Consider the following 44,286-nt stretch of genomic DNA (forward strand, 5'->3'; position numbering starts at 1 on the left):
CCGCGCGGTGCTGGCCTGTTCGGGCCTCAGCCGCGCGCATCGCGACCGGCTGCGCGCAGGGGCCGGACCGCTGGACATCGTGTTCCTGCATGGCGACCGCGCGCTGATCGCGGGGCGTATGGCGGCGCGGCCCGACCACTACATGCCGCCCAGCCTGATCGACAGCCAGCTGGCCGCGCTGCAACCCCCCGACCCCACCGCCGAAGACGCGCTGTGGGTCGACGTGGCCCTGCCGCCCGCGCAGATCATTGACCGGGCGGTGGCCGCCCTGACCGCCCCCCTGCCCTAGCGCGGGCCGCCCGCCTCCTGATGCCGTCGCGGAGCCGGGACCAGGGCCGTGACCCGAGCCGCGCAGCCATCCACCGACCTTTTCAGCCACCGCGACACCGGGCGTCATGAAGGTGTCACAAAACTGGGGCATAGCCGTCACAAACACTCTGTAAGCGGGTCGGGCAACGATCAACTCCACAGGAGACGGCACATGAAGACCCTCGGCCTCACAGCGACCGCGCTTTCGGTGATCGCCCTTTCGGCGGGCGGCGCCTTCGCTCAGTCGCGCGACCAGATCCGCATCGTCGGTTCCTCGACCGTGTTCCCCTATACCCAGGCCGTGGCCGAGGAGTTCGCGAACCAGACCGGCGCGCCTGCACCGATCGTCGAATCGACCGGTACCGGCGGCGGCATGCAGATCTTCTGCTCGGGCGTGGGCGAACAGACGCCGGACCTGACCGGCGCCTCGCGCTCGATGACCAAGTCGGAATACGACCTCTGCGTCCAGAACGGCGTCACCGACATCACCGAAGCGCTGATCGGCTATGACGGCCTGGTCATCGCGGTGGCCCGCAACAGCGAGGCCGACTGGAACCTGACGCTGGAGCAGGTCTATCTGGCCCTGGCCGCCGAGATCGTCCAGGACGGCAATCTGGTCGCCAACCCCTACACCAACTGGTCCGAAATCGACGAATCGCTGCCCAACATCGCGATCACCGTGATGGGCCCGCCGCCGACCTCGGGCACCCGCGACGCGTTCGTCGAGCTGGCCATGCATGCCGGCTGCGAAGAGAACGAGGCCGCGATGGCGCTGGCCGAGACCTCCGGCAACGATGACTGGGTCAACGAGAACTGCTCGCGCATGCGCACCGACGGTCCCTTCATCGAGGCCGGTGAGAACGACAACCTGATCGTGCAGCGTCTGAACACCGACCCGAACGCCCTGGGCATCTTCGGCTATTCGTTCCTCTACGAGAACACCGACACGCTGATCGACGTCAAGCTGAACAACGTTGACGCAGAGATCGAGACGATCGCCTCGGGTGAATACCCGCTGTCGCGCCCGCTGTACTTCTACGTCAAGGACGCGCATCGCGGCGTGATCCCGAACCTGCAGGAATTCGTGACCGAATACATGTCGGAAAACGCCCTGTCCTCGACCGGCTACCTGTCCGAGCGCGGCCTGGTCGCACTGCCCGATGACGAGCGTGGCGAGCTGCAGGCCCGCGTGACCTCGGGCGAGGGCGAGTTCTCGGTCGCCGAGTAATCACGACCCCGATGCCTGGTCCGTCCCGCCTGTGCGGGGCGGACCTTTACCGATCAAGAGGGTGCCATGACAGGTCTGGCCTTTGCCGTGCTGCTGAGTGCGGCGCTAGCAGGATACGCAATGAACCGGCGGGCGGCCCTGGCGCTGCGCAACGGCGGAGAGCGGCTGCATTCGCTCGGCTCGTTCCACGGGCTTTACGCGCTGCTGCTGGTGCTGGTGCCGGCATTCGTGGCCACCATCCTGTGGATCATGCTGGAGGGGTCGGTCATCAACGCGCTGACCCTGTCGGGCCTGCCCGACGGCATGCTGGCGGCCGCGACCAACCCGCAGCTGATCCTGACCGAGATCCAGTCCATCGCCGGTGGCCGCATCTTCGGCACCCCCGAACCCTGGAAGCTGGAGGCCGCGGACCGCATGGTCGCGCTGCGCGCCACCTCGGGCTGGCTGCTGGTCGCGGTCATCGCGGCGCTGTCGGCGGCGCTGCTCTACGTCTCGCGCCGCCAGGTCACCGCCGATTTCCGCGCCCGCCAGGCGGCCGAGCGGATCGTGATGGGCCTGATGATCACCTGCTCGCTGATCGCGGTCTTCGTGACCATCGGCATCGTGTTTTCGCTGGTCTTCGAATCGGTGCGCTTCTTCCAGATGGTGCCGCTGACCGAGTTCCTGTTCGGCACCCGGTGGGAACCGCAGATGCCGATCCGCGCCGATCAGGTCGCAGCCGAGGGCGCCTTTGGTGTGCTGCCGGTCTTTCTGGGCACGCTGGTCATCACCTTCGTCGCCATCGTCATCGCCGTGCCGGTGGGCCTGCTGTCGGCCATCTATCTGAACGAATTCGCCAGCCGCCGCTTTCGCGCGGTGGCCAAGCCGGTGCTGGAGCTGCTGGCCGGCATCCCGACCGTCGTCTACGGCTTCTTCGCGATCCTGACCGTGGCTCCGGCGCTGCGGGCCTGGGGGGCGGCGCTTGGCATCCCGGTCGCGCCGAACACCGCGCTGGCGGCGGGCGGCGTCATGGCCATCATGCTGATCCCGTTCATCTCCTCCTTTGCCGATGACGCGCTGTCGGCGGTGCCGCGGTCCTTGCGCGACGGGGCCATCGCCCTGGGCGCCACGCGGTCGGAAACGGTGCTGAACGTGCTGTTCCCGGCGGCCATTCCGGGCATCATGGGCGGCGTCCTGCTGGCCGTCAGCCGCGCCATCGGCGAGACGATGATCGTAGTGATGGCCGCGGGCCTGATCGCCACCATGAACATCAACCCGCTGGACAGCGTGACCACCATCACCGTGCAGATCGTGACGCTGCTGATCGGCGACACCGCCTTTGACAGCCCCAAGACCCTGGCGGCCTTTGCCCTGGGTCTGATGCTGTTCATCGTCACCCTGTTCATCAACATCCTCGCGCTGCGCATCGTGCGCAAATACCGCGAACAGTACGATTGAGGCGCCCGATGACCGATTTTCCCGATGACGGCCGCGGAACCAACACCACCTGGGCCTCGGACGCGTTCAAGAACCGCCTGGCCCGCCGCCACCGCAAGGAGCTGGGGCTGAAGCTGCTGGGTCTGGGCGCGCTGTGCCTGGCCTTCCTGATGCTGGGCATCCTGCTCTGGACGCTGATCTCGGGCGGGGCGCAGGCCTTCCGGCAGACGCATGTGACGCTGGACGTGCCGATCTCGGCGCAGATGGTCGATCCGGCGGACCCGGCCGCGGGCAACTATCGCGGCGTGATCGCCGAAGCGATGCAACAGACCTTCCCCGACGCCCCGCAGGAACGCATGCGCGCCCTGTCGGGCATCCTGTCGAACGCTGCGCAATTCGTTCTGCGCGACCGCGTGGTGGCCGACCCCGAGCTGATCGGCCAGGTCGTGCAGATCCGCGTGCCGGCCTCGGACACCTACGACCAGCTGAACAAGGGCAACGTCAACGAGGCCAGCGACGAATCCACCCGCCGCCTGAACGACGAGGACATCCGCGCCTTTCGCCAGCTGGAGGCCGGGGGCCGCATCACCCTGCCCTTCAACTGGGCGCTGTTCACCAATGCCGACAGCCGTTTCCCGGAACTGGCGGGCCTGCGCGGCGCGATCATCGGGTCGTTCTATGCGCTGCTGGTCTGTTTCCTGATCTCGTTCCCCCTGGGGATCGGCGCGGCGATCTACCTCGAGGAATTCGCCCCCAAGAACAAGATCAGCGACATCATCGAGGTGAACATCAACAACCTGGCCGCCGTGCCCTCGGTGGTGTTCGGTCTGCTGGGTCTGGCGGTGTTCCTGAACTGGTTCGGGATGCAGCGCTCGGCGCCCTTCGTGGGGGGCCTGGTGCTGGCGCTGATGACGCTGCCGACGATCATCATCGCGACCCGCGCGGCGCTCAAGGCGGTGCCGCCGTCCATCCGCGAGGCGGCCCTGGGCGTCGGCGCATCAAAACAGCAGGTGGTGTTCGGCCATGTCCTGCCGCTGGCCATGCCCGGCATCCTGACCGGCACCATCATCGGCCTGGCCCAGGCCCTGGGCGAGACCGCGCCGCTGTTGCTGATCGGCATGAACGCCTTTGTCACCGCCGCCCCCGGCACGCCCTTCGACGCATCGACCGCGCTGCCCACGCAGATCTTCATCTGGGCCGATAGCCCGGAACGGGGGTTCGTGGCGCGCACCTCGGCTGCTATCCTGGTGCTGCTGGGCTTTCTGGTGCTGATGAACGCCATCGCCATCTTTCTGCGCAACAGGTTCGAGCGTCGCTGGTAACCCGGCCCGTCAGGAGACATGACCATGTATGATACCAACCGACCGGAGGCTGCCGTGGGCCAGCAGGACATTAAGATTTCCGCCAGCGACGTGCAGGTGTTCTATGGCGCCAAGCAGGCCATCAAGGACCTGAACGTCGAGATCCTAGACAAGACCGTCACCGCCTTCATCGGGCCGTCGGGCTGCGGAAAATCGACCTTTCTGCGCTGCATCAACCGGATGAACGACACCGTCGACACCGCCCGCGTCGAGGGCCGCATCGCCATTGACGGCCAGAACATCTATGACCGCGGCGTGGACCCCGTGCAGCTGCGCGCCAAGGTGGGGATGGTGTTCCAGAAGCCCAACCCCTTCCCGAAATCCATCTATGACAACGTGTCCTACGGCCCCAAGATCCACGGCCTGGCCCGCGACAAGGCCCAGATGGACGAGATCGTCGAGACCGCCCTGCGCGGCGCGGCCCTGTGGAACGAGGTCAAGGACCGCTTGCACGAACCCGGCACCGGCCTGTCGGGCGGCCAGCAGCAGCGCCTGTGCATCGCCCGCGCGGTCGCCACCGCCCCCGAGGTGCTGCTGATGGACGAGCCGTGCAGCGCGCTGGACCCCATCGCCACCAGCCAGGTCGAGGAGCTGATCGAGCAGCTGCGCACCCGCTTTTCGGTGGTGATCGTGACCCATTCGATGCAGCAGGCCGCCCGCGTCAGCCAGAAGACCGCGTTCTTCCATCTGGGCAGCCTGGTGGAATACGGCGACACCAACGACATCTTCACCCGGCCGCGCGACAGCCGGACCGAGGCCTATATCTCGGGCCGCATCGGCTGATCGAAAGGACGTGACATGAACCGCGACAAGCATATCTCCTCGGCCTTCGACCGCGATCTGGAGACGATCCAGGCAATGGTCGTCAAGATGGGCGGCATGGTCGAGGCCGCGATCACCGACGCCTCCACCGCGCTGGACACCCGCGACCAGGAGCTGGCCGATCAGGTCCGCCGCAGCGACCGCGCCATCGACGCGCTGGAGGCCCAGATCAACGAGGAGGCCGCCCGCCTGATCGCGCTGCGCGCCCCCACCGCGACCGATCTGCGCATGGTGCTGGCGGTCATGAAGATCTCGGCCTCGCTGGAACGGGTCGGCGATTACGCCAAGAACATGGCCAAGCGCACCGAGGTCCTGTCCCAGATGCCGGTCATCAACGGCTCGGGGATGGCGCTTCGCCGGATGAGCCAGGCGGTCAACAAGATGCTGCAGGACGCGCTGGACAGCTATATCCGCCGCGACGCGGAGCTGGCCCAGGACGTCCGCCAGCGCGATCTGGAGGTCGACCAGATGTACAACGCGCTGTTCCGCGAGTTCCTGACCCACATGATGGAGGACCCGCGCAACATCACCCCCTGCATGCATCTGCATTTCATCGCCAAGAACGTCGAACGCATGGGCGATCACGCGACGTCCATCGCCGAACAGGTCGTCTATCTGGTCACCGGCGATCTGCCCGACGAGGCGCGGCCCAAAAGCAACAGCGTGCCGGTCGTGGCCCCCCTGGGGGAGGGCTGATCATGGCCCGTCAGGCGCCCTGCGTGCTGGTCGTCGAGGATGAGGGCGCCCAACGCGAGGTGCTGCACTACAACCTCGAGGCCGAGGGATTCGACGTCGTCATGGCCGACAACGGAGAGGACGCGCTGCTGCTGGTCGCCGAGGAACAGCCCGACCTGATCGTGCTGGACTGGATGCTGCCCAAGGTGTCGGGCATCGAGGTCTGCCGCCAGGTCAAGGCCGACCCCTCGACCCGCAACATCCCCATCATCATGCTCTCCGCGCGCAGCGAAGAGGTCGACCGCGTCCGCGGCCTGGAAACCGGCGCCGACGATTACGTCGTCAAACCCTATTCCGTGGTCGAGCTGCTGGCCCGGCTGCGCACCCAGCTGCGCCGCACCCGGCCCGCGACGATGGGCGAACGGCTGTCCTATGCCGACATCATCCTGGACGCCGCCGAACACCGGGTGTTCCGCGCGGGCCAGACGCTGCATCTGGGCCCGACCGAATTCCGCTTGCTGTCCACGCTGATGGAGAAGCCGGGCCGCGTCTGGACGCGTGAACAGCTGCTGGACCGGGTCTGGGGGCGCGACATCTATGTCGACACGCGCACCATCGACGTCCATGTCGGCCGTCTTCGCAAGGCGCTGATGCGGAACGGCGGCGACGACCCGCTGCGCACCGTCCGCGGCGTGGGATACGCCCTGGGCTGATCGGCCCTCAGTTCCCGGCGCGCAAGGCGGGCAGGCCCACGCCCGTCGCCTCGAACCCGCCATCGGCGGCCAGCACCTGGCCCGTGACATAGGACGCCTGGTCGCTGCACAGGAACGCGATGGCCTGCGCGATCTCATCCTCGCGGCCATAGCGGTTCAGCGGGATCGCGTCGTGATAGGCCGCGCGGATCGCCGGGCTGTGCACCGCCAGCGCCAGCTTGGTGTCCACCGGACCGGGGGCCACGCAATTGGCGCGGATGCCCTGCTGGCCCAGCTCGGCCGCCTGCTGCCGCGTCAGGTGGATCACCGCGGCCTTGGATGTGCCATAGGCCACCCGCAGCGTGCTGGCCCGGAGGACAGAGATCGACGCGACATTCACGATCGCGCCCCCCGTCCGCGCCAGATGCGGGACAGCCGCCTGCGAACACAGGAACACCCCGTCCAGGTTCACCGCCATGATGCGCCGCCAGATGGCCAGGTCGGTTTCCCCCATCGGGCGGAAATCGGCGATGCCCGCATTGTTGACCAGCGCGTCGATGCGCCCCGACCAGTCGACCGCCCCCGCGATCAGCGCCGCCACCTGACCGGGGTCCGACACGTCGCAGATGATGGCATGCGCGCCCGGCACGGTGGGGGCCACGCGGTCCAGTTCCTCGGCGTCGATATCGGCCAGCACCACGCGCCAGCCGCGCTCCGACAGCAGGCGGGCGGTGGCCAGGCCGATGCCGCGCGCGGCCCCGGTGATGATGGCGGTCTTGTCGGTCATGGATCGTCCTTTCGGGAATTCATCTCAGCCAGTGGATCAGCCACAGCGACATCTGCGGAAAGGCCGCGACCACGGCCAGACCGGCCAGCGTCGCCACCAGGAACGGCAGCGCGCCCCGCGCCACGCGCTCGATCGGCAGGTGGGCGACATTGGCGGCCACGAACAGGTTCACGCCGACCGGCGGGGTGATCAGCCCGATGGCCAGGTTGATCATCACCATGACACCGAACCAGACCGGGTCCCAGCCCAGTTCGCGCATGACCGGCAGCACGATGGGCAACGTGATGAACATGACCGTGATCGCATCCATGAACATGCCCGCGACCAGCAGGATCAGCATGATCACCAGCAGGATCACCCACCCGTTGTCCGACAGCGACAGCAGACCGCCGGAATAGGTGCCGACCAGATCCTCGACCGTGATGACCCATCCGAACAGCCCGGCATAGGCCACGATCAGCATGACCGTCGCCGACGACCCCGCCGCATCGGCCAGCGTGTCATAAAGCGCGCGCAGGCTGAGGCCGCGATAGATCAGCCCGCCCACCAGCAGCGCATAGACGGTGGCGACCAGGGCGGCCTCGGTCGGCGTGAAGATGCCCGAATAGATCCCGCCCAGGATCACCACCGGCGTCATCAGCCCCCAGAAGCTGTCGCGAAAGCTGCGCCACAACCGCGCGCCGTAAGGCAGGCCCGCATACGGATCGGGGATCAGCCGCTCCAGCGACCCACCCGCCCCTTTCGGCGCGATGAAGGGCAGCACCGCCAGCATGGTCAGCCCCATGAACAGCCCCGGAATGATCGCCGCCAGGAACAGCTGCGAGATCGAGACCTCGGCGATGACCCCGAACAGGACCAGCCCGATCGAGGGCGGAATGACGATCGACAACGCCGCACCCGCGCAGACCAGCCCCGCGGCATGGGCGCGGGTATAGCCGTCCTCCTCCATGCCCTTGATGATCATCGGGCCGATGGCCGCGACCGATGCCGGACCCGACCCGCTGACCGCGCCCCAGAACAGGCACACGACCGTGCCCACCACCCCCATGCCGCCGGGCAGCCCGCCCACCAGCACGCGAAAGAACCGGATCATCCGTTCCGCGATGCCGGTCGACCCCATCAGCGCGCCGGCCAGGATAAAGAACGGGATCGCAAGCAGCGAATAGCGCGCGACCCCCGCGGTGATCAGATCGCCCGCCAGCTCCAGCCCGAACCCCATCCGCCACATCGCGTACAGCGCCGACAGGCCCAGGGAAAACGCCACCGGCACGCGCAGCGCCAGCAGCGCAAAGAACAGCACGATCATCTGCGTGCCGGGACCGATATCAACCATGATCCGCCCCCGCCTGCCGGAACTCGGCCACCGCATGCTGCACGAACCGCCAGGCGATCAGCAGGAAGGCGAACGGCACCGCCGCCTGATAATACCACATCGGAATCCGCAGCGCATAGGAGGTCAGGCCGTTGCGATACAGCACCTGCACCGCCCCCCAGGCCAGCCAGGCCGATACGATCAGCAGCCCCACCGACAGGATCACCGACAGCACCACCACCGCCTGCGCCGCCCGGCGCGGCAGCATCGACACCACCGCGGTGACCGCCAGATGCTGGCCCTGCCGCGCCGCGATGGCCGCGCCGAACACGGTCAGCAGCAGGAAACCGTTGGTCAGCAGCTCCTCGGACGAGGCCAACGAATAGTTGGTCGCATAGCGCACCACCACATTCGCGAATCCCAGCAGGGTCATGCCCAGGAACAGGACGGCGCAGATCAGCCGCTCGGCCTCGCGCGACAGAAAGGACAGCATCGGCACCTCCGGCGGGGATGGGGGGCGCGCAGACCCCCCGCGTTATTGCGCCCGCGTCACTGGGCCTGCGCGATGGCATCCTGGAAGGATGCGACCAGCTCGGGGCCGACCCGCTCGGCCCATTGATCGAAGGCGGGCTGCGTCGCCTCGCGGAACGCGGCCAGCTCCTCGGGGGTGGGCTCGTGGACCTCCATCCCCTTCTCGCGCAGGAAGGCCACGCCGGTCTCGGTCCCCTCGCGGGTGATCTGGCGCTGATATTCCATCGCCTCGGCCGCGACCTCGCGCAGCATGGCCTGGGTCTCGGCGTCATAGGCGTCGTATTTCGCCTTGGAGATGCCCAGGAAGATCGGGTCATAGGAATAGTGCCAGGTCGTCAGATAGGACTGCATCTCATAGACCTGCTGCGGAATGATCACCGCGCCGATCGGGTTCTCCTGCCCGTCGACGACGCCCTGCTGCAGGGCGGTCAGCGTCTCGGTCCACTGCATCTGCTGGGGGTTGGCGCCAAGCGCGTTCATCACGTCGATATACATCGGGCCTGCCACGCGCATGTTCAGGCCCGCCATGTCGGCGGGGGTGCGGATCGGGCGGGTGTTGTTCGTGACCTCGCGGAACCCGTTCTCGCCCCAGGCCAGAACCTCGATGCCCTTGTCGCGCAGGATATCGCGCAGCGCCTCGGCCGGGCCGCCATCGGCGGTGGTGGCATCCACCTGGGCGTAATTTTCGTACATATAGGGCAGCGAGAAGACCGCCATCTCCTGCACCAGCGGCGTGACATTGATCGCCGATGTCATCACGAAATCCAGCGCGCCCCGGCCCACCATGTCGGCCTGGCGCATCTGGTCGCCGCCCGCCAACTGGGCGTTCGGAAACACGCGCAGGTCCATCTCACCATCGGTGCGCTCGGCCAGCAATTCGCCGAACCGCTCGGCCCCCTTGTGCCAGGTCGTGCCGTCGCCGGTGTTGTGCGACAGGCGCAGCGTCTCGGCCAGCGCGGCCCCCATGCCCATCGCCGACACCAAAGCCGTGGCCAGCGCCAGCCGTCCCCATCCCATCCGTGACATCGCAATCCCCTCCCGTGGAACCTGCCACCCTCCCGTGGCGTCGGTTCATATCATGGTGCGACCCTTTGCGGCATGGCAAGAAAAAACTTGCACGATCCGCGATTCCCTTGCCATCTTGGCCCGAACGACCGGGAATCCGCATGACCCACCCCGCCCCATCGGTTCATCTCATGGACCTACCCGAGACCGGCACCCAAAGCGTTGACCGGGCGCTGCTGCTGCTGACGCTGATCGGCGCCAGCGGCGACCAGGGGGCCACGCTGGCCAACCTGGTCGCCGGGTCCGGATTGAACAAGGCGACCGTGCGGCGGCTGGCCTTGGCGCTGATCCGGGCTGGCATGGCCGAACAGGACGCCGCCAGCCGCTATCACCTGGGCGTACAGGTTCAGGTGCTGGGCGCGCAGGCCGCGCGCCGTCCCGGCCTGATGGCGGCGGCGCGCGAAAGCGTGATGCGCCTGGCGCAGGTGACGGGCGATGCGGCGCTGCTGTCCGTGCGGCGCGGCGCCAGTTCGCTGTGCCTGATGCGAGAGGAGGGCAGCCACCCGCTGCGCAGCCACGCGCTGGTCGCGGGCCAGACCCATCCCTTGGGCGTCGGCGCGGGGTCGCTGGCGATGCTGGCCGCCCTGCCCGACAGCGAGTCCGCCACCATCCTGCGCGCCATCGCGCCGGTTCTGGCCGAGCGATTTCCCGCCCTGACCCCCGACCGGATGCGCGACCTGATCGCACAGACCCGTGCCAATGGCGTGGCCCTGAACCCCGGCCTGGTGATCGAGGGGTCCTGGGGCCTGGGTATCGCGCTGCACCATCCCGACGGGCGGCTGGCGGGCGCGCTGTCCATCGCCACGGTCGAGGCGCGCATGCGCCCCGACCGCCTGCCCGACCTGACCCGCCGCCTGCGCGCCGAGGCCGCGCAGATCGAAACCCGCCTGAGCAAGGACCAACAGACATGACCGACCCGATGATCGTCGGCTGGAGCCATACGCGGTTCGGCAAATCCGACGCCCCCGACACCTGCGCCCTGATGGCCGAGGCCGTGCCGCAGGCCCTGGACCACGCGGGCATCGCCGCCGCAGATGTCGACGGTATCTTCACCGGGGTCTTCAACAACGGCTTTTCGCGCCAGGACTTTCAGGGCGCGCTGGTCGGCATGGCGGTCCCCGCGCTGGCCCATGTCCCCGCCACGCGCTATGAGAACGCCTGCGCCACGGGATCGGCCGCGCTGCATGGCGCGATGGATTTCATAGCCGCAGGCCGGGGCCGCATCGCGCTGGTGGTGGGGGCGGAAAAGATGACCGCCACCCCCACCGCAGAGGTCGGCGACATCCTGCTGGGCGCCAGCTTCCACGCCGAGGAGGCGCAGATCGACGCCGGTTTCGCGGGCCTGTTCGGCCAGATCGCCGCCAGCTATTTCCAGCAGAACGGCGACCGCTCGCAGGAGCTGGCGATGATCGCGGCCAAGAACCACGAAAACGGCATGCGAAACCCCTACGCGCACATGCGCAAGGATCTGGGCGTGGCCTTCTGCAACACCGTGTCGGACCGCAACCCGCGTGTGGCGGGGCCCCTCAGGCGCAGCGACTGCTCGCTGATCTCGGACGGGGCGGCGGTGCTGGTGCTGGCCGATGCCGACACCGCCCTGACGATGCGCCGCGCCATCGCCTTTCGCGCCCGCGCCCAGGCCAACGACCCGCTGGCCCTGTCGCGCCGCGACATGCTGGCGATGCGGGCGGCGCGCTCTGCTTGGACGCAGGCGCTGGACCGCGCGGGCGTAACCCTGGACGACCTGTCCCTGGTCGAGACCCACGACTGTTTCACCATCGCCGAAATGCTGGAATACGAGGCGATGGGCCTGGCCGAACCCGGCCAAGGCCACCGCGTGATCCGCGACGGCGTGACCCATCGCGACGGGCGCCTGCCGGTGAACCTGTCGGGCGGGCTGAAATCCAGGGGCCACCCCATCGGCGCGACCGGAGTGTCGCAGCATGTCATGGCCGCGATGCAGCTGACCGGCGATGCGGGCGACATGCAGCTGCCCGGCGCGACCATGGCGGGCGTCTTCAACATGGGGGGCGCTGCGGTGACGAACTATGTCTCGATCCTGGAGCGGGTGCGATGACCCCCGTCTCTGACCGGGTGATGAATTTGGGTAATTTCCTGACCCAGAACGCCCGCCGCCTGCCCGACGCCCCTGCCCTGATCCATGGCGACGACATCACCACCTGGGCGCAGATACAGGCCCGCGTCGGCGCGCTGGCCCATGCGCTGATCCACGACCATGGCCTGACCAAGGGCGATCGTGTCCTGGTCCAATCCGCCAACTGCCTGCAGATGCTGGAGACGATGTTCGCCTGCTGGCGCATCGGGGCTGTCTGGGTGCCCGCCAATTTCCGCCTCTCGCCCGACGATCTGGCGTATCTGGCGCAATCCTCGGGCGCGCGCGCCATGTTCTGCGGCGCGCAGTTCCCCGACCATGCCGCCGCCTGCGCGCGCCATATCCCGGCGATCATCCCCATCGGCGCCTCGCCCCTTGGTCCCGACCACGACGCGCTGATCGCCCGCCACATGGGCCGGATGCCGCCCGAGGCTGCCATGACCCGCGACGATCCGGCCTGGTTCTTCTACACCTCGGGCACCACGGGCCGCCCCAAGGCCGCGGTGCTGACCCACGGCCAGATGGCCTTTGTCGTCACCAACCACCTCTGCGATCTGATGCCCGGCACCACGGAACAGGACACCTCGCTGGTGGTGGCGCCGCTGTCGCATGGCGCGGGCATCCACGCGCTCACCCAGATCGCGCGCGGCGTGCCGACCATCCTGCCCACGGGCGACCGCTTTGACTCGGCCCATCTATGGGCCTTGGTCGAACGCCACCGGGTCAGCAACATGTTCACCGTCCCCACCATCCTGAAACTGCTGGTCGAGGACCCTTCCGTCGCCCGCCACGACCATTCCAGCCTGCGCTATGTCATCTATGCAGGCGCGCCCATGTATCGCGCCGACCAGATCCGCGCGCTGGACACCCTGGGCCCCGTGCTGGTCCAGTATTTCGGGCTGGGCGAGGTCACCGGCAACATCACCGTCCTGCCGCCTGCGCATCACGCGACCGATGACGCGGCCATGCGCATCGGCACCTGCGGTCTGGCGCGCACCGGCATGCAGGTGCAGGTCCAGGACGACCAGGGCAGCGAACTGCCCCCCGGTCAGACCGGAGAGATCGCCGTCACCGGCCCCGCCGTCTTTGCAGGCTATCACGACAACCCCGACGCCAACGCCAAAGCCTTTCGCGACGGCTGGTTCCTGACCGGCGATCTGGGCCATATGGACGAACAGGGGTTTCTCTATCTGACGGGGCGGTCGTCGGACATGTTCATCTCGGGCGGATCGAACATCCACCCGCGCGAGATCGAGGAAAAGCTGCTGACCCATCCCGACCTGTCCGAGGCCGTGGTCCTGGGCACCCCCGACCCGGTCTGGGGCGAGGCCGGGCTGGCCGTCTGCGTCTCCCGCCCCGGCCATACCCCCGATCCGCAGGCGGTGCTGGACTGGCTGGCGCCGCGCATCCCGGGCTACAAACGGCCCAAACGCCTGATCCTGTGGGACAGCCTGCCGAAATCGGCCTATGGCAAGATCACTCGCCCGATGATCCGCCAGGCGCTGATCGAGCGTGGGGAATGGCCGCAGGCGCCGGGCTGACCCTCAGCGGGCGCCCGCCGTCAGGGCGGAATCCGCGAACAGGCCCGGCGACATGTCCTCCCAGAACGCCGCGATGCGCGCCGCGTTCAGCGGCGACATCCAGCCGTGGCGCTCGAAATCGGCGCGGGCGGCGCGGTCGGTCAGCTGACTGGCGAACAGGCGGCGGTCGGCGTCGCGCTGCGTGGGCGTGCGCGCGCGGATGACCTCCAGGATGCGGCGCAGACGCTCGGCCTGCGGGTTCAGGGGGGCGGGTTCGGGTTCGGGCGCGCCGAAATCGCCGTCCAGCGCGGCGCTCAGGTAACCCACCTTGCTGACCACGTTCTGGCGCGCCTCGACGTAATCCAGCTTGGCCGCGACCATCGCGTCGCCATGCGCCGACAGCCACTGCCGCGCCAACCGGTCGCTGACCCCAAGCGCGCGCAGGCGGGCATAGACCGGCCCGTGGCGCGCCCCCTCACCGTCATCCATGTCCAGGATCGCCAGCTGCGGGTTCTCCTTGATCAGGAACCGGATATGGGTGACCGCCCTGCCTTGCTTTTTGGTCTCGGGCGCCAGGATGATGTTCGAGGTCTTGTTCACCTCGGTCACCGCAGGCTTGATGATCTTGGCGTTCAGCTGCTTGAACACTTCGTAATAGGCCGACCCCTCCACCCCCATCAGGCGACGGAACAGGTCCAGTGGCCACCAGCCCGTCGATCCGGTCCGCACAAAGCGGTAACAGTTCTCGTACAGCGCCAGCGCGTGCCCCGACGTGAAGCGCCGCTGCATGTTCAGGTTGATCAGCGCAAAGACCTTGGGGTCGTGAAGCTTCTCGGCCAGCGCCGGGGAATAGGCATATTCGCACACGCCCCCCTTCAGCTTCGCATAGCTCAGCAGGCTGGAGACCCCCCATTCCTGCCGCCCCTTGTCATCCAGCATGTCCCATTCGGCCACCGTCTCGACCAGCCCGCGCAGCGATTGCTTCAACGTGTCCATGTCGTTGCTGTTGTAGCCGATCATCAGGCACAGCGTGCGCGCGTCGATCTGGTGGCTCTGCCGCGACATCAGCGTGTCATAGGCATTCAGCAGCAGCACGTTCGACAGCTTACGCTGCAGCAGCGTCAGCTTGCCCGACACATGGATCGCGGCCACATGCTTCTTGACCGCACCGCGCCGCAGGGCGCCTGACAGATGTTCGCGGGGTATGTCGTCCATCACCGGGGCCGGCTTCCTTTTTCTTCATGCTGCCCCAAAAGGCACCCGTCGGCAAGCGCCCAAGGGGCACCCCAGCCCGGTTTTCCACCATCCCGTAACCGGGCACCTGAACACGGTGCCGTCAGCCAAAGGGACCCATATTCGGGACCGCCGGACCGGTTTCAGGGCGTGGGCCTGCCTTTTTCGTCTCCCGTCAGGCCCTTCCCGCAGCTTGGCACCGCTCAAACCGCGAATCGGCACCCCTGCCCCCGCATTCAGGCACCTTTCAGCCTGGATCCGGGCACCCCTCGTCCCGGAAACGGGCACCGGATTGCCTCAAAAGCATTGATCCTGAATGATTTTATGATCCCAAAGATTCTAAAGTTCCTAAACTAGATACAAGCTTTGAGGGTGTCTTTCTGGCTTGGAATGAGGGGTTTCGCCGCGAAACCGGGCATCTGTGATTCCCAACTGCCTTTTGATGTGCGATAGATCAGGGGCTAAGCCTCGCAATATGATACATCACAGCAGGAACATGATGTCAGGCAAAGAGCCGCTTCCGCCCTATTTCAGCATCGACCCCGCTCGCGCCGCCAAGCGGCTGTCGGAACCCATCGGCACCGCCCGATTCGCCAAGGCTGCCGCCTTTGCCGCCCGCGGTCGCCAGGATCTGGCCGAGCGGGGCTATGCCCCCGACGGGCGCAAGCGCCTGCGCCGCTTCTCCACCTGGGAAGTCTGCCGCTATCTGATCCCCGTGGCCACCGCCCATTTCCGCCGCGTCCTGCGCAAGCATCCCGACCTGCCCCAAGGCGTCGGAGAAGGCAATTCGAAATGGTTCACCCTCGAGGACGTCCTGCGCCTGCGCGACCACTTCGCCAGCGAAGGCGCGCCCGACCGCGAATACCGCCCCTGGCGCCCCGAGGGCCTGCCCGCCAAGATCCTGGCCGTCGCGAATTTCAAGGGCGGCGTGGGCAAGACATCGACCGCCGCGCATCTGGCCATGTCCGCGGCGCTGGACGGCTACAAGGTGCTGGTGATCGATCTGGACAGCCAAGGCAGCATGACCTCGATCATGGGTGGGCAGGTCACGGATGAATGGTCGACCGCCTTCCCCTTGCTGGCCAAGGACTATGCCCTGGCCCTGCAGGACGAGAACCGCGTCCGCGAGGCCCGCGGCCAGCCCCCCCTGCCCTTCGACGAGACCCTGACCGAGGCGCTGAACATCGGCGCCCGCGACCTGATCCAGAAGACGCATTGGCCCAACATCGACCTGCTGGGCGCGCAGCTGAACCTCTACTGGGCGGAATTCCAGGTACCGGTCTGGCGCATGGGCCTGCGTGGCTGGCCGCTGTGGGACGCGCTGTCGAACGGCTTGACCCATGACGGGGTCGTCGATGAATACGATATCATCATCATCGACACCCCCCCTGCCCTGGGCTATCTGACCATTAACGCCTTGGCCGCGGCTGATATTCTGCTGGTCCCCCTGGGCGCGACCTTCTTGGAGTTCGATTCGACGGGGCGGTTCTTTGACATGCTCTATTCGACCTTCGCCAGCGTCGAGGAGGGAGAGAACACCGCCCGCCGCCGCGACGGCCTGCCCGAGATGCGGTTCGAATGGGACGCGGTGCGCGCCATCATCACCCGCTTCGAGGCCGGTCAGCAGACCGATCTGGCCAACGTGATCCAGGCCTATTTCGGCGATTTCATGACCACCTATCGCCAGGAGCTGACCGCCATGGTCGGTCAGGCCGGAGAGCAAGTGAACGGCATCTATGAGGCCGATTACCGAGAGTTCAACCGCGACACCTATGTCCGGGGCCGCGAGACCTTTGACCGGACCTGGGCCGAGGTCAAGGAACTGATCCTGGGCGCCTGGTGGCGCGATCTGCAGATGGAGAAGGAGGAGACGACAAATGGTCAAGCGCCGACGCCTTGAAACCCCCAGCACCGACGACTTGAGTCGGATCGAGGCAGAGTTTCGCAGCGAAACCTTTGACCGGGCGGCCTCGGTCCGGGGCATCGCACCCATCGCGCAGGTCGCCGCCGACAGCGCGTCCCATGTCCAGGCCGAGGGTGCGGAGGCCCGCGCCAACCGTGCCCGGACCGAGGCCGATGCCGCCCGTCTGCATGATGCCGAGGCGCGCGGGTTGCTGATGGCCGATCTGGCCCTGGAGCAGATCGACGAGGACGCGATGATCCGCGACCGCATGACCATGGGCGAGGCCGAGATGCTGGAACTGCGCCAGTCGATCGCGGCGCATGGCCTACGGCTTCCGATCGAGGTGTTCGAGCTGGAGCAGCCGGGCAGGGACGGGCAGCGCTATGGCCTGCTGTCGGGCTATCGGCGGTTGCTGGCGACGCGCGGCCTGCGGGAGCTGACGCAGGCCCCGACTTATGCCACCATCCGGGCGATCATCCGGCCGCGGTCGGACACGGGGCAGGCCTTTGTCTCGATGATCGAAGAGAACGAAGTTCGCGAGAATCTGAGCCATTTCGAACGGGGGCGCATTGCCGTCATTGCGGCCAATCATGGGGCCTTTGCCAATACCGAGGATGCGGTGGACAAGCTGTTCGCGACCGGGTCCAAGGCCAAGCGGTCCAAGATCCGGTCCTTTGCGCTGATCTTTGAGGAATTGGGCGACATGCTGCAGTTCCCCGAGCAGCTGACCGAACGGCGCGGCCTGCAGCTGGCCACGGCGCTGCGGCAGGGGGCCGAGGCGCAGGTGCGCCAGGCGCTGTCTCGTGCGACGCCGGTGGATGCCGATGAGGAATGGGGGGTGATTGAGCCGGTCATCCGGCAGCAGGAGGCGGGTATCCGCGACCCGGCGCGGGGCGGGCGGCCCAAGCGGGCGGCCCCCAACATGGGTTGGATCGACGACAAGACACTGCGGACCTCGGGCGGGATCACGATCCGCAGGTCCGCCGATAGCCGGGGGCATGTGTTGCGGCTGGAGGGGGCGGCGCTGACCTCGGAGCTGATGGACAGTCTTATGCTGGAAATCCGCGCGCTGCTGGAGCGCTGAGGTTTCGCTGCGAAACCGTAAGGGCAGGGCAGGGGCTTGCCGCCTCGCCCTCGTCTTCGTGTGTAGCAGAGCTTGATCTAATTAACTCATTGATAATAAATGATTATTTATTAGATGGCAGAGATGGGGCCATTGGTACGAACCGGCTTTTGGTCTGGCTGCGGGCAGCATGGCATTACGGTTCCCGTGGGCTTGGGATGCGCGGGTCGCCAACGACGTTGGTGCGTTGTGGGGAGCGTTGGCTAAGCGGGTGGTCGATAGTCTGTTGGCGAGGAGGGCAGGCGGGCCCGGCTGGCCTTGACGGTCGCGCACGGGCTTGGGACCCTGCTTCTGGATGAGCCCGTCACCGCGCCGATCAGGACCGAAGCCCGGTGATCGTACTGCATGACGTGGCCATGACCGCGCGGATCAGTGATCCCGCCGCCGCGCTGAGGGAGGGTCGGCTGATCCGGCAGGGTGTCCGGCGCCCAGCTGTTGGACACCGGCGAAGCCCGCTATCGCGTCCCCACGCTGAAGGCCTGCGAAGTGATGCCTGTCCAGTCGGCCCTGCAAATCATGGGGTCGCAACTGGTAACGGTGATCCTGGTCTGCGCGGGGTTTATGCTGGCGGGCTATCTGACCACTGGCGGCTTTGCGGGGCTCCTGCTGATCGTTGGCGTGTTCCATCGCCCGCGGGAGGGTCTTGACGTGACTGTCCGCGCGGGCGTGACGGTCGCACTTGGTGGCCTGTCGCTGACCGCCCTAGGGTTCGGAAGGTGCTAATCAAGGCTCGTGTCCTGGGGCCGATTCACGACCGGCCGCATGTGGCCTGGATCGGCTGGCCGGTGCCATGGCCCTAGCCCTGTTGGTCGAGTTGAACCGGAGGTCGCTGCTTTTGGACATCCACCGGCCGGTCAGGCCCGCGACCCTGCATCTGACTGGGGCCCATTCGCTGTTCCGCCTGATCCTGTCGGAACAGTGGGACAGGGCGCCGCGCATGTTCCAGGGGCTGGGCGTTGCGTCTGCGCAGATGGTGACGCTGTCCGGGGTGATCGCGCCAGCGGCAGCCGCAGGCGGCGCGGTCGGGGCAACTGCTGGACCAGGGCGTGACCCCACGGTCGAGTTTGGCCTGTTGGCGGGCGGCGCGGGTGGCAGCAATGTCACCAAGATCGCACAGCGCCTGCCGGTGGGCAACCTGATCGACCCCGGTCAGGGCCGCGCGGGGCTGCGGCCCGGCATGTCTGTGGTGGTGGGGGAGGGCGGCTAGGGGGCAAAGGCCTCGCTGGTGCCGCGGGGCAGGTGAGCCCCCTGGGGGTCGCCGCAGGGGCGGCCGTCCTGTGCGATGGTGTGCCCGCGCAGCAGGGTGCGGACCGGCCAGCCGGTGATCTGCAGCCCCTCATAGGGGGTATAGTCGCAGCCGTGGTTCAGGTCGGTCTGTCGGATGGGGCGCGTCAGGGTGGGGTCCCAGAGGGTCAGGTCGGCATCCGCGCCGATGGCGATGCTGCCCTTTTGCGGATAGAGGCCATAGAGCCGCGCCGGGTTGGTCGAGGTCAGCGCCACGAAGCGCTGCAGGCTGATCCGGCCCTTGCTGACGCCTTCGGAGAACAGGATCGGCAGGCGCGTTTCCACCCCCGGAATGCCGTTGGGCACGTATTTGAACGAGGACCGCGCGCGGGGCGTGTCCTTGCCCGTGGCGTCGATGCGGAACGGGCAATGGTCGGAGGAGAAGATGTCGAAGGTGCCGTCCCGCAGCCCCTGCCAGATCGCCGCCTGGCTGTCCGCATCGCGCGGGGGAGGGGAGCAGACATACCGTGCGCCGTCGAAATCCATGTCCAGCCCGCGCAGGTCCTCGGCGGTCAGGGCGATGTATTGGGGGCAGGTCTCGGCATGGACCTTGAGGCCGCGGGCGCGGGCCCATTGGATCTGCTCCATCGGGTCGCGGCCCGAGACGTGGACGATGACCACCGGCACGTCGATCAGCTGGGCGTGGCTGATGGCGCGATGCGTGGCCTCGCGTTCGGCGATCTGGGCGTGCGCCTGGCCGTGATAGTACGGCGCGGTGCGGCCCTCGGCCTCCAGCCGGCGGGTCAGGTGGCGGATGGCGTCATGCCCCTCGGCATGGACCATGACCAGGGCGCGTTCGCGGCGCGCGACCTCGAACACGTCGAGGATCTGGGCGTCGTTCAGCACCAGGTCGTCATAGGTCATGAAGACCTTGAACGAGGTATAGCCGTCGCGCACCAGCGCCGGCAGCTCCTGTCCCAGCACCTGCGGGGTCGGGTCGCTGACGATTAGGTGGAAGGACACGTCGGTGTGACAGTTGCCCTGCGCCTTGCGGTGATAATCCTCGACGCAGGCGCGCAGCGACTGTCCCCGGATCTGCAGCGCAAAGGGCAGCAGGGTCGTGTTGCCGCCCGCCGCCGCCGACCTTGTGCCGCTGGCGAAATCGTCCGCCATGGTCGTGCCGTCCGACGTTGGCTGGTCCAGATGCACATGCGCGTCGATGCCGCCGGGCAGGACCAGCAGCCCGGTGGCGTCGATACGGTCGGCGCCGGACAGATTGTGCCCGATCTGCGCGATGCGCCCGTCCTTGATGCCGATATCGGCGCCGTAGCTGTCGGCGGCGGTGACGACCGTGCCGCCCGCGATGACCAGGTCCAGCCCGCTCATGCGACGATCCGGGCCAGCGCGTCGGTCAGGCGGTCGACCTGATCCAGCGTGTTGTAATGGACCATCGACACGCGCAGCACGCCGCCGTCCTGATCCTCTCTCAGATGCTCGACCAGGCGGCGCGAGTGGAAATCGCCGAAGCGCATGGCGATGCCGTGATCGTCCATCGCGCGGGCGACGCTGCCGGAATCGACGCCGTCGAACTTGAAGGCGATGGTCGGCACGCGGGTGCTGTCGCGGTTGACCGGCTGGCCCATCACGCGGCAATCGTTGCGCGCCGACAGCCAGGCCAGCAGGCGGTCGGTCAGCGCATCCTCCTGCGCGGTGATCAGATCGAACGCGGCCGCCAGCAGGGCGCGGTGATCGCCCGTGGCGCCGTGATGGCGGGCCAGATCGGTCAGATAGGCCAGGATGCCGTCGGTGGCGAAGGCCGCTTCATAGCTGGGGTTGCCGGGCTCCAGCTTGGCCGAAACCTTATCCTTGCCGTAGAAATAGTGATACAGCCCGTCCAGGTCGGCCAGCAGGTCGTATTTGCCATACATCAGCGCCCCATGCGGACCATAGGCCTTGTAGAGGCTGAAGACATAGTAATCGACATCCCAGGCCCGTACGTCGATCAGCCGGTGCGGCGCATAGGCGACCGCATCGACGCAGATCCGTGCGCCGTGATCGTGGATGAAGCGCGCGAAATCCGCGATCGGATGCACCTGGCCCAGGATATTGGAAACATGCGTCACGCAGACCAGCCGGGTGCGGTCGGTCATCAGCGGGGCCAGATCGGCCAGTTGCAGGTCCATCGTGTCGGCGTTCAGCGGCCAGACCTTGAGGGTGACGCCGAACTCCTCCAGCCGGGTCCAGGGGCCGATATTGCTTTCGTGATCGGCCATGGTGACGATGACCTCGTCACCGGGGGCGAACTGGCGGCGCATCGCCTGCATCAGGTTGCCCATCAGCACCGTGGTCGAGGGGCCGAAGACGATCTCCTCGGGGCGGGCGGCGTTGACCAGCGTCGCGGCGGCGCGACGGCCCGTCATCAGGGCATCGGCGGCGGCCTGTGATACCGCATAGCTGCCGCCGATCTGGACGTTCCTGTGGGTCAGGAACTCGACCATGCGGTCCAGCGCGGGCTGGGCGATCTGCGATCCGCCGGCATTGTCGAAAAACACCCAGTCCTGCGTCAGGCCGGGGAATTGGGACTGCACATAGGCCATGTCCAGCTGTGTCATCGGGGTGGTCCTTCAGTGGTTCAGCACGGCGCCCAGGAAATTGCGTGTGCGTGGTTCTTGGGGGTCGGACAGCACCTGCGCGGGCGGTCCCTGTTCGACGATCTGGCCCGCATCCATGAAGATGACACGGTCGGCCACCTGGGAGGCAAAGCCCATCTCGTGCGTGACGACGATCATGGTGACGCCGGTGCGGGCCAGATCGCGCATGACGTCCAGCACCTCGCCCACCATCTCGGGGTCCAGCGCGCTGGTCGGTTCGTCGAACAGCATCACCTGCGGCTCCATCGCAAGCGCCCGGGCGATGGCCACGCGCTGCTGCTGGCCGCCGGACAGGTGGCCCGGATACTTGTCGGCCTGATCGCCGATACCCACGCGCTCCAGCAGGCGGTCGGCCTGGGCCGCCGCATCGGCGCGCGTGGTGCGGCGCACGCGGCGGGGCGCCAGCATGACGTTTTCGCGCACGGTCAGGTGGGGAAACAGGTTGAAGGACTGGAACACCATGCCGACCTCGGCGCGCACCTTTGCCAGGGCGCGGCCGGTGGTGACGGGGGTGCCGTCCACGCGGATCTCGCTGGCCGGGTCGAACCCCTCCAGCCGGTTGATGCAGCGGATCAGGGTGGATTTTCCGGACCCCGACGGGCCGATGATGCACACGACCTCGCCCTTGGCGACGTCCAGGTCGATGCCGCGCAGGGCCTCGAAGCTGCCATAGGATTTCCGCAGGTTGCGGATGCTGACGAAACCGCTCATCTCAGCGCCCCCGTGCCGAAAAGCGGCGTTCCATGCGCGACACCAGTGCCACCAGCGGCCACAGGAACGCGATATAGATCGCCGCCGCCACGATCAGCGGCGTGGGATTGGCGGCCAGCGCCTGCGCCTGCGTCGCCTGCTTCAGCAGGTCGGGCATGGCGACGACCGACGCCAGCGCGGTGTCCTTGACCACGTTGATCGAATTGTTGGTCAGCGGCGGAATGACGATCCGCACCGCCTGCGGCAGGATCACGTCGGCCATGGTCTGGCGACCGTTCAGGCCCAGGGCGGCCGAGGCCTCGAACTGGCCCTTGGGGATCGCCTCGATGCCCGCGCGAAAGATCTCGGCGGTGTAGGCGCCCGACACCAGCGTCAGCGCGCCCATGGCGGACAGGAACGGCGACAGGCGCAGGCCCACGAAGGGCAGGGCGTAATAGACGATGATCAGCAGGACCAGCAGCGGGATCGATCGGAAGATGTCGATGTACAGCCGCGTCACGAACCGCACGGGCGCGGGCCCGTAGAGACGCGCCATCGCCAGCCCCAGGCCCAGCACCAGCCCCGCGACGATGCTGGCCGCCCCCAGCTGCAGCGTGATCCACAGGCCCTGCAGCAGCATGGGAAAGGTGCGCCGCATCACATCGGCATTCAGGAAGGTGTCGAAAATATCCATGTGCATCCTTTCGGGTCCGGGACGGGCCCGGACCCGGGTGTCGGATCAATCCAGCGCGGGCATCGGCAGGACGGTGACGGTCGAGGATTCCGCATCAGGCGCCACGCCGAACCACTTTTCGTGCAGCTGCGCCAACACGCCCTCGGTCTTGAGGTCGTCCAGAACGGCGTTGACCTGGGTCGCCAGTTCGGCGTCCTTGGCGAACATCATCGAATATTTCTCTCCGGTGGGGATGCGTTCGACCACGGCCAGCTGCGGCTTGTCCACGACGTAATATTGCAGCGCCGGGATGTCCGAGATGTATCCGTCGATCCGGCCAGCCTGCAGGTCCAGCATCGCGGGGGCCAGCCCCTCATAGCGGCGGATGTCGGCAAACCCGTATTCGGCCTGGTTCTCGGTCGCCCACATGTCACCGGTCGATCCGGTGTCGACGCCGACCACCTTGCCCTCCATCTCGGCCAGGGATTGCGGACCCTCGGCCAGGGCGGTCAGCGACTGGTCGCTGTCGTAATAGGGCTGGGCGAAGGTCACCGATTCCAGGCGCGCGTCGGTGATGGTGATCGAGCTGGTGGCGATGTCGATCCGCCCGGACTGCACGGCCGAGAACAGCCCGTTGAAGGGGATGTTCACCGTCTCGACCTCGGCGCCCATGCGCTCGGCCACGGCGGCGACCAGGTCGATCTCGAAGCCGACGAACTCTCCGGCATCGTTCTGAAACTCCCACGGGACGTTGCCGATATTGGCGCCCACCGTCAGTGTCTGCTGGGCCGCAGCCGACAGGGCCGACCCCGCCATCAGGGCCAGCGCCAGCGCCGTGGTCCGCATTCCGTGTCCGAACATGATAGTCTCCCCGACTTTATGATTCTGGATTGACCGGACTAACCGGTCTGACCAATATCAAGCCACGGGTCGATCCGGTTTGCAATGGTCGTGGTTCCTGTGCAGAGGGATGGTGGATCGGGTGCCAGCGGAAAGGGCAGTGCGGGAGTGATGTGGGACAAGGGGCCTGTGACGCAGACGATCGCGCGTCGCCTGCAGGAGATGATCCGGTCGGGCGAACTCAAGGCGGGGCAGAAGCTGCCGTCGCAGCGGGTGCTGTCCGAACAGCTGAACGTGTCGCGCCCGTCCCTGCGCGAGGCGCTGCTGACGCTGGAGACGTTGGGCCTGGTCCAGACGCTGCCCGCGCGCGGGACGTTCGTTCTGGACCCGGCGGCGCGACCGTCGCAGACGACATGGCGCTATGACGACGCGCATGATCTGCGCGACGTGTTCCAGTCCCGTCTGCTGATCGAGGCAGAGCTGTGCCGCCTGGCCGCGGGCGCCATCACGCCTGCGGCGCTGGACACCCTGCGCACTGCGGCGACGGCGTTCGAGGCGGCGTGGAGCGCGGGCGATCTGGTGGCCCATGTCGAGGCCGATCTGGCCTTTCACCGCGCCATCGCGCAGGCCTGTTCGAATCGGATGCTGGCGCAGCTGTATCAGACCGTCCAGCAATTGCTGACCGAGACGCAGCGACAGCCCATTCCGAACACCGACCCGGACCGCATGCGCCAGTCCATCGCCGAACATCACGCCATCATCGCCGCGCTGGCCCGCGCCGATGCCTCCGCCGCGGAGGCTGCGATGCGCGATCATATCCGCAACACCGCCCGTTGCGCTGGCGTCAGCGTCTGACATGATGAGGCGAAACGGCACCGGGGGACAGATGCGGGCAGGATTGTGGAAAGGCGCGCGGCGGCAGGCGGCGCTGTGCGCGGTGCTGGTGCTGGCGGGCTGCGGCGGGTTCGGGCGGCAAAGCGCGCAGGAATGCATGGAGCGGGCGATGTATTTCGAATCGAACCGCTCCAGCCGCGATGGGATGATCGCGGTGGGCCATGTGGTGATGAACCGGGTGCGGTCGGGCGATTACCCACGCTCGGTCTGCGGGGTGGTCGCGCAGCGCAACCAATTCGCGCCCGGCGTCATGTCGCGCCGCATGGACCCGCGTCAGGCGGGCCTGGTCCGCGAGGCCGCGCGGTCGGTCCTGCGCGGAGAGCGGCATCCGCTGGTGGGCAACGCGCAGTTCTTTCACGCGGCCAGCTATCGGGCGGGTTACAACAACATGCATTACGTCGTGACGACCGGCGGCAACGCGTTTTATGAACGCCGCCCGCCCGCGCTGGTGACGCGCCCGGTCCCGCCGCCGCCCCTTGAGGGCATCACGCGGCGATAGGGCGCAGCGGTTTTGCCGGAACAAGGCGCGGTCGCTTAGGGTTTGGCGTGGACAGCCCCCGAGCAGGAAGGACCGCGCCATGACCACCGACCCCAAGGACCATCCCACGTCCTCCGACAAGGACCAGCCGGATCGCCGCAACAAGCAGGGCGACCATCACGGCGTGCCCCATTCCCCCGAAGAGTTCGACACCCAGAACCCCGCCAAGCTGAAGCGCGACCCCGACGGCAAGGTCTGACGCGCCCGTGTCGTTCCAGGACCAGGCCGCCCCGCGATACCCCGCGCTGCGGTCCACCACCGTCAAGGCGTTGGCGGTGGTGGTCGCGTCCATTGCGGTCACGCTGGCCTATTTCGCGGTGCTGGACCGGCCCTGGGGCTGCGATTGCGGGCGGCTGTGGGCGATGCCGGGCGAACCCGCGCTGAATTCGCGGGTCATGCTGGACCCCTATTCGGCGCTGCACCTGATCTTTGGCGCTGTGCTGGCGCTGATCCTGCGGCGCGTGCGGCCGGGCTGGAGCGGCTGGACCGTCCTGGCCGTCGTCGTCGCCGGCAGCACCGTGTGGGAAGTGGTCGAGAACCTGCCCTCCAGCATCCGTCTGTTCGGCTATGAGGCGGGCGATCCGCTGTCCTATCAGGGCGACAGTCGTCTGAACGCGCTGGCTGATACCGCCAGCGCCGCCTTGGGTGCGGTTCTGGCGCGGGGGCTGTCGGGGCGGGTCGTGCTGGCGGTTGCGGCCGTGACCGAGTTGGGCCTGTCGCTATGGATCAACGACGGCTTTGCGATCGCGACCGTGCGCGCCGTGGGCCAGTTCGTCTGAGCGTGCCTGCGGGGGCAGCAGCGTCTCGATCAGATCGACGGCGCCTTCGGCACGGGGCCACGCGGCGGCTTGCCGGGCGAACCGGCGCGCGCGGTCGCGAAACGTTCGGTCGGCCAGCAGGCGGCGCAGGGCCGCCAGAATGCGTGTTTCGGTGGCCAAAGCGGGTGTCAGGCGCAGGCCCGTGCCGCTGGCCACGATGCGCGCGGCGACGCCCGGCTGATCGTTGGTCAGCGGCAAGGCCAGCATCGGGACGCCCTGTTCCAGACACTCCATCGCGGTGTTCAGCCCGCCATGCGTCACGCACAGATCCGCCCGCGTCAGGATCGCGCGCTGCGGCACGAAATCGCGCACCCAGGTCGCGGGGATGCGGCGCGCCTGATCGGGCGTCAGCCCGCCGCCATGCGTGACCAGCACCTGCGCGCCCGCCCGCGTGCAGGCCCGCGCGATGCGCGACAGCAGCGCCAGCCGGTGCCCCTGCAGCGTGCCCAGGCTGACATAGATCAGCGGCCGGTCGGGGTCGGGGCGGATGTCATCGGGGAACGGCCCGGCCAGCGGCGGGCAGAACAGTCCCGTATAGCGGATGCGGTGACCGCCGAAGGGGCGCGGATGATCGAACCCCGGCGCGGTCTGCGACAGGGTCATCAGGTCGGACACGCAATCGGTGAAATCGCGCCGATCCCCCAGGCCCCAGGCCGTCGACCAGGCGGTTATGACCCGCGATTGCGGCCTCATCACCCATTGCGCGATGCGCCGCGCGGTTTTCAGCCGTTCGATGGCGCGGGGCGAGGAGACCGGCGACCAGCCCAGGAACGGCAGCGGCAGGGTCGGTTCCGCATCAAAGGGCAGTGCGCAGGCGATCGACACCATCGGCACGCCCAGATGCCGCGCCAGCAAGCCCGCGGCGGGTTCGGTCTGATCGCCCAGGATCAGATCGGGACGAAAGCGCGCGATCTGGGCCGGGCCGCTGCGGCACAGCGCATCGGTGCGCGCGGCGCCGATGCGGACCTCGTGGCGCAGGCCCCGGCCGGTATCCGGGGGCGGGCCGGGCTGGGTCAGGGACCGGACCTGATGCCCCCGCGCCCGCAAGGCGCAGGCCAGCGCGTCGAAGGCCTGCAGGTGGCTGTGATATGGCGGACAGATCAGCATCACGCGCGATCCGATCTGTTGGTGGTGGGCCATCCTGCATTCCGTTCTTGCCGTGCCGTCGGGTATGAACACCGTGGCGAACCGCCGGGTTCAATCCAAGGGGATCAAACCGCACCATTGACAGGGCCGCCTGCCCATCGATCGCCAGGTCGGGCATGCCCGAGGGGCATCGGCCTTCGCGGCGGTGCGCCGCCATGGCATGGGCGGCCAGCAGCGGACACCGCCCATCCGGGACCGGACGGGCGGTGCCGGGTCGCGATCAGCTGTCGCGGTCGTCGACGATGACCGTCAGTTCGTCGCCGTCGCGATGCAGGGCGACCACGTCCTGCGCATCATGGCCCGCATCCTCCAAGGCCTGCGTGACCTGCGGATGATCGGCCAGCGCGGTGCGCATCGTGGTCAGGCTGTCGCCCGCCTGCTCCAGCGCCATGTCGATATCGCCGGGGGTGCCCATCGACATGCCCGCCGTATCGGTGCCGCCGCCCGTGGCCATGCCGTCCGCCATGCCCGCGGGCGCATCCGGAGCCGCGCCGGCCGAGGCGCCCGACCCCTGGGTCTGCGGGGCGCTATCGCCCGCGAGTTCGTTCGTGGTCTGGCCGCCGGTCAGGGGCGGAGTGCCGGTCTCGGCGGTGGACAGCGCGCCGCCGCCCTGCTGCTCCAGCTCGCTCAGCGGGGTGACGGTGATCGTCGTATCCTCGCCCACGCCCGTCAGCTGATCGCTGAAGTCGCGGCCCGATTGCAGGTCGGCCACGACCCGCTGATAGGTCAGCTGATCCATGTCGGCGGAACTGCCCGACTGCGCGGCAGAGCCGGTATTCTCTCCGCTGCCCATCGGGGTGTCGATGGCGGGGGAGTCGCCTTCGGTTCCGGTGGTTTCCATATCGGTCTGGTCCATCCCGGTGCCGGTCTGACCCGCGTCCGGCATCGCGTCGGTGCCGGGGGCGGCGCCGTCCATCGCCGGCGTTTCGGGGGCGGCGGTTTCGGGGGTGGAGGTCTCTGGGGCGGTGGTCTGGGTCCCGGTCGCGTCGCCTGCGGGCGGCGGGGTCTGGGCCAGTGCGGGCAGGGTCATGGCGGGAACGGCCAAGGCTGCGGCCACGATGGCGGCGCGGCTGGTCTGTGTCAGGGCGTTGGTCATGGGGGTCCTCCTCAGGGTTCGTGGTGCGGCATTTGCCACGTGGAGCGGTCCCAACCGGGAGGGTGTGGGGATGTTCCAGGATTATCGCATAATGCCTGCACATATCCGCGTGAGATACCCCCGGACCCGCGCCCCCAGCCCACCGGTGGTGATTGTCGTCTTCTGACGCGCCCTTGGAACATATGGGTCTTGTGCCGGTTCAGCGGCCCCATCGCCAAAGGAGATGCATCATGGCCGAGCAGACATTGGACACGCTGTTCCACGAGACGCTGAAGGACATCTATTACGCCGAACGCAAGATCGCGACGGCGCTGCGCAAGATGGCGCGGGCCGCCCAGGACCCCGACCTGAGGGCAGCCTTCGAGACCCATGAGCAGGAGACGCAGGCGCAATACGAGCGTCTGACCGAGGTCTTCGACGCCATCGGCAAGAAGCCCCGCGGCAAGACCTGCGACGCCATCGAGGGCATCATCGCGGAAGGCCAGGAGATCATGGACGAGTTCAAGGGCAGCCCCGCCCTGGATGCGGGCCTCCTGGCCGCGGCCCAGGCCGTCGAGCATTACGAGATCGCCCGCTATGGCACGCTGAAAGCCTGGGCCGCGCAGCTGGGGCTGGCTGACGCCGAGCGCCTGCTGGACCAGACCCTGCAGGAGGAGACCGCCACCGACGAGATCCTGACCCGGCTGGCCGAGACGGTGATCAACGCCGCAGCCCAGGCCCCCGCCTGATCAACCGCCCGTTTCCGGAGACCGCCATGTTTTACACCGACAACAAGCTGCAATACCCCGTCCGCGTCGACAGCCCCGACCCGCTGTTCGCCCGCGCCCTGCAACAGGCCATCGGCGGCGTCGAGGGAGAGATCCGCGTCGCCATGCAGTACTTTTTCCAGGCCTGCGGGGCGCGGGGCGACGCCCGCTTTCGCGACCTGCTGATGAACACCGCCGCCGAAGAGCTGGGCCATATCGAGATGCTGGCCACCGCCGTCGCCCTGAACCTGGAGGGCGCGCCCCTGTCCCTGCAGGAGGAGGGCGCGCGCGACGCCGCGGTGGGCGCGGTGATGGGCGGCATGAACCTCAAGAACCTGCTGTCGGCGGGGCTGTCGGCCATGCCGGTGGACAGCGACGGGGTGCCCTTCGACATGTCCCACATCTATGCCAGCGGCAATATCGCCGCCGACATGACCGCCAACATCGCCGCCGAATCCACCGGGCGCACGCTGGCCGCGCGGCTGTGGGGGATGACCGATGACGCGGGCATGAAGGACATGCTGTCCTATCTGATCGCGCGCGACACCATGCACCAGAACCAGTGGATGGCCGCGCTGGAGGAGCTGGGCGGGGCCGCGGGCGCCTTCCCCATCCCCAACAGCGTCCCCCCCGAAGCCGAGCAGGCCGAGTTCAGCTATGCCTATCTGGGCTTTCAGGCCGATGGGAGCAAGCCGGCCGCAGGCCGCTGGTCCGAGGGCGCATCCCCCGACGGCAAGGGCCGCTTTGCCACGCAACCGCTTGCAGCCCTGGGCCAGACCCCCGACCTGGGCCCCGCCAGACCCGGCAGCGGCGCGCAGTCTGAGCAGATGTGACCCAAACCCCCCGGGCGACCCAAGCGACGCCCGGGGGGATCACGACGCCCGCAGGCTATTCGCCGCGCGGATAGCGCTTGGTCTCCTCCAGCACGTTCAGGTCCATGTGGTTGCGCATGTAGCGTTCCGACGCCTTCTGCAGGGGCTGATGGTCCCAGGGGTAGTACGCCCCGTTGCGCAGGGCCTCATAGACGATCTGTCGCCGCGCCTGGCTTTCGCGGACCTGGGCGTCGAAACGCTCCAGGCTCCAACGCTCCTCGGCCATCGCGGTCAGCCGCGCCAGCGTGTCGGCATGGGCGGGGTCGGGGGCCAGGTTCACGCGTTCCTGCGGGTCGGCGGACAGGTCGAACAGCATCGGCGGATCGGCGGCGCAGAGCGTCAGCTTCCACCGCCCGTCGCGCAGGCCCACCAGCGGCGTGATCGAGCCTTCGGCCGCATATTCCATCGGGACCGGCCCGCGCGCCGCCCCGGTGGTGGCCAAGGGCGCCAGATCGCGCCCGTCGGTCCAGCGCGCCAGGGCTGCGATGTCCAGCCCCGCCAGACCCGCCAGTGTCGGCACCACATCCAGCGTCGAGACCGGCGCCGCGACCAGGCCCGGCTGCCAGCCGGGCGCGGCGATCATCAGCGGCACCCGGGCCGAGCCCTCGAAAAAGCTCATCTTGAACCACAGGCCGCGTTCGCCCAGCATGTCGCCGTGGTCACTGACGAACAGCACGATCGTGTCCTGATCCATCCGCCCGCGGGCCAGCACGTCCAGGATCTCTCCGATCTTGTCATCGACATAGGAGATGCTGGCGAAATAGCCCTGCCGCGCGCGGCGCACATCCTGGGGCGTGATGGAAAAGGCCGCGTGATCGCAGGCCTCCATCAGGCGGCGGGAATGGGGGTCGGGGTCGATGTCGGGCAGGTCCGGGTCCAGCGCGGGGCAGTCGTCATACAGATCCCAGAACCGGCGGCGCGCGACATAGGGGTCGTGGGGATGGGTAAAGCTGACCGTCAGGCACCAGGGCCGGTCGTCCTGACGGCGCGACAGATCGTACAGCTTCTGCACCGCGTGATGGGCGACGTCGTCGTCATATTCCATCTGGTTGGTGATCTCGGCCACGCCCGCGCCGGTGACCGAGCCCAGATTGTGATACCACCAGTCGATGCGTTCGCCCGGTTTGGTGTAATCCGGGGTCCAGCCGAAATCGGCGGGATAGATGTCGGTGGTCAGCCGCTCCTCGAACCCGTGCAGCTGGTCGGGGCCGACGAAATGCATCTTGCCCGACAGCGCGGTGTGATAGCCCGCGCGGCGCAGGTGATGGGCATAGGTCGGGATGTCGGAGGCGAATTCGGCCGCGTTGTCATAGACCCGCGTGCGGCTTGGCAGCTGCCCCGACATGAAGCTGGCGCGGGCGGGCGCGCAAAGCGGGCTGGCGGTATAGGCGTTGGCAAAGCGCGTGGACCGCGCCGCCAGCGCGCGCAGATGCGGGGTGTGCAGGAAATCGGCCGGGCCGTCGGGAAACAGCGTTCCGTTCAGCTGATCGACCATCAGGATCAGAATATTGGGACGGGTCATCGCGCGGCGTTACAACCCAAGCGCCTGCCGCACTGCGGGTTCGGCGGGCTGGCCGTCCAGCGTGGTCACGCCCTCCAGCCAGGGGGTCAGCGTGTCGGGATGGGCCGCCAGCCAGTCGCGCGCCGCATCCGCCGCGTCGGTGCCATCCAGGATCTCGCCCATCAGGGCGTTCTCCATCTCGATGTCGAAGGTCATGTTGGACATCAGCGCGGCCACGTTCGGGCAGGCCTCGGACCAGCCGGTGCGGGCCAGGGTATAGACCTCGGCGCCGCCGAAATCAGGGCCGAAGTAATCATCGCCGCCCGCCAGATACTCGATGTCGAAATTGGCGTTCATGGGGTGGGGCGCCCAGGCCAGGAACACGATGCCCTGCTGGTTGCGGCCCATCCGGGCGACCTGCGCCAGCATGGCCTGTTCGCCCGATTCGACCAGCTCCCAATCGCCCAGGCCGAATTCGTCGGCGGCGATCATCCGGGCGATGGACTGGTTGGCGGGGGCGCCCGGCTCGATCCCGTGGATCTTGCGCTCGAACGCGTCGGCATGGGCGTCCAGATCGGCCAGGCTGCGGATGCCCTGTTCGGCCATATAGGCGGGCACGGCCAGGGTGAACTTGGCCCCGGTCAGGTTGCGGTTCAGGATCTCGATGGCATTTTCGGATTGCAGGTCGTCGATGAAGGCCGTTTGCGCGGGCATCCAGTTGCCCAGAAACACGTCGATCTCTCCGCTTTTCATCGATTCATAGCCGATGGGCACCGACAGGAAGCTGACCTGGGGCTGATAGCCCAGGGCCTCCAGCACGACGCTGGCGACGCCGTTGGTGGCGTTGATGTCGGTCCAGTTGGGGTCCGACATGCGGACCGTGCTGCACGCCGCGTCATCGGCGGCGGCGGCGATCCCGGCGCTGCCCAGGACGGCGGCGGCGGCCAGCAGGGCGGTCAGGCGTGTTCCGGTTTTCATCTCGCGTCCCTTGGCAATCATGATTATGGCTTATGGAAGACCATTGGACCCGGCTTGTATACCGGGATTCTGTTCATGCGGGCCATAAAGGACCTTGATGCCGGATGAGGGATGTCGATCTGGGCTGGCAGCGCGTCTTTGTCGAGGTCGCCCGCAGCGGCACCCTGTCCGAGGCCGCGCGGCGCCTGAACCTGACCCAGCCCGCCGTCAGCTATCAGATCCGCCGGGCCGAGGATCAGTTCGGCACGCCCCTGCTGCACCGCCTGCCGCGCGGCGTCATCCCGACCGAGACGGGGGCGCGGCTGCTGCAGATCCTGTCCGACAGCGTCGCCCAGATCGACCAGCTGGCCGCGCATACGCGCAAGGCCCGCGCGCCGACGGTGCTGCGCCTGCATACCGATTTCGCGCTGTCGGCGCTGTGGCTGATTCCGCGCATCCACGGGTTCCGCGCCTCCCATCCCGAATACGACCTGCAGATCATCGCGTCGCAGCATACCGACCTGGCGCAGTTACAGGACGGCGATCTGGCGGCGGTGTTCGGGACGGCGGCGGCCCTGCCGCCGGATACGCCGCTGCTGCTGCCGGAACGTGTGGTGGCGGTTTGCGCGCCGGGGCTGGCGGGGGCGTCGCTGGCGCGGGGTGACCTGATCCATCTGGACAGCACTGCCACCGCGCCCTGGTTCGACTGGCCCGGCTATCTGGCGGCGATCGGGGTCACCCGCGACATGGGCGGCGACGGGGGCGGGCATCTGCGCTGCAACACCTATTCGCTGGTGATCGAGGCCGCGCTGGCCGGGCAGGGCATCGCGCTTGGCTGGCGGGGGCTGGTCGATCCGCTGCTGGCCGGGGGGCGGCTGATCGAGGCCGGGCCGCACATCGCCGCCCCCGATCGCGGCTATTTCCTGACGGGCGCCCCGGCGGGGGGACCGGGGCAGGACCGGTTGAAGGCGTGGCTGATGGCGCAGCGCGCCCCGTCAGGCGCGCCCGTCTGAGCCGCGCTGCGCCTCGCCCAGGTCCGCGGGGGCGAATTCGCTGAGGCTGGGGCGCTTGCCGATGGTGATGTGGTCGATTTCTTCGGCGGCGAAACCGCGGATCAGGGCGGGGATCATCATCGACACCAGCAGGAAAATGGGCAGGCCGACCACGGTGATCACCTCCTGCAGGGCGGTCAGCCCGGCCTCTCCGGCCAGCAGGATCAGGGTGGCGGCGATGGCGCCCTCGGCCAGGCCCCAGAAGACGCGCTGGCGCACGGGGCCTGGTTTGGCGGTGCCGCTGCACAGCATGTCCACCACCAGCGACGCCGAATCCGACGAGGTCGCAAAGAAGATCGCGACGATCAGCACCGCCAGCCCCTGGATCAGCGGCGCCCAGGGCAGTTCGGCAAAGAAGGCGAACATCGCCAGCGGCACCGATTCGGACACCGCCGCGCTGATCGCCCCCGCCTGATCGCCCATGGCGGCGCGGGCGGCCAGGCCCAGCCCGTCCATCTGCATCGCCTGCCAGCCAAAGATCGCGAACCAGATCACCGTGAACAGCGACGGCGCCAGCAGCACGCCGAACACGAATTCCCGCACCGTCCGCCCGCGAGAGATGCGCGCCACGAACAGCCCGATGAAGGGCGACCAGGTCACCGTCCAGGCCCAGTAGAACACCGTCCAGTCGCCCTGCCAGCCCCAATCGCCGGTGTTCATCCCCTCGCCATGCAGCATGTCGTTCCAGAACGCCAGGCGCGGCAGGTTGGACAGATAGAGGCCCACCGTCTCGACCATGCCGCGCAGCAGGAACAGCGTTGATCCGGTGATCAGCACAAAGACCATCAGCCCGACCGCCATGCCGATATTGATGTTCGACAGCAGCTTGACCCCCCGGTCCAGCCCCGCCACGATCGAGATGGTCGCGACGATGGTCAGGCTGCCCAGGATGGCCAGGCGCAGCGCGGTGTCGTCGGTCCAGCCGAACAGCGCCGACAGGCCCGCCGCCACCTGCGACGACCCCAGCCCAAGCGACACCGCCACCCCGAACAGCGTTCCCAGGATCGAGACGATGTCGATGGTCTTGCCGATGGGGCCGTGGATCCCCTCGCGCAGCAGCGGGTAGAACACCGAGCTGACCCGCACCGGCAGGTCATAGCGGTTGATGAAATAGGCGAAGGCCAGCCCCGGCAGCGCAAAGATCGTCCAGGTGTGCAGCGCCAAATGGTAAAGCGAGATCGAGATCGCGTCCTGCGCCGCCTGCAGGGTGAAGGGCTCGACCCCCGGCAAAGGCGGGGATTGGTAATGGCTGATCGGTTCGGCCACGCCCCAGAACATCAGCACCGTCCCGATGCCGCCCGCGAACAGCATCGTGAACCAGGACAGGTTGGTGTATTCCGGCCGGGAGTTGCGTGGCCCAAGGCGGATATGGCCGTGGCGCGACATGGCGGCATAGATCAGAAAGCCCAGCCAGACATTCACCGCCAGGATGAAGAACCAGCCCAGATTGGTCACGATCCAGGCACGCCCTGCGGAAAACGCCCCCCCGATGGTTTCCGGCATCGCCACCAGCAAAACGACAAAGACCAGGCTGAGCCCCGCCGATATGAAGAAGATCGTCGGATCGACCCTCAGCCCCAACCGCCGCGCCAGATTGTCCATGCCCTGTCCCCGTTTCGTGCACTGTTCCGGGGCAAAGACATCAGGGACGCGGATCGTTCCACCCAAAGGTGCAGGAAAGCGGCCCTTACCCCTTGCGGGCAGGGCTGTCGGGCAGGGGGGTGGCGATGGTGCGGTCGCTCAGCGCGGCCTCCAGCGGGTCGGCGACGGCGGCGACGGCCAGGCGGATGTATTCGGCGCAGACCGCCTCCTCCGACAGGGGGCCCTTGGGGTCGAACCAGACCGGCACGCCCGACAGCATCGCCAGCAGCCCATAGGCCGCCACGCGCGGATCGGCGCGGCGCATCACCCCCGCCGCCATGCCGTCGCGGATGATGGCGATCAGCGCATGTTCATAGCGGCGGCGCAGGTCGGTGACGCGCGCCAGGTTCGCAGGCTCAAGGCTGCGCAGTTCGGAGTAGCAGATGAAGACCTCGCGCGGGCGGCGCATGTGATAGGTCAGGTGGAATCGAAGAAAGGTCAGGAACCGCGCAAAGGGCGGCGCATCGGCAGGGACCGCGCGGTCCAGGCAGGAAAGCAGCTCCTCCATGTGGCGGCAGATCAGGTCGACCAGCACCTCCTGCTTGTTGGCGTAATGGCCATAGAGGGTGCTTTGCCCGATGCCGGCCTCGGCGGCCAGCAGGCGCAGGCCCATCCCTTCATAGCCGCGCTGATAGATCAGCTGTAGCCCGGCCGCGCGGATCTGCGACAAGGTGTCCTGGCGGCTGCGCCCCTCCTCGGCCCGGCTGCCTGTTTTCCGATCAATCGTTCGCAAAACGACCGCCTCTCCCTCATATAATGGCCATTATTGACAGGATCGGGGACGCTGTCTAGCATCCGACGAACGAGTGATCGGCGCGAGGAGGCGCTGACAGTCAGAGGAGGCATAGGTTTTGGGGAGTGAGCCTGCCTTGCAGGGGCGTGCGATGACGCCGGAGGGTCTGTCCGGCTTTCGCTGGCAGGTGCCCGCGCGGCTGAACATGGGCGTCTCGGTCTGCGACCACTGGTGCGACCGCGACCCCGCGCGCACAGCCATTCTGGAGATCGACGAGGACGGTCGGGCCCTTGAGCACAGCTATCGCGATCTGGGCCGCCAGGCGGCGCGGCTGTCGCATGCGCTGATGGCCATGGGCGGGCTGGAGGCAGGTGCGCCCGGACCCCGCATCGGCGTCATGCTGAAGCAATCGGTGGAGGCCGCGACCGCCCATGTCGCCGCCTGGCGCATGGGCTGCGTGTCGCTGCCCCTGTCCACGCTGTTCGGCCCCGAGGCGCTGCGCCATCGTCTGCGCGATTCCGGCGCGGCGGCGCTGATCACCGATGCGCCCAGCCTGGACGTACTGGCGCAGATCGTGGGCGACTTGCCCGATCTGCGGCTGGTGCTGTGCAAGGGTCTGCCCGAGGGCGCGGCGGAGCGGTTTCCGGGGCTGGTGCTGGAGGATTACGACCGCGCGCTGGACGGGCGGCCCGACGCGTTCGACGCCGCCGATACGGGGCCGGACGATCCGGCGGTGCTGATCTATACCTCGGGGACCACCGGCAACCCCAAAGGCGCGCTGCATGGCCACCGCGTGCTGCTGGGCCATCTGCCGGGGGTTGAGGTCAGCCACAACCTGCTGCCGCAGCCCGGTGACCGGCTGTGGACGCCCGCCGATTGGGCCTGGATCGGCGGGCTGCTGGACGTGCTGATGCCGGGGCTGTTCCACGGAGTCACGGTCGTCGCCTGCCGGTTCCGCAAGTTCACCGCCCGCGCAGCCCTGGACCTGATGCGCGACCACGCCATCCGCAACGCCTTTCTGCCGCCCACCGCGCTGAAGCTGATGCGGCTGGAGCCGGATGCCGAACGGTGGGGCCTGCAGATGCGCTCGGTCGCCAGCGGCGGAGAGCCCTTGGGCGCGGAGCTGCTGGCCTGGGGCCGGCGGGTGTTCGGGACGACCATCAACGAATTCTATGGCCAGACGGAATGCAACATGACCGTCTCGGCCTGCTGCGCGCTGGAGGAGCCGATGCCCGGCGCGATGGGGCGGGCGGCGCCGGGCCATCATGTCGCGGTGATCGACCGCGAGACGGGCACGGTCCTGCCACCCCTGACCGAGGGAGAGATCGCCGTGCTGGCCCCCGATCCGGTGATGTTCCTGGAATACTGGAACAACCCCGCCGCCACGGCGGCGAAATTCGTGGACGGCCCCGAAGGGCGCTGGCTGCTGACCGGCGACCGGGGCATGGCCCATGCGGATGGGCGGCTGTCCTTTGTGGGGCGCGACGATGACGTGATCTCATCCGCGGGCTATCGCATCGGCCCGGCCGAGATCGAGGATTGCCTGCTGCAGCACCCCGCCGTCCATCTGGCGGGCGTGGTGGGCCAGCCAGATCCGCTGCGCGGCCATGTCGTCGCGGCCTTCGTCACCTTGGCCCAGGGGCACGCCCCCGGCCCGGCCCTGGCCGAGGATATCGCCGCGCATGTCCGCGACCGGCTGGCCGCCTATGAATATCCGCGCGCGGTGCATTTCATCGATACCATGCCGATGACCACCACCGGCAAGATCATCCGCGCCGAGCTGCGCCGGATGGCATCCGACATCGCCGTCCGGGCGCATGCCCATGCCTGACCGCGCATGCGCCGGGCAGGGCGGCCAGCCCCAACGACATCTGGCAGGATGCCCCCCATCCTGCGCCCTGAGAGGAGGGAGACCCAAGTGCCGCTGATACGCGTGATCGATGGCCTGAACGAGATCGTGGGCCGCATCCTGTCGGTCGTGGCCCTGCTGTTTGCGGGCATCATCATCTATGATGTCTTCATGCGTTATGCCTTGGGTCAGCCGACCCGATGGGCCTTCGATGTGACCAAGCAGCTTTACGGATTCTATTTCGTGATGCTGGGCGGCTATGCGCTGCGCCATCAGGCGCATGTGCGGGTCGACCTGCTGACCGCGCAGATGCGCCCCACGCTGCGCCGGTGGGTCGAGCTGGCGGGCTATGCCATCTTCTTCTTTCCCTTTGCCTGGGTGTTTACGCGCCGCAGCTGGGATTTCGCGATGACCTCCTGGCGTCAGGGAGAGCTGACCTATGGCGCGGTCCAGCTGCCGGTCTATCCGCTGAAGATGGCGATGTTCGTGGCTGCCTGCCTGCTGCTGATCCAAGGCGTCTCCGAGGCGCTGAAACTGGTCCTTGACCGCCCCAACCAGCCGGAGCGCCACGATGTCGGGTGAAACGATCGCACTGATCATGTCGGGCCTGCTGCTGCTGGGCCTGTTCATGGGGCATCCGCTGGCCTTCGTGCTGGGCGGCACCGCCGTTCTGGGCGCGCTGATCGCGGGCAAGCCGATGGTGCTGGGCATCGTCATCAACCGCATCTTTGGCGATGTGCTGGACAACTATGTCCTGATCGCCATTCCGCTGTTCGTGCTGATGGCGCGGTTCCTGTCCGACAGCGGCGTCACCGACCGCATGTTCGAGGCGCTGCGCCACCTGATGAGCCGCGTGACCGGCGGGCTGGGTCTCGCGGTGGTGTTCATCTCGATCCTGTTGGCGGCGACGACGGGGATCATCGGCGCGTCGATCACGGTGATGGGCATGATGGCCCTGCGCCCGATGCTGCAATACGGATACGACAAGCGGCTGGCGACCGGGCTGATCGGGGCGTCGGGCTGTCTGGGCATCCTGATCCCGCCGTCGATCATGCTGATCCTGATGGCGTCCTATGCGCCGGGCCTGTCGGTGGGGCAGCTGTTCGCGGGCGCGATGGTGCCGGGCCTGCTGCTGGGGGTGATGTATGCGCTGTATGTCGTCTTCATCGCCTGGCTGAAGCCCGATTGGGCGCCCAGGATCGCCGAGGCCGACCAGATCAGCCGCGGCGCCATGTGGAAGATGCTTATCATCGAGGCCGTGCCGCCGCTGATCCTGATCCTGGGCATCCTGGGGTCGCTGCTGGCGGGCATCGCCACCGCGACCGAGGCCAGCGCCATCGGCGCGGTCCTGGCCCTGCTGATCGTCATCATGCGCGGGCGGTTCCAGTGGCGGACCTTCTATTCCGCGCTGCTGGAGACGGGCCGCACCAGCGCGATGATCCTGTTCATCGTGGTCGGCGCCACGGCCTTTACCGGCGTGTTCAACATCACCGGGGGCCTGCGCGCCAGCCAGGACCTGATCCGCGGTCTGGCCGACGACCCCTATACGCTGATCGCGGTGATGCTGCTGGTGGTGTTCATCCTGGGGATGTTCCTGGATTGGACCGGCATCGTGCTGCTGTCATTCCCGATTTTCCTGCCGCTGGTCGCGGAGATGGGGATCGACCCCTTGTGGTTCGTGATCCTGATGGCCGTCGTGCTGCAGACCAGCTTTCTGACGCCACCCTTCGGCTATGCGCTGTTCTACATGCGCGCCATCGCCCCGCCCGACGTGTCGATTTCCGACATCATCGTGGGCGTGCTGCCCTTCATCGTGATGATCCTGATGATGTGCGCGGCGATGATCCTGTTCCCTGCTTTGGTCACCTGGCTGCCCCTGGCGCTGTATGGCTGACCGACCCGCTTTTTTTCACGAGGAGGAGACCCCATGAAGCATCTGATGACCACGGCCGCCCTGGCGATGGCCGCCACCACCCCCGCCCTGTCCGAGACCTGGACCATGACCTCGACCTGGCCCTCCAGCCTGGAGCTGATCGAGATCGACCGCCACTGGGTCGATCTGGTCAACAAGCTGGTCGATGACGACACGCTGACCATCGAATTCTATGACGGCGGCAGCCTGGTCCCCGCCGGAGAGGTGTTCGGCGCGGTCGAAACGGGCACCATTCAGGCGGGCGCCGACTGGCCCGGATATTGGGCAGGCCGCAACAGCGCCTTCTCGCCGCTGTCGACCACGGCCAGCCTGTTCAACGCGGTCGATTACGTGAACTGGATCCAGGAATGGGGCGGGGCGGATCTGTATAACGAGATCTATGGCCAGTTCGGCATGGTCTATCTGCCCTATGGCGTGACCAACAACGAATCCGGCTTCCGCACCGTCAGCCAGCCGATCCGCACGCTGGACGACCTGCAGGGCCTGCGTCTGCGCCTGTCGGGCCTTGAGCAGGGCAAGCTGCTGGAGAAGCTGGGCGGCAACCAGGTCAGCATGGCCGGCGGAGAGATCTATCAGTCGCTGGAGCGGGGCGTGATCGACGGGGCCGAATTCTCGACCCCGAACGTCGATTTCTCGGGTGGCTTCCAGCAGGTGACGCAATACTGGTCCACGCCGGGCTGGCACCAGTCGTCGTCGGTCTTTGGCGTGATGATCAACAAGGGGTCCTGGGACGCGCTGGACGAGGAAACCCAGGAGCGGCTGAAGATCGCCGCCGACGCCACCATGCTGTGGTCGCTGTCCTTCACCGAACGCCGCGCGACCGAGGCCTATGCCCAGTTCCAGGAGGCCGGGACCGAGATCACCCGCCTGGATGACGAGGCGCTGGAGCGTGTGCAGCAGCTGGCCAACGAGACCATCACCGAAGTCGCCTGCGAGAACCCGATGTCGGCCAAGGTCTATGCCAGCCAGCTGACCTATCTGCAGGAATACTCGACCTGGCGCGACGCCTCGGCGCCGTTCAACCTGGGCCGCACGCCGAACGGTCCCGACCTGGCCGCCATCCAGGCTTGCGCCGAGTGATCTGACGGGGCATCCGGGACACCCCGGGTGCCCCACCCTTCCGGACCGTCACGGGGGCCCGGTGGACAGAGGGACATGAGATGACGACCGATCAGGCACAGGCGCTGCTGCGCGCGATGTTCGACGCGGCGGTTGCGGCCGCGGACCCGGCCCGCGTGCTGGCCGACCATCTGCCGCCCCGGCCCAAGGGGCGCTGCATCGTGGTGGGCGCGGGCAAATCCGCCGCCGCCATGGCCGCCGCGCTGGAGGCCGCCTGGCCCGATGTCGACCTGTCGGGCGTCGTCGTCACGCGGCACGGCCACAGCGTTCCTACGCAACGCATCACCGTCCGCGAGGCGTCCCACCCCACCCCCGACGCCGCATCCGAGGCCGCCGCGCGCGAGATCCTGGAGGTCGCGCGCGGGGCGGGGCCGGACGACCTGGTGCTGGCGCTGATCTCGGGCGGGGGGTCGGCGCTGATGGTCGCGCCCCGCGCGCCGCTGACCCTGGTGGACAAGATCGCAGTCAACCGGCTGCTGTTGCGGTCGGGCCTGACCATCGAGGACATGAACCGCATCCGCCGCCGCCTGTCCGACATCAAGGGCGGCGGTTTGGCGCGCGCGGCGCATCCGGCGCGTCTGGTGACGCTGGCCATCTCGGACGTGCCAGGCGACGATCCGGGGGCCATCGCGTCGGGGCCCACGGTGCCCGACCCCTCGGCGGGGGACGACCTGTCGGCGCTGGCCGCACGGCTTGGGCCGGACCTGCCGCAGGCGGCGCGCGATCTGCTGACCGCGCCCCCGGTGCCTGCCGACGGGTTCGACACCGATTACCGTCTGATCGCCACGCCGCAGATGTCGCTGGAGGCCGCCGCCCGCGTGGCCCGCGACGTGGGCGTGACCCCCGTCCTTCTGGGCGACGCGCTGGAGGGCGAGGCGCGCGAGCTGGGCACCGTCATGGCGGGCATCGCCCGCGCGGTGGCGGCCCACGGCACCCCCGCGCCGGCCCCCGCCGTGCTGCTGTCGGGCGGAGAGACGACCGTGACCATCGGCACCGCCACGCCGGGCCGGGGCGGGCGCAACACCGCCTTTCTGCTGTCGCTGGCCCTGGGTCTGCGCGGCCATCCCGGCATCCACGCGCTGGCGGGCGACACCGACGGCATCGACGGGACCGAGGATGCGGCAGGCGCCCTGATAGGCCCCGACACGCTGGCGCGCGCGCGTGCGGCCGGGCTGGACCCGCGCGCGGTGCTGGACGGTCACGACAGCTATGCGCTGTTCGACGCGACGGACACGCTGATCCGCACCGGGCCGACGCTGACGAATGTCAACGATTTCCGCGCCGTGCTGATCACCTAGGGCTGCGGGGGTTCTGCCGTCTGGCGTGGCAAAGCGGTGGAAAATGCTGCGCGAACCCGGGCACAGTCGGTCCTGAACGATGAGGCATATTCGATGACAGACCCCGGCAGCCGCCTTCTGGACAGCTTTTCCCTCGCGCCGCGTCCGATCACCCCCGACGACATCCCCCAGCTGCACGAGCTGTCGGTCGCCGTCGGCTGGATGCACCGGGCCGAGGATTGGGCCGTGGCCCTGCGCTTGGGCGAGGGGATCTTTCTGGCCGATGAGATCGGGCGCCCCTTCGGGTCGGCCATGTGGTTCCCGGTGTCGGACGATCTGGCGATGCTGGGCATGGTCATCACCACGCCGCGCCTGCAGGAACGGGGCGCGGGGCGGTGGATGATGGAACAGATCATGGCGCGCACCGGCGGGCGCGATCTGGCGCTGAACGCGACTCGGGCGGCGTTCCGGCTGTATCTGTCGCTTGGGTTTCAGCCGGGGCTGACGGTCTGGCAGCATCAGGGGATCGTGACCGCCGTGCCGGACGCCGCGCCGCGCGTGCGCGCCATGCGCCCGGATGACCGCGACGCGATCCACGCGCTGGACACGCGCGCCTATACGACCCACCGCCGCGCCGCGCTGGACCTGTTCCTGGAGCAATCGGAGGGCAGCGTGATCGAGGAGGGCGGCCAGATCACCGGCTATGCCCTGTGTCGCCGGTTCGGGCGGGGCCATGTGGTGGGGCCGATCGTGGCCGCGACCCCGCGCGATGCCGCCGCCCTGACCGTGCCGCATCTGGCCGCCCATCAGGGCCGCTATCTGCGCATCGACACGCGCGAGACCGCGGGGCCGTTCGTCGATCTGCTGAACGCCAGCGGGCTGACCGCGCGCGATACGGTGACCACAATGACGCTTGGCCGCCCGCGCCCGGTCGATCCGGGGGCGCATGTCTTTGCGCTGGCGATCCAGGCGATCGGCTAGAACTCCGAGACCTTGCCCCAGCTGCCGCCTGCAAAGCGGTCGGGGTGATATTCCCTGGGGTCCAGTGCTGGCCGCGTGCCGGTGACCATGTCGGCGATCATTTCGCCTGCGCCGGGGCCGATGCCGAAGCCGTGGCCGCTGAACCCCGCCGCCAGCACCAGACCGGGCACGCGCGTCTCTCCGATGGCGGGGACGCCGTCGGGGGTGCTGTCGATATAGCCCGCCCATGTCGCCTGCACGCGCGCGCCCGCCATGGCGGGGATCAGCTCTTCGGCGCGGGCGCGGATGCGACGCAGGGCGCGCGGGTCGTGGGCGGGGCCGCGTCTCGTGGCCCGCGCGCCAGCCCTGCGCGCCGCCGGGCCGCAGGATGCGCCAGCGTTTGGCGAACATCGGCAGGAAATGGCGCGCATGGGCGATCTGCTGGGGCGTCGGATCGACCCGCGCCGCCCCCGATATGGCCAGCGCATAGCCCCCGTCGCCGCGCCGCGTGACCGACACGCGCCCCGTGTGCAGCGCATCCGGCCCCGCGATGCCGGGCGCGACCGACAGGATCGACGACCGGACCGAGGCCTGCGGAAACGCCACCCCCAGCTGATGACAGAAGGACGAGGCCCAGGCCCCGCCCGCCATGACCACGGTGGTTGTGGCGATCGTGCCATGTTCGGTGACCACGCCCGACACGCGCCCGCCCGACAGCTCCAGCCCGCGGGCGGCGCACATCTGATGCACGGTGCCGCCCGCCGCCATGATGCCGCGCGCGATGACCGGACAGGCGCGCGCCGGGTCCGCCACCCCGTCATCGGGAGAGAACACGCCCCCGCGCCACGCGCGCCCGGTGGCCTGGCCGTGTTCGGTGGCCTGGGCGCTGGCGATGTTGCGCAAATCAGCCCCGAGCATGACTGCCCCCTTTCCCGCCATTCTTCAGCGGACGGCTTCGATCTCGGCCCTGCCAAGGGCCGAGAAGC

General features: G+C 68.1%; 45 protein-coding genes and 1 pseudogene (1 of these 46 cut by a window edge). 28 read left to right on the forward strand and 18 right to left on the reverse strand.

From position 1 onward, the window contains the following. From ABS73_RS13875 to phoB, 7 genes are all read left to right on the forward strand, one after another. Positions 1-289: the 3' portion of a gluconokinase gene (locus tag ABS73_RS13875; protein WP_277018356.1), read on the forward strand. It extends 218 nt beyond the left edge of the window; the window shows 289 of its 507 coding nt (coding positions 219-507); its start codon lies off the left edge, out of view; it ends in the stop codon at positions 287-289. A 192-nt stretch (positions 290-481) separates the two neighbouring features. After that, entirely contained in the window at positions 482-1,537 is a 1,056-nt protein-coding gene (locus ABS73_RS13880) for a substrate-binding domain-containing protein (protein WP_277018355.1), read from the forward strand. A 66-nt stretch (positions 1,538-1,603) separates the two neighbouring features. Further along, positions 1,604-2,974, forward strand: coding sequence for a phosphate ABC transporter permease subunit PstC (pstC, locus tag ABS73_RS13885; RefSeq protein ID WP_277018354.1), 1,371 nt, complete (start codon positions 1,604-1,606; stop codon positions 2,972-2,974). A gap of 8 nt (positions 2,975-2,982) precedes the next feature. Beyond that, positions 2,983-4,275 carry a phosphate ABC transporter permease PstA gene (pstA, locus tag ABS73_RS13890; RefSeq protein WP_277018353.1) on the forward strand — a complete coding sequence of 431 codons (1,293 nt, stop codon included), beginning with the start codon at positions 2,983-2,985 and terminating at the stop codon, positions 4,273-4,275. 24 nt (positions 4,276-4,299) lie between these two features. After that, entirely contained in the window at positions 4,300-5,097 is a 798-nt protein-coding gene (pstB, locus tag ABS73_RS13895) for a phosphate ABC transporter ATP-binding protein PstB (RefSeq protein ID WP_277018383.1), read from the forward strand. Between the two features lie 15 nt (positions 5,098-5,112). After that, positions 5,113-5,832 (forward strand): phosphate signaling complex protein PhoU, encoded by a 720-nt coding sequence (phoU, locus tag ABS73_RS13900; protein WP_277018352.1) that lies wholly within the window; start codon positions 5,113-5,115, stop codon positions 5,830-5,832. Between the two features lie 2 nt (positions 5,833-5,834). After that, positions 5,835-6,524, forward strand: a complete 690-nt coding sequence (gene phoB / locus ABS73_RS13905) for a phosphate regulon transcriptional regulator PhoB (RefSeq protein WP_136856520.1) — start codon at positions 5,835-5,837, stop codon at positions 6,522-6,524. A 7-nt stretch (positions 6,525-6,531) separates the two neighbouring features. Here the strand turns inward: phoB and ABS73_RS13910 are convergent, their stop codons facing one another. Genes ABS73_RS13910 through ABS73_RS13925 form a run of 4 tightly spaced genes read right to left on the reverse strand, consistent with a single transcriptional unit; the run spans position 6,532 to position 10,159 of the window. After that, positions 6,532-7,290: an SDR family NAD(P)-dependent oxidoreductase gene (locus ABS73_RS13910; RefSeq protein WP_277018351.1), complete on the reverse strand. Its 759-nt coding sequence runs from the start codon at positions 7,288-7,290 to the stop codon at positions 6,532-6,534. 19 nt (positions 7,291-7,309) lie between these two features. Then, positions 7,310-8,623 (reverse strand): TRAP transporter large permease, encoded by a 1,314-nt coding sequence (locus ABS73_RS13915; protein ID WP_277018349.1) that lies wholly within the window; start codon positions 8,621-8,623, stop codon positions 7,310-7,312. Beyond that, the gene (locus tag ABS73_RS13920; RefSeq protein WP_277018348.1) at positions 8,616-9,095 is read right to left on the reverse strand and encodes a TRAP transporter small permease; all 480 of its coding nucleotides are present in this window, start codon (positions 9,093-9,095) and stop codon (positions 8,616-8,618) included. Before ABS73_RS13920 ends, ABS73_RS13915 begins: the two co-directional genes overlap by 8 nt. Before the next feature lie 56 nt (positions 9,096-9,151). Further along, complete coding sequence (locus ABS73_RS13925; protein ID WP_277018346.1) at positions 9,152-10,159, reverse strand: DctP family TRAP transporter solute-binding subunit; 1,008 nt, start codon at positions 10,157-10,159, stop codon at positions 9,152-9,154. 170 nt (positions 10,160-10,329) lie between these two features. On the opposite strand from ABS73_RS13925, the gene ABS73_RS13930 reads away from it, so the two are divergent. Genes ABS73_RS13930 through ABS73_RS13940 form a run of 3 tightly spaced genes read left to right on the forward strand, consistent with a single transcriptional unit; the run spans position 10,330 to position 13,852 of the window. Then, entirely contained in the window at positions 10,330-11,109 is a 780-nt protein-coding gene (locus ABS73_RS13930; protein ID WP_277018344.1) for an IclR family transcriptional regulator, read from the forward strand. Continuing rightward, positions 11,106-12,275, forward strand: coding sequence for an acetyl-CoA acetyltransferase (locus ABS73_RS13935; RefSeq protein WP_277018341.1), 1,170 nt, complete (start codon positions 11,106-11,108; stop codon positions 12,273-12,275). The genes ABS73_RS13930 and ABS73_RS13935 overlap by 4 nt, the downstream gene beginning before the upstream one ends. Continuing rightward, positions 12,272-13,852, forward strand: a complete 1,581-nt coding sequence (locus tag ABS73_RS13940; protein ID WP_277018339.1) for an acyl-CoA synthetase — start codon at positions 12,272-12,274, stop codon at positions 13,850-13,852. The genes ABS73_RS13935 and ABS73_RS13940 overlap by 4 nt, the downstream gene beginning before the upstream one ends. Positions 13,853-13,855: 3 nt before the next feature. Here the strand turns inward: ABS73_RS13940 and ABS73_RS13945 are convergent, their stop codons facing one another. Next, positions 13,856-15,046, reverse strand: coding sequence for a replication initiation protein (locus tag ABS73_RS13945; RefSeq protein ID WP_277018338.1), 1,191 nt, complete (start codon positions 15,044-15,046; stop codon positions 13,856-13,858). Positions 15,047-15,563: 517 nt separating this feature from the next. Here ABS73_RS13945 and ABS73_RS13950 point away from each other — a divergent pair. The 4 genes from ABS73_RS13950 (at position 15,564) to ABS73_RS13965 (ending at position 19,297) form a co-directional block, all read left to right on the forward strand. Beyond that, positions 15,564-16,964 carry an AAA family ATPase gene (locus ABS73_RS13950; protein ID WP_277018381.1) on the forward strand — a complete coding sequence of 467 codons (1,401 nt, stop codon included), beginning with the start codon at positions 15,564-15,566 and terminating at the stop codon, positions 16,962-16,964. Beyond that, positions 16,942-18,051: a ParB/RepB/Spo0J family partition protein gene (locus ABS73_RS13955; protein ID WP_286693525.1), complete on the forward strand. Its 1,110-nt coding sequence runs from the start codon at positions 16,942-16,944 to the stop codon at positions 18,049-18,051. The genes ABS73_RS13950 and ABS73_RS13955 overlap by 23 nt, the downstream gene beginning before the upstream one ends. Positions 18,052-18,507: 456 nt before the next feature. Beyond that, the gene (locus ABS73_RS13960) at positions 18,508-18,813 is read left to right on the forward strand and encodes a hypothetical protein (protein WP_286693526.1); all 306 of its coding nucleotides are present in this window, start codon (positions 18,508-18,510) and stop codon (positions 18,811-18,813) included. Between the two features lie 67 nt (positions 18,814-18,880). Beyond that, positions 18,881-19,297 (forward strand): hypothetical protein, encoded by a 417-nt coding sequence (locus tag ABS73_RS13965; RefSeq protein WP_277018334.1) that lies wholly within the window; start codon positions 18,881-18,883, stop codon positions 19,295-19,297. Here the strand turns inward: ABS73_RS13965 and hydA are convergent. From hydA to ABS73_RS13990, 5 genes are read right to left on the reverse strand one after another with little or no spacing between them, the layout of a single operon-like run. Next, positions 19,294-20,700: a dihydropyrimidinase gene (hydA, locus tag ABS73_RS13970; protein WP_277018332.1), complete on the reverse strand. Its 1,407-nt coding sequence runs from the start codon at positions 20,698-20,700 to the stop codon at positions 19,294-19,296. The genes ABS73_RS13965 and hydA overlap by 4 nt on opposite strands. Further along, a complete protein-coding gene (locus ABS73_RS13975; protein ID WP_277018330.1) occupies positions 20,697-21,926 on the reverse strand; it encodes an aminotransferase class V-fold PLP-dependent enzyme in 1,230 nt (409 codons plus the stop codon). The genes hydA and ABS73_RS13975 overlap by 4 nt, the downstream gene beginning before the upstream one ends. Before the next feature lie 12 nt (positions 21,927-21,938). Then, positions 21,939-22,676, reverse strand: coding sequence for an amino acid ABC transporter ATP-binding protein (locus tag ABS73_RS13980; protein ID WP_277018328.1), 738 nt, complete (start codon positions 22,674-22,676; stop codon positions 21,939-21,941). 1 nt (position 22,677) lies between these two features. Then, on the reverse strand, positions 22,678-23,349 hold the full coding sequence (locus ABS73_RS13985; RefSeq protein ID WP_277018326.1) for an amino acid ABC transporter permease: 672 nt from the start codon (positions 23,347-23,349) through the stop codon (positions 22,678-22,680). 45 nt (positions 23,350-23,394) lie between these two features. Beyond that, on the reverse strand, positions 23,395-24,189 hold the full coding sequence (locus ABS73_RS13990) for a transporter substrate-binding domain-containing protein (protein WP_277018325.1): 795 nt from the start codon (positions 24,187-24,189) through the stop codon (positions 23,395-23,397). Between the two features lie 168 nt (positions 24,190-24,357). Between ABS73_RS13990 and ABS73_RS13995 the strand changes: the two genes are divergently transcribed. From ABS73_RS13995 to ABS73_RS14010, 4 genes are all read left to right on the forward strand, one after another. Continuing rightward, positions 24,358-25,023: a FadR/GntR family transcriptional regulator gene (locus ABS73_RS13995; RefSeq protein WP_277018322.1), complete on the forward strand. Its 666-nt coding sequence runs from the start codon at positions 24,358-24,360 to the stop codon at positions 25,021-25,023. Between the two features lie 31 nt (positions 25,024-25,054). Further along, complete coding sequence (locus ABS73_RS14000; RefSeq protein WP_423805147.1) at positions 25,055-25,561, forward strand: cell wall hydrolase; 507 nt, start codon at positions 25,055-25,057, stop codon at positions 25,559-25,561. Between the two features lie 79 nt (positions 25,562-25,640). Beyond that, positions 25,641-25,799 (forward strand): hypothetical protein, encoded by a 159-nt coding sequence (locus ABS73_RS14005; RefSeq protein WP_277018321.1) that lies wholly within the window; start codon positions 25,641-25,643, stop codon positions 25,797-25,799. Between the two features lie 7 nt (positions 25,800-25,806). Beyond that, a complete protein-coding gene (locus ABS73_RS14010; RefSeq protein WP_277018319.1) occupies positions 25,807-26,379 on the forward strand; it encodes a DUF2585 family protein in 573 nt (190 codons plus the stop codon). Here ABS73_RS14010 and ABS73_RS14015 read toward each other — a convergent pair. After that, positions 26,320-27,558: a glycosyltransferase gene (locus tag ABS73_RS14015; protein WP_277018318.1), complete on the reverse strand. Its 1,239-nt coding sequence runs from the start codon at positions 27,556-27,558 to the stop codon at positions 26,320-26,322. The genes ABS73_RS14010 and ABS73_RS14015 overlap by 60 nt on opposite strands. A gap of 226 nt (positions 27,559-27,784) precedes the next feature. Then, entirely contained in the window at positions 27,785-28,660 is an 876-nt protein-coding gene (locus ABS73_RS14020) for a hypothetical protein (protein ID WP_277018316.1), read from the reverse strand. Positions 28,661-28,890: 230 nt separating this feature from the next. On the opposite strand from ABS73_RS14020, the gene ABS73_RS14025 reads away from it, so the two are divergent. Both ABS73_RS14025 and ABS73_RS14030 read left to right on the forward strand, forming a co-directional pair. Further along, positions 28,891-29,388 carry a YciE/YciF ferroxidase family protein gene (locus ABS73_RS14025; protein ID WP_277018314.1) on the forward strand — a complete coding sequence of 166 codons (498 nt, stop codon included), beginning with the start codon at positions 28,891-28,893 and terminating at the stop codon, positions 29,386-29,388. Between the two features lie 26 nt (positions 29,389-29,414). Further along, positions 29,415-30,239 (forward strand): manganese catalase family protein, encoded by an 825-nt coding sequence (locus tag ABS73_RS14030; RefSeq protein ID WP_277018313.1) that lies wholly within the window; start codon positions 29,415-29,417, stop codon positions 30,237-30,239. A 55-nt stretch (positions 30,240-30,294) separates the two neighbouring features. Here ABS73_RS14030 and betC read toward each other — a convergent pair whose 3' ends face one another. After that, positions 30,295-31,800, reverse strand: a complete 1,506-nt coding sequence (gene betC, locus ABS73_RS14035) for a choline-sulfatase (protein WP_277018312.1) — start codon at positions 31,798-31,800, stop codon at positions 30,295-30,297. Positions 31,801-31,809: 9 nt separating this feature from the next. After that, positions 31,810-32,757, reverse strand: a complete 948-nt coding sequence (choX, locus tag ABS73_RS14040; RefSeq protein ID WP_277018311.1) for a choline ABC transporter substrate-binding protein — start codon at positions 32,755-32,757, stop codon at positions 31,810-31,812. 104 nt (positions 32,758-32,861) lie between these two features. Here choX and ABS73_RS14045 point away from each other — a divergent pair, with 104 nt between their 5' ends. Further along, on the forward strand, positions 32,862-33,749 hold the full coding sequence (locus ABS73_RS14045) for a LysR family transcriptional regulator (RefSeq protein ID WP_277018308.1): 888 nt from the start codon (positions 32,862-32,864) through the stop codon (positions 33,747-33,749). Here the strand turns inward: ABS73_RS14045 and ABS73_RS14050 are convergent. Together ABS73_RS14050 and ABS73_RS14055 are read right to left on the reverse strand one after the other, a co-directional pair. Beyond that, entirely contained in the window at positions 33,732-35,390 is a 1,659-nt protein-coding gene (locus tag ABS73_RS14050) for a BCCT family transporter (protein WP_277018307.1), read from the reverse strand. The genes ABS73_RS14045 and ABS73_RS14050 overlap by 18 nt on opposite strands. An 85-nt stretch (positions 35,391-35,475) precedes the next feature. Next, positions 35,476-36,099: a TetR/AcrR family transcriptional regulator gene (locus ABS73_RS14055; protein WP_286693527.1), complete on the reverse strand. Its 624-nt coding sequence runs from the start codon at positions 36,097-36,099 to the stop codon at positions 35,476-35,478. A gap of 214 nt (positions 36,100-36,313) precedes the next feature. Between ABS73_RS14055 and ABS73_RS14060 the strand changes: the two genes are divergently transcribed. The 6 genes from ABS73_RS14060 to ABS73_RS14085 all read left to right on the forward strand — a co-directional run bounded on the left by ABS73_RS14060 (position 36,314) and on the right by ABS73_RS14085 (position 43,321). Next, positions 36,314-37,993 carry an AMP-binding protein gene (locus ABS73_RS14060; protein WP_277018303.1) on the forward strand — a complete coding sequence of 560 codons (1,680 nt, stop codon included), beginning with the start codon at positions 36,314-36,316 and terminating at the stop codon, positions 37,991-37,993. Positions 37,994-38,080: 87 nt separating this feature from the next. Beyond that, entirely contained in the window at positions 38,081-38,593 is a 513-nt protein-coding gene (locus ABS73_RS14065; protein ID WP_277018301.1) for a TRAP transporter small permease subunit, read from the forward strand. Beyond that, positions 38,583-39,905, forward strand: a complete 1,323-nt coding sequence (locus ABS73_RS14070; protein WP_277018300.1) for a TRAP transporter large permease — start codon at positions 38,583-38,585, stop codon at positions 39,903-39,905. The genes ABS73_RS14065 and ABS73_RS14070 overlap by 11 nt, the downstream gene beginning before the upstream one ends. 33 nt (positions 39,906-39,938) lie before the next feature. Beyond that, on the forward strand, positions 39,939-41,024 hold the full coding sequence (dctP, locus tag ABS73_RS14075) for a TRAP transporter substrate-binding protein DctP (protein WP_277018298.1): 1,086 nt from the start codon (positions 39,939-39,941) through the stop codon (positions 41,022-41,024). A gap of 80 nt (positions 41,025-41,104) precedes the next feature. After that, positions 41,105-42,361 (forward strand): glycerate kinase type-2 family protein, encoded by a 1,257-nt coding sequence (locus tag ABS73_RS14080; RefSeq protein WP_277018296.1) that lies wholly within the window; start codon positions 41,105-41,107, stop codon positions 42,359-42,361. A gap of 93 nt (positions 42,362-42,454) precedes the next feature. Continuing rightward, on the forward strand, positions 42,455-43,321 hold the full coding sequence (locus ABS73_RS14085) for a GNAT family N-acetyltransferase (RefSeq protein WP_277018294.1): 867 nt from the start codon (positions 42,455-42,457) through the stop codon (positions 43,319-43,321). Here the strand turns inward: ABS73_RS14085 and ABS73_RS14090 are convergent. Then, positions 43,318-43,731, reverse strand: a complete 414-nt coding sequence (locus tag ABS73_RS14090; protein WP_286693528.1) for an NAD(P)/FAD-dependent oxidoreductase — start codon at positions 43,729-43,731, stop codon at positions 43,318-43,320. The two genes, ABS73_RS14085 and ABS73_RS14090, sit on opposite strands and share 4 nt — an antisense overlap. A gap of 49 nt (positions 43,732-43,780) precedes the next feature. Further along, positions 43,781-44,134: pseudogene (locus ABS73_RS14095) on the reverse strand (NAD(P)/FAD-dependent oxidoreductase); the annotation flags it as partial. On the opposite strand from ABS73_RS14095, the gene ABS73_RS14100 reads away from it, so the two are divergent. Then, the coding region (locus ABS73_RS14100) for a hypothetical protein (RefSeq protein ID WP_286693529.1) at positions 44,067-44,286 on the forward strand (220 nt) is incomplete at its 3' end. The pseudogene ABS73_RS14095 and the gene ABS73_RS14100 sit on opposite strands and share 68 nt — an antisense overlap.

Origin of the sequence: Paracoccus sp. SCN 68-21, assembly GCF_001724535.1 — a bacterium.
Taxonomy (GTDB): domain Bacteria; phylum Pseudomonadota; class Alphaproteobacteria; order Rhodobacterales; family Rhodobacteraceae; genus Paracoccus; species Paracoccus hibiscisoli.

Bases quoted from the DNA above. Each gene is read 5' to 3' on its own strand.
- ABS73_RS13880 (WP_277018355.1), top strand. From the start codon at position 482: ATGAAGACCCTCGGCCTCACAGCGACCGCGCTTTCGGTGATCGCCCTT.
- pstC (WP_277018354.1), top strand. From the start codon at position 1,604: ATGACAGGTCTGGCCTTTGCCGTGCTGCTGAGTGCGGCGCTAGCAGGA.
- pstA (WP_277018353.1), top strand. From the start codon at position 2,983: ATGACCGATTTTCCCGATGACGGCCGCGGAACCAACACCACCTGGGCC.
- pstB (WP_277018383.1), top strand. From the start codon at position 4,300: ATGTATGATACCAACCGACCGGAGGCTGCCGTGGGCCAGCAGGACATT.
- phoU (WP_277018352.1), top strand. From the start codon at position 5,113: ATGAACCGCGACAAGCATATCTCCTCGGCCTTCGACCGCGATCTGGAG.
- phoB (WP_136856520.1), top strand. From the start codon at position 5,835: ATGGCCCGTCAGGCGCCCTGCGTGCTGGTCGTCGAGGATGAGGGCGCC.
- ABS73_RS13910 (WP_277018351.1), bottom strand. From the start codon at position 7,290: ATGACCGACAAGACCGCCATCATCACCGGGGCCGCGCGCGGCATCGGC.
- ABS73_RS13915 (WP_277018349.1), bottom strand. From the start codon at position 8,623: ATGGTTGATATCGGTCCCGGCACGCAGATGATCGTGCTGTTCTTTGCG.
- ABS73_RS13920 (WP_277018348.1), bottom strand. From the start codon at position 9,095: ATGCTGTCCTTTCTGTCGCGCGAGGCCGAGCGGCTGATCTGCGCCGTC.
- ABS73_RS13925 (WP_277018346.1), bottom strand. From the start codon at position 10,159: ATGTCACGGATGGGATGGGGACGGCTGGCGCTGGCCACGGCTTTGGTG.
- ABS73_RS13930 (WP_277018344.1), top strand. From the start codon at position 10,330: ATGGACCTACCCGAGACCGGCACCCAAAGCGTTGACCGGGCGCTGCTG.
- ABS73_RS13935 (WP_277018341.1), top strand. From the start codon at position 11,106: ATGACCGACCCGATGATCGTCGGCTGGAGCCATACGCGGTTCGGCAAA.
- ABS73_RS13940 (WP_277018339.1), top strand. From the start codon at position 12,272: ATGACCCCCGTCTCTGACCGGGTGATGAATTTGGGTAATTTCCTGACC.
- ABS73_RS13945 (WP_277018338.1), bottom strand. From the start codon at position 15,046: ATGGACGACATACCCCGCGAACATCTGTCAGGCGCCCTGCGGCGCGGT.
- ABS73_RS13950 (WP_277018381.1), top strand. From the start codon at position 15,564: ATGTCAGGCAAAGAGCCGCTTCCGCCCTATTTCAGCATCGACCCCGCT.
- ABS73_RS13955 (WP_286693525.1), top strand. From the start codon at position 16,942: ATGGTCAAGCGCCGACGCCTTGAAACCCCCAGCACCGACGACTTGAGT.
- ABS73_RS13965 (WP_277018334.1), top strand. From the start codon at position 18,881: ATGGCCCTAGCCCTGTTGGTCGAGTTGAACCGGAGGTCGCTGCTTTTG.
- hydA (WP_277018332.1), bottom strand. From the start codon at position 20,700: ATGAGCGGGCTGGACCTGGTCATCGCGGGCGGCACGGTCGTCACCGCC.
- ABS73_RS13975 (WP_277018330.1), bottom strand. From the start codon at position 21,926: ATGACACAGCTGGACATGGCCTATGTGCAGTCCCAATTCCCCGGCCTG.
- ABS73_RS13980 (WP_277018328.1), bottom strand. From the start codon at position 22,676: ATGAGCGGTTTCGTCAGCATCCGCAACCTGCGGAAATCCTATGGCAGC.
- ABS73_RS13985 (WP_277018326.1), bottom strand. From the start codon at position 23,349: ATGGATATTTTCGACACCTTCCTGAATGCCGATGTGATGCGGCGCACC.
- ABS73_RS13990 (WP_277018325.1), bottom strand. From the start codon at position 24,189: ATGTTCGGACACGGAATGCGGACCACGGCGCTGGCGCTGGCCCTGATG.
- ABS73_RS14000 (WP_423805147.1), top strand. From the start codon at position 25,055: ATGCGGGCAGGATTGTGGAAAGGCGCGCGGCGGCAGGCGGCGCTGTGC.
- ABS73_RS14005 (WP_277018321.1), top strand. From the start codon at position 25,641: ATGACCACCGACCCCAAGGACCATCCCACGTCCTCCGACAAGGACCAG.
- ABS73_RS14015 (WP_277018318.1), bottom strand. From the start codon at position 27,558: ATGGCCCACCACCAACAGATCGGATCGCGCGTGATGCTGATCTGTCCG.
- ABS73_RS14020 (WP_277018316.1), bottom strand. From the start codon at position 28,660: ATGACCAACGCCCTGACACAGACCAGCCGCGCCGCCATCGTGGCCGCA.
- ABS73_RS14025 (WP_277018314.1), top strand. From the start codon at position 28,891: ATGGCCGAGCAGACATTGGACACGCTGTTCCACGAGACGCTGAAGGAC.
- ABS73_RS14030 (WP_277018313.1), top strand. From the start codon at position 29,415: ATGTTTTACACCGACAACAAGCTGCAATACCCCGTCCGCGTCGACAGC.
- betC (WP_277018312.1), bottom strand. From the start codon at position 31,800: ATGACCCGTCCCAATATTCTGATCCTGATGGTCGATCAGCTGAACGGA.
- choX (WP_277018311.1), bottom strand. From the start codon at position 32,757: ATGAAAACCGGAACACGCCTGACCGCCCTGCTGGCCGCCGCCGCCGTC.
- ABS73_RS14045 (WP_277018308.1), top strand. From the start codon at position 32,862: ATGAGGGATGTCGATCTGGGCTGGCAGCGCGTCTTTGTCGAGGTCGCC.
- ABS73_RS14050 (WP_277018307.1), bottom strand. From the start codon at position 35,390: ATGGACAATCTGGCGCGGCGGTTGGGGCTGAGGGTCGATCCGACGATC.
- ABS73_RS14060 (WP_277018303.1), top strand. From the start codon at position 36,314: ATGACGCCGGAGGGTCTGTCCGGCTTTCGCTGGCAGGTGCCCGCGCGG.
- ABS73_RS14070 (WP_277018300.1), top strand. From the start codon at position 38,583: ATGTCGGGTGAAACGATCGCACTGATCATGTCGGGCCTGCTGCTGCTG.
- dctP (WP_277018298.1), top strand. From the start codon at position 39,939: ATGAAGCATCTGATGACCACGGCCGCCCTGGCGATGGCCGCCACCACC.
- ABS73_RS14080 (WP_277018296.1), top strand. From the start codon at position 41,105: ATGACGACCGATCAGGCACAGGCGCTGCTGCGCGCGATGTTCGACGCG.
- ABS73_RS14085 (WP_277018294.1), top strand. From the start codon at position 42,455: ATGACAGACCCCGGCAGCCGCCTTCTGGACAGCTTTTCCCTCGCGCCG.
- ABS73_RS14090 (WP_286693528.1), bottom strand. From the start codon at position 43,731: ATGCGCGCCATTTCCTGCCGATGTTCGCCAAACGCTGGCGCATCCTGC.